Consider the following 57671-nt stretch of genomic DNA (forward strand, 5'->3'; position numbering starts at 1 on the left):
TTGTTTATTTTTCGGTCCCTTCGCTTCAATTTCAAATTTTGCATCTTTTCTTCATTAGCTTATGGGTAGAATTACCATGCATTAATTTTGCTGGTCTCTTCACAAAATGCAAATAATGCAATTTGCTCTATTTTTTCCCAAGGCCCGAATTTCATATTTCCCATCTCAAAAACGCGTTTTGGTTATTGTAATTACATTGATGAAAATGGCTTTCTGATGCTGCATCAGCTACGATGGTACCCTCCGTAGGCCCAAAGCATCATGATGGACCGGACAACTTTTGAAACTTTCCAAAACTACGCTGTAAGCGGCGCAAGCAATCCTAAAACCTGAACCTCCTGACCAAAGAAGAAAATGATCTTTTCCAATATTTAAAGACTTCGGAAAAACAGGCTGGAACAGGAGAAAATTCCGCAGATGGATGTGGATGCGTGTTTGAGGGGTATGGTGTAAATTAAGAGTTGAAAGTTTTAAGTTAAGAATCACCATAACTTTTTAACGGTTGTAAATCCAATAATTCGTTTAATGCGAGGAGAAATTGGTTTGAGGATAATCCCGCAGTGCGTACATTTAAATCTGACTGGCAAAAACAACTGCCCTTGATATTTTAAAAAAAATGCTCCCATAACAGGAGCATTTAATAGTTGAGTGTTATGGCTTAAAGTTATTTTAACGCATAACCAATAAAGCCGCCATCAGCCAGTAATTGTGCCCCTGTAATAAAACTCGCATCTTCAGAAGCCAGAAATAAGACAGCTTTTGCAATTTCCGATGGTTTACCCATTCTTTGCAAGGCCGTTGTTGAAGCGAATTGCTTTTTTAAGGTGTCATCAGGAACGGCTTTGTCAAAACCTTCTGTATGGGTTGGACCGGGGCTAATCATATTTACCCTGATATTTCTCCCTGCAAGTTCGTTGGCTGCAACCTGGGCAATTTTATTGAGTGCACCTTTAGTTGCAGAATAAACACTACCATACATTTGGGCTGCAGTGGCCACAGTTGATGAATTAAAAACCACAGCGGCACCATCCTTTAAATGAGGCAACAACTTTTGCAGCGTAAAGTAAGGTCCTTTCACATTGGTGTTAAATTGCGCGTCAAAGTCGGCTTCTGTAGCTTCTGCAATGGGTGCAAAAGTTGCGATGCCCGCATTTAAAAAAAGTACATCCAATTTTTGACCGCTACCTGCAATTGTTTTGGTTAAAGCATCAATTCCATTCAGGTTTGAAGTGTCTGATAGAACAGTTTTAAGCCGCTCACTCCCCAATGCTATTGCAGCCTTTTCCAGGTTCTGTATATTTCTGCCGGTAATCCATACATTAGCGCCAGCATCGATAAAAGCGCTGGCCGTTGCGAAACCTATACCTGTTGTTCCACCCGTAATCACGATATTTTTTCCTGTAAAATTCATTTTGTTATCTTTTTATTTACAGGTACAAAGGTATGGCAGTCTTATTTATTATTGTAACTTTGTAACTAAAAGTAACAGTAACATTTGGGTAACCAGGTAACCTTTTATGGAAAATCATTGTAACGTAACAGACGCGGAAACTAATCAGAAACAAATCATGGCCGTGCATGATGCCATGGACGTATTAAATGGCAAATGGAAAATAGCAATCATATCTTCAGTCTGCTATTTTAATAAGCGCCGGTTTTCAGACATTCTAAACGATGTAAATGGCATCTCGAATAAGATGCTGAGTAAAGAACTCAAAGACCTTGAAATCAATAAACTCATTAAACGCACCGTTTTAGATACCCAGCCGGTTACTGTTCTATATCAGCTAACCGATTACGGGATGACATTAAAAAACATTATAGATCACCTGGCCGCGTGGGGAAGGCAGCATAGAAGAGAAATTACAGGAAAATAAATGCCTGCGAGAATACGATAACGCACACCCTTAAAACAAAGGCTCCTTTGATCAATCCCTTCTCGACTTCCTGATTCCGCACCATGTGCATTCAGGTTAATAAAAACGTTACGCCGGGCGTTTCTTTACCTTTATAGGAATCCAGAGTTGCTATCTGTAGTGGAGGTGGATTTAATATTTCCCATCTCAACAATGTGGCCTGGCTGTCGGGCAAAAACATCCGGTATTAAGTAGATATTGATGTATAAGGCTTTCAGATCCTGCATCAGCTGCGGTCGTACCATCCACATGCCCAAAGCATCATGATGGACCGGATGACTTTTGAATCTTTCCAAAACTACGCCATAAGCGGTGCCAGAAGTCAATCCCAAAAAATGAACCTCCTGACCAAAGCGGAAAATGATCTTTCCCAATATTTAAAGATGACCGGCACGATCCAAAAAGGAAAACTGATCGGGAAATTTTACAAGCTTTTTTGGTATCGAAAAAGATAAAGGGCATTTTGAACTGTCTTTTTTGCCGGGGCAGCGTTTACAATGGAAGGTAACACGCCCAACCAAAAGTGTGTACTACGCACCCGAACATTGTGTTTTGAAACCGGTGAAGTAGCCCTGATGTTCTGATTAGGGCATAATAGATTTATTAACGTTTTTTAATTTTTAATAAGCTGGTTGCTAAACAGATGGCTTTTAGATAACATGGTTGTTAATATTTTTGGTGGTACAGGCAGCAAACAAAACCGCATTAACCGGGTTTGCTATGGTAAAATTACCATGCTATGAGTAAAATGACACAAACATCTGACATCGAAAAATTTATTGAAAAATTTGATCCTTCCAAGTTTAAACGCTTAGCAAGGGGAATAGAGGTGCGCGGCATAAAGGATTTAAACAAAAGCATTGTTTACGCCAATGAAGTGATTGAACAGTTAAAGCTGAAACTTTCAGTAGCGCATACCGCAGAAATGGCTATGTACGGCAGTTTTGAAGTGGTGTACAAAAATGCCGGTTAAATAGAGCGTTTAATCCATTTTTCAGGCTATTTGGTATAAGAAAACGTCTGCCCTGATTTCGGCAGGCGTTTTTTGTTTTTAGATAAGGGAGTTTTCTAAAACGATCACCATCAATAAAAAACCAGTTTGTTGCTTTTACTGTTCTACCATTATGGAAACACCGATACCCGGATTTTTGATCTATACTGATTTTATCAGCGAAGCACTGGAACAGGAATTAATTAATGAAATAGACGAGCAGCCCTGGATGGTGGATTATTCGAGGCGGTTGCAGTACTATGGTTTCCGCAATGAGCTGGAGGCACCCTATGCGCTTATTGGCATTCCGCTGCCCATCCCGCCCGCCATTGGTGAAGTGGCGCGGAGGCTATTTACCGAAAAACACCTGGAGTATGCTCCGGATCAGGTAATTATTAACGAGTACCGGCCCGGCGAAGGCATCAGGCCGCATAAAGACCGCAGCTATTATGAAAACCAGATCTGCGGAATTAACCTGGCAAGCGGCTGTGTAATGCGTTTTACCAATGGGAAGACCCACGAAGTGGTAGATGTTGAGCTGCCGAGGCGTTCGCTTTACATCATGCAGGATGATGCCCGAAAGAAATGGCACCATGGCATTCCACCCAGGAAAAAAGACCTGGTTAATGGCGCCATCCGGCACCGCGGGCGCAGGATATCTGTTACCTACCGCAAGGTAAAACTATCAAAGGTGCAGCAGATGAACCCACAGGGCCGGGTGGCCGGTATCCTGCGCGAAAAATTTAAACTGATAATGGCCGACGGATAAATCTGCCCCATCTATACCACTGCGCGGGCTGACAGTGGATAGGGAAACGAAATTTTAGATGGCCATCACGAAAGCTCCACTATTTTAAATCTACATCGAACTCATGCTGCCATGGCCCACCCAGGTAAGAAAAAACCTGAATAGCCTCAATGCCTACCTGGAAAGGTACAAAACCGCTGTTCAGTGTTTTAAAGAGGCTGTTGGCTGTTTCGGGGCTTACTTTATTCTGTACGGTAACATGTGGCCGGTACCCCTGCCTGTCCTGAGCGCTGAGCACCGGGTAAAAGTGTTTCGAAAGCAGCTGGTGCAACTGTTTTATTTCATCGCATGCTATCCGGTAGGCCACGCCGCGGCCTAATTTCATCAGCCCGGTTGCTTTGGCCATAAAACCCGGAAAGCGGAAAGCTTTAAGAAAGGATATGGTTTCACCGGTGCAGGGCAAGTGGTGAAATACCATTAAATGTGCCTCCAGAACATTCCTTTCAGTAGGAAAATAAGCCCGGCGTTTGCCCTCAAAAAATGCCTGGCTCTGCTCATCCATCTTTAGAGTTAAAATTAAAGGATTACTCATGTATTATCGGGTAATGAATAAAGGTGAAATGCCCTTAGGCATCAATGTTTTTTGCTTTGTTTAAGTTGTGAATGCTAATGGGCGATGCTATGGTATTAAACGCAATACCTGAACAAAAAGCTTTGCAGGATTGTTTGTTTAAGCTAAAAGCCTGAAGCCAATTGATAAACTTTTTGTGGCGTTTGTATGTTAAGGTTAGCAGACAGCATAACCAGGCAGTTAATAATAATTTAATTTTAATGGCCCTAACACCTTATACGCAATACCCCAATCGGGTTTAGCTCCTGCGGGCAGAACACTTCCCGCTGCTGGTGAGTTTTTTCCTTTTGCTATTTAAGCTGACACTCGTTTTGCCTTTAAGGTAAGCCCTGCACAAGAGCAAATTATAGTGACGCAAACCACAAGAATTCCAGAGTTACAGAAAAAAAAATGTAAGTCTGGTTCTGGCCTTATGAAAAGCAATTAACACTTACTCATCCGTTTTCTGGTTTTTATCCAGGATAAAAAATTTCAGGCCCAAAGTTTTACTGTTGGCAGACCTTACCTGGTTAGCCAGTTCTACATCCTGCGAAAGCATTTTGCCGTATGAGGGAATCATTTTGCGTAATCCCGGTTGCCAGGCGTCAGAGGCAACCTTTTCCGGAAAGCACTGTTTGAGCAAGGTGAGCATAATTTCAACAGCGGTGGATGCCCCTGGCGAAGCGCCTAAAAGGGCTGCAAGACTGCCATCTTGTGCGCTTACCACCTCTGTTCCGAATTGCAGAACCCCGCCATGCTTTTTATCTTTTTTGATAATCTGTACCCTTTGCCCGGCAGTTTCGAGTTTCCAGTCTTTGGCTTCAGCTTCAGGGAAATATTCTTTTAGCGCCTTTAAACGGTCTTCATCCGATTGTGTAACCTGACTGATGAGGTATTTGGTTAAGGGGATATTATCCATTCCGGTTGACAGCATAGGCCACATGTTTTTCAGGGTGATGGATCTGGTGAGGTCTAGGTAGGAGCCCTGTTTTAAAAATTTAGACGAAAACCCGGCGTACGGACCGAAAAGAAGGGCCTTTTTTCCGTTGATGATTCTGGTATCCAGGTGTGGAACCGACATGGGTGGTGCACCAACACCTGCTTTGCCATATACCTTTGCAACATGTTGTGCGATTATGTTCTGGTTGTTACAAACCAACCATTCTCCGCTCACCGGAAAGCCGCCAAAACCCTTTCCTTCGGGTATTTTTGATTTCTGAAGCAACCTTAATGCGCCGCCACCTGCGCCTATAAAAACAAATTTTGCATTGATGTACTTATCTTTTCCGGTCTTGAGATCGGTAACGGTGACCAGCCAGGTGCTGTCCGGATTTCTTTCAAGATTCTTCACCTCGTGATGCAACGCCACCTTAACATCCTTTTCTTTTTTTAAGGAGGAGATGAGGCCCCGGGTTAAACTACCAAAATTAACGTCTGTACCAATTGACATATACGTAGCCGCCACCTGCTGATTACGGTTTCTGCCTTTCATTACCAGCGGCATCCATTTGGCTAGCGTATCGTAGTTTTCTGAATACTTCATGCCTTTAAAAAGCAGCTGTTTACTTAAAACATCGTAACGTTTTTTGAGGTAGTGTACATTTTTATCGCCCCAAACAAAACTGATATGTGGCACATTATTGATAAACGAGCCAGCTGCAGGCAGCTTGCCCTGGTTAACCATATAAGCCCAAAACTGTTTGGAAACCTCAAACTGTTCATTTATGGAAATGGCTTTTTTAAAGTCTATTTTGCCGTTTGGCAACTCTGGCGTATAGTTGAGTTCGCAGAATGCAGAATGCCCGGTTCCGGCATTGTTCCAGGCATCAGAACTCTCAGCAGCAACAAGGTCCAATCTTTCATAAATGTTGATCTTTAATTTGGGATCAAGTGTTTTGATCATGGAGCCGAGTGTTGCGCTCATGATGCCTGCCCCGACCAGCACCACATCTGTTTGCTCCGGTGCTTCTTTATTTTTGCAACCGGTTACAGATGCAGCAATAAGCAATATGAGTAATATATTTTTCATGCTAAATAAATCTTTATATGTTATTGTTCTTATTTTTTGGTGTTTGAAGAAACCACGAGCGATGCCACACCATGCCCTATGGTATTGGTAATTGCTCTTGCCTCACTCATAAACCGATCGATGCTCAGTAATACGGCAAGTCCTTCAACCGGAATGCGGTGAATACTGTTTACAGTGGTAACCAATACGAGAAAACCCGTACCAGGTATACCGGTTGCACCTTTAGAGGTAAGCAGAATAATTAATACGATATTCAAAAGTTCTGTCCAGGAGAAGCTGATATTGTACAATTGCGCCAGGAACATCACAGACATGCCCAGGTAAACGCAGGTGCCATTGAGGTTTAAGGAGTTTCCTGTAACGGTTACCACTCGTACCACATCACGCTTTAAACCGATAACTTCCAGGCGATCCATTAACAATGGAATGACCGAACTTGATGACGAGGTTCCCAGTGCATATAACAGTTCATTCTTGATAGTGGCAATGAACTTAACAATGTTCATCCTCAGCATAAGCAAAATAGCCCCAAGAACTAGAAAAACAAAGAGAAACATGGCAATGTAGGTACCTGCCAGCATCTTCCCGATGGGTAGCAGGCTATCGGTTCCATATCTGCCTACGGTATAGGCTATACCACTAAAGGCAACCACTGGGGCAAATACAAAAATATATCGCAATATGCTCATTACGAACTTTCTAAGCAGATCAAAAAAGTCAGTTGCTTTTGTTTTAAGTTTGGACTGGTTGATGATTAAGCCTATAACAACAGCCGTAAACAGCAGAATCAGCATACTGTTCTGCAATATAAAGTTGATCCACCGGGAATATTGACTGGTGATTAACTGGCCCGGTAAAATTTCAGCAAGTTGCGCCCTGTTTATTTTTCCCGGCTGGATTAAGGAGGCCATAACCATACCAAACAGAATGGCGATTATGCTGATCAGTACAAAGTAAATTAATGCTTTAATGATAATTTGCCCGATCGAATTCAGGTTTTCAAGCCCCCCGAATAATGTTACAACTGTTAGAAAGATGACCGGAGCGACGAAGGGCTCAATAGCCGAGACGAAGAGATTACCTACCCATTGCATTTTAGCAGCGGTGGCTGGATAAAAAATGCCACAGAGCGTTCCCGCGACTATTGCAATAATAATCTGTAAGCTCAAATATTGATTGAGTTTATCTGTAATCAGGTCTATTTTATCGATCAACTTCAAAATGAAGGTCCTAATTTCTTACTTTTGAATATAGTAAATCTGTCTGTTAATCTAACAACACGGGGGCACCCTTTTTTATGGTCTCACTGGCATGGGCGCTATATTTGTCGAAATGTTGTTCGAAAAGCATGGCCAGTTCAGCTGCTTTTTGATCGTATTGCTGTACATCGCGCCATAAAGCCCGTGGGTTGAGGATATCTGCCGGCACACCTTCACACTGTTGCGGTACAGCAATCTTAAATATGGGATGCTTAACAAATGCAGCATTATCTAATTTACCAGTTAAAGCTGCGGTGATAAGCACCCGTGTATATTTCAGGCTGATGCGTTTTCCTACGCCGTAAGCACCTCCAATCCATCCGGTATTAACCAGCCATACCTTAATTTCCGGGTCAGCATCCAGCTTTTTGCCTAACAGTTCTGCATATTTTAAAGGATGAAGGGGTAGAAACACTCTTCCAAAACATGCCGAAAAGGTAGATTGTGGTTCCGATATCCCCATTTCTGTACCGGCAACTTTTGCCGTGTAACCAGAAATGAAGTGATACATGGCCTGGCCTTTATCCAGCTTACTTATTGGCGGGAGTATGCCAAAAGCATCACAGGTAAGGAAAAAAATATTTCTTGGTTGACTCCCTGATGAAGGATCTTTGGCATTTTTAATAAATTGTATGGGATAAGCCACCCGGGTATTTTCGGTTTTTGAAATGTCCGAAAAATCTACGCAACCGTTTGGATTTACAACTACGTTTTCCAGTAATGCACCGGGTTTGATGGCGCCGAAAATTTCAGGCTCTTTGTTAGGGTCAAGGTTTACGGCTTTAGCGTAACATCCACCTTCAAAATTAAATACCCCGTCATCTGACCAGCCATGTTCATCATCACCTATTAATGAACGTTTGGGATCTGCACTCAATGTGGTTTTGCCTGTGCCCGAAAGACCAAAAAATAACGCGACTTTACCATCATCACCTTCGTTGGCCGAGCAGTGCATACTTAAAACATTACGTTGCAAGGGCAATACATAATTGAGTACACTAAAAATCCCTTTCTTCATTTCTCCGGTATAGGCCGTTCCGCCAATTAAAATAATCTTGCGGCTAAAGTTGACTACCGTAAAATTCTTTTCACGTGTTCCATCAGTCTGTGGGTCAGCAAAGAAACCAGGGGCCTGCAAAATAAGCCATTCTGTATCCGGACTGAGCACATTGTGTGCATCCGGCCTTAGAAAAAGGTTATGGCAAAATAGATTGGCCCATGGGGTTTCATTAACAATACGGATCGTTAATTCAAACCTTGCATCTGCACAGGCATGAACATCTCTTATCCAAACTTCACGTTCAGCAAGGTAGCTTCTCATTTTTTTATACAAAACATCAAAATGACCCGTCGAGATCGGCCGGTTTACTTCGCCCCAGTCAACCGTACCGCTTGTCGTTTCATCGATTACGATAAACTTATCTTTCGGTGAACGGCCAGTAAAACTTCCGGTATCTACACATAGTGCTCCTGTATTGTTCAAAATTCCCTGGCCTCTTTCCAGCGTCTGTGCAACCAGCTGTGCTGCTTCTAATTGGTAATGAACATACTTACCATAAAGCCTGAATCCTAATTCATGAAATGTTTCTGCTGTATTCATTTGATCTGATTTTAGTTACCAATTCTTTTTTTACTACACTGTTTTTCTGATTTGCATATAATTGTACATTATCATCTTTTTGAGGATAAAACTCTTTCTCGCTTTGAGCAATGACAATGGTAGCCACCCCATTACCGATAATGTTTGTTAATGCACGTGCCTCACTCATAAATTTATCTACCCCTAAAAGGAAAGCCAGTCCTTCTATCGGAATCTTATGGACAGCAGCCAGTGTTGAAGCCAAAACAATGAAACCGCTCCCAGTTACACCCGCTGCGCCCTTGGAAGTTACCATCAATATTCCAATGATACTTAACATCTCCCATACCGAGAGATGAACGCCATAAAGCTGGGCAAGAAATATAACCGACATCGATAAGTAAATGGAAGTACCATCCAGATTAAAAGAATAACCTGTTGGAATAACCAGTCCGACAACAGACTTGCTGCAGCCCATCTTTTCGAGTTTCAGCATGATGGAAGGCAGAGCTGATTCTGAAGAGGATGTACCCAAAACCAGCAATAACTCCTCTCTGATGTATTTAATAAATTTCCAGATACTCATTTTGTAGTACCTCATAATGCCGCCCAAAACGATAAAAATGAACAGCCCCATGGTTAAATAAACCGTTCCCATGAGCTTTGCCAGGGGTATGAGGGTATGAAGTCCGAATTTACCAATGGTATAAGCCATCCCGCCGAAGGCACCGAGCGGTGCGAGAAACATCACATATTTTAAACCCAGGAAGACTTTTTTTGATAAATAATCTAAGCCAGTAACTGCTTTTTCACGGTGTTTGGAATAGTTGAGAACAATTCCGACAATTATAGCAACTAGTAATACCTGAATGGTAAGGTTGCTCATAAAAAAATGCATCCAGTCGAAATTTTTTGTTGGTGATGAAGTATATTTCGAGGCATTTTGAATCTGCAAATTTGCTTTATCGATGTTTCCCGGTTTAAAAAGAACAGCCATACCAATGCCTATGGCGAGTGAAAAAGTGGAAACTACCTCGAAATAAATGAGGGATTTGATCCCGATTCTGCCAACCTTTTTTAAGTCGCCCATACCACTTATACCCAAAACAATGGTCAGAAATATAATTGGCGCGATAAAGAGTTTGATAATATCGATAAAAGTTTTACCGATAATTTCCATTTTAACTGCAATTGCAGGGGCAATACTGCCCAATAGAACGCCAGCAACAATGGCAATGAGTACCCAGAAAGTAAGGTTGGTTGCAATCCGCATCCAAATGCTACGGGTAGCCTTGGTGTGCTGATCTAATGTTTGAGATGATTTTTCGATTAACATTGGCTCTTATTGATTAGTCTATATTGATATGAAACATTAAAACAAACATCATTTTCCGGTCAGCTACCTTTATCTCATCACCTTGATTGGCATATACAGGCCTACTTTGGGCATTAAAAACAAGTTTTGAGGTGTGATCTTTTAACAGTAAGGTAAGCCCCAGATCATAACTGATCATGGGTTCAGAGAGGCGCTCAAACCGGGAATACTGAAAACCGAATGCGGGCATCAACCTCAGGCTTTTCTTTTGCTGGCTGAAATAGGGGAGAGTAACACCTGATTGGAGATAAAAGCTGTATCCGGTGCCTACCACCGGATAACTGTTGCCAGCACCATTAAAAGACGCCTGTTTACTATCCACTCCGTTTGCAATATTGTTTATGCCCAGATTTCTGATGTAGCCTGGTCCGTAATCATGATGAAAAGCCGCTGAATAAAAATTAAATGACGTTCCGCGGCTCAAATTAATCGGGGTATCGAAGAAAACGTCTGCACAGAAGAGTTTCATATCATTTAGCAAGGTATCAGCAGCTTTGAGGCTCCAGAGCAGATCTTTTTGATATTCCATCCCTACCCCCAGCGTTAATACCTTTTTTTTACCCAGATAGCTTCCAGGCGATGTAGGCGTACTGTTTTCCTTTTCAAAAAACTGCCATTTAAAATAGGAGGAAAAATTGGGCTTAACTTCCAGGTTATTGAAGGTAGAGATGTCCTGCAAAGGCTTTCCGGTTACGGGCACATAAGTTTTGGCAATAATAAACCGGTAATCTAACTTTCCCACTTGGCCTTTAAAAAAAACATTCAGGTTCCTGAGGGTAAGATCTGTTCTGTTTACGTTGCCGAGGGTTATAAAAGGCACATCATATAATAAAGTAGCGGTAGGGCCAGAAGCAAAACGGGTAAGCCCTTTCCAGTTAGATCTGCCTGCCCCTAAAGTAAATTTGCTGCTTAGTTTATATTCGCCATAGGCATCAAGTAATTCAAAGGCGTTCTCATTATCAGAAAGATAGGTGAGGTTAGTTGTTCCGCCCTGAAAAACCATAGTAAGCCGGTCTGTTGGCGCAACCACCATTTTCATGCGTAGTCTTCTTAAAGAAACATCAGCAGTTGAATTGACGTTACTTTCATTGATCTTACTGCCAGGATTCAGTTCGGTATATCTTGCCCAAAGCTGCGCATAACCTGAAAAGGCTATAAAATGTGTTTTATCGTCATTCAAATAATACTTTAGGGGCTTATCGGCTTTTTTTTCCTGAGCACTTGATGGTAATAGGTATCCTGCAAAAAGGAAAATGAACAATGAGCATCTGATCAATAATATGCTCATGCCATTGTTTATAAAAAAAATAGGGATATTAGCCTTCATTTAATCTCAACTAGGCGGATTTTAATCCGTTGTATCTATATTTGGTTAATTCCGGTACATCATAATGGTAACGGGTTAATAAATATGCGCCTATCTTAAGCTTAAAAAGATTTATATCAATAAACTGCACAAATTATTAACAAACAACAATTGAAGCCCTTTATAAATGAATCTGCTGATTAACCTTATATTACTGATTGTGGTGCTCAGGCTTTCTTTTGATAAAAAGGTGATGCATTTCCTGGTAAATGGTCGTTGGCCTGGATTGATTATCATTCAGCACATTGTTTTCTGGCTGGTATTTTTAGCGGTCAGCGGTTACGTTTATCTGAACTTTTTTGGCTTAAAAGAAGCTGCGCTACGGTTGTTATTTATGCTTGGTATTAACATCCCTGTTTATTTATTATGCTTTAGCGTTTTGGTACCAGCATATTACCAAACAAAGCGTTATGGAGAATATGTACGCTACATTGCAGCTGTTTTTGTGATTTCAAGTTTGGTCAGGATACTGATTGAACCTAAACTTTTCGGAGAGGTGAATGAGGCCGGTTATCTTTTTTTGATCTACCTGATGCAGATTATCATCATTTTAGTTCCCTCTATTCAAGGCATTTCAAAATATAAACTAATTGCTGAGCGTGAACTTGCAGCCCTTAGCCTGAGAAAAAAAGAAGCTGATCTTGAGCTGCTAAAATCGAAAATAAATCCTCACTTTTTGTTTAATACCTTGAATAATATCTATTCGCACAGTTATGCTACAGATGGGAGCTCGGCCAATTTGATTAAGCAGTTAAGCCTGCTGATGCAGTATACCACGTACGAAATTTCGAAAAACACCATACCGGTTGACAGGGAATTGCAAATGATTATCGCTTTAAATAGTCTTTATCAACTGAAACACGGCTCCGGGTTAAATATTGTGCTATCTTTTCCGGATGATAATCTATTGGAAATGGTTGAAATCCCGCCGACAATCTATCTTACACTATTTGAAAATGCAATCAAATATGCAGCCATGGGATCTGATAAAGCGGCGAGGATTAAAGCGTCAGTGAGAATTTCGGAAGTTAAACTGGAGTTCTGTATTGAAAATTCAATATCAAATAAGATAACGCACAATGAAGATACCACCACCTACCGGGGGTAGGCATGAAAGTGCTTAAAAATATTCTCGAAAACCATTACCAAAGCAATTATAACTTTGAAAGCAGCAATAACAGTGGTATATACAAGGCCATTTTAACCATTCACATATGAAACCAATAAAGGCCATTTATGTTGATGATGAAGCTCCCGCTCTGGAACTCATCAAAAAATATTGTACGGACATGCCCGAAATTGAACTGATGGATGTCTTTTTAAATCCTACAGAAGCCTTAAATTATCCGCATTTGGCAGCTGTAGAACTTCTGATCCTTGATATTGAGATGCCGGGTTTGTCTGGAACAGACTTGCTGGCATCGGTTCCAAAAGGTAAACTTTGCATATTTATAACCGCTGATCCAACTTATGCCGCTAAAGCCTTTGATTTAGATGTTATTGACTATTTAGTTAAGCCTGTTTTTCCCGAACGGTTTAAAAAAGCAGTTCAAAAAGCGATTGATTATTCGAAATTTACGGCACCTGACGCAGCGCAATTGTACCTGACATTTAAATCTGATTACAAATTGAATAAAGTTTTATTAGACGATATACAGTGGATTGAAGGGTTTCGGGAATACATCAAAATCGTAACCAGATTTAAGCAATATCTTGTATTACAACGGCTTTCGGATTTCATCAGCAAAAACGAAGAACTTGGATTTGTTCGCATTCACAAATCCTATATTGTAATAAAAAAAGATATTGCCTCAATAAGCACCCAGGGTGTTCAGCTAAAAAGTGGCAAACAACTCCCCATTGGAAGGACTTACAGAGATTTACTAAAGTAAAGTTTTGTACAAAGAGCCAACGCAGTAGATCAAATCCGTTTAACAATCCATACGGCACCTGCCGGTTATGTCAAGCGAAGCATATCCTGGGCATAAAGGCTATTTTTTTACTAAAAAAGGGGATAATCAAATGCATGATTAACCCCCCAATCTAAATTAACGCTCTCAGGCTTTCGCCGGATGTAGGACTCTCACCCCCTACATTCCAACATACGTAAAGATTGATCAGGCGGTTCTCCAAACGACAAATAATTTTCCTCAAAAAATAATGGAGCCGATACTTCAGAAGCACCTGTTGCTCATTGGCTGTTGTTATATATTATCCGACAGCTTACTTCATTTAAAGCCGTTTTTTCCAAATCCAAAAGCTTTTAAACGCTCATGCATAAACTTTTAATGCCATTTTCATGTTAAGAAAAAGAAAGAATAACAACCTGGTGATTACAAATACGAGTTTAATGGCCGTCACATCCCAAATTCAATACGAGAAAGAAAAAAATATTTTTTTAGAAAACACTCCAATATTAAAAAATGATCAAAAGGTTAATAGACCCAATCTAAAACTTAAGCCATTATGATGGAGGCACTTGACTGGAAAAACATCTTTCTAAACGATCTTGATTTTGGCATCGCGATGGAAATTGGCCTGCGAACCGTTATTATGTTTGCCCTGGTACTGATATTCCTGCGGTCTACCGGTAAAAAAGGCGTGCGTCAGCTCAGTATTTTCGAGGTGGCCATAATTATTGCATTGGGCACTGCTGCCGGCGACCCGATGTTGAGCGGCGAAGCGGCCATTTTGCCATCAGTGCTGGTTTTTCTGGTGATTTTACTCGTGTACAGGGTGATCACATTTTTTGCGGCCAGATACCAGAAAATTGAAAATATACTGGAAGGTGTACCGATGTATATTGTTGAAGATGGCAGGTTTACCATGAATGAGGAAGGGGATGCCAACTTTGCGCAGGATGAGTTTTTTGCTGAAATGCGGGTACAGGGGATTGAACATGTTGGCCAGGTGAGGGCTGCTTTGCTCGAAACCAACGGCCAGGTGAGTTTTCTTTATTTTGATGATGAAGAGGTGAAACCAGGATTGCCCATTTACCCGAAACAATATGCTAAAAAATCTGATGTTATTTCTAAACCCGGACTTTATGCCTGCACGCACTGCGCTGAAGTATCACATTTAACGCAAGCGCAGGCCTGCAACCGTTGTAAGAAAGAAGAATGGGTGGCCGCAATTAATGATCAGCGGGTGAAGTAGTACCGCTTACTGATCAGATGAATTCGGAAACTGTAAAGATGGGTATTGAATTTTTTATACTGGATTTTACCTTTAATTTTAAAAAGCTGTATCATCATAACCATTATTCTTTAGGATGATCATTTTACTGATGATACAGCGTCTGACGGGGAAGGTATGCAGCAGTATTATGGAATAATTTTTTCCTGTTTCAATCGCTGGAATAAGCTGATAAAAGAATCTTCCGTGCTTTCAAAAACGGTAAAACTATATTTCCTGCTTTTCGACATATCGGTCATCACTTCCAGTGGCCTTCCCAAATCGAGATCAGTATGCCAGGCTGAACTTAACCGGTTTAGGTTGCTTTCTTTCAGGCCATATTGATGGGCGATCCGGCTCCAGATTTCCTGTTTATCGGCCATTTCTTTTTCGAGTGGCCTGATGGAACCATTATAGCCCTCTGCCTCAATGCCGAAGTAGGCTGCAATTTTTTTCCATAACCATTTCCATCTGAAAACATCTCCGTTTGTGACATTGAATGCCTGATTTTTAGCCCTTGCTGTAGTGGATGCCCAGATGAGCTGTTTCGCCAGTATTTTAGCATCGGTTACATCTGATATTCCGTTCCACTGCGCTGCTGAACCCGGCCATACAAATTTTGCACCTGTTTCTTTGCATATACTGGCGTAAACAGCCAGTGTGATGCCCATATTCATCAGGTTGCCAATGGCATAGCCGATAACGGTATGCGGCCGGTGAATGCTCCAGGTAAAGTGATCTTTACTTGCCGCCTCATACACGGCATCTTCCTGCGCATAATAAAAATTGGGAAAGGATAACCTGGCATGTTCTTCCCGTACCGGCGTTTCGGGTAATAGGCCTTCCTTTACATAGGCTTCAAATGGACCCAGGTAATGTTTTAAACCGGTAACCAATGCCACATGGCGGACAGATTGTTTAGGGGATAAGACCTGGAGCAGGTTGCGCACCATCGCGCTGTTAACGCTGATGTTTTCTTTTTCACTGGCCTTCCGCATCCAGGTCGTAAAAAACACGTGAGTAGGCGCAACATCGTGCAGTGCTGCAGCTAGACTTTCCTGATCGAGCAGATCTGCCTGGACAGGCATTAGCCCCTCAATTGGATTGTTCTGGTTTCTGGCCAAACCATAGGTCGTCCAGTTTTGTGCCACTAATGCTGCAGCAAGATTGCTTCCTGTAATTCCGGTTGAGCCCACAACCAATGCAATATTTTTCATTATCAATAGCTTTTATACTTATAAAATCAGCACAAAAATAAGTACGGACCCATCGTAAAACACTTGACCAGGATCAAGAGTTTTAGGCGGTAAATTAAGGCTTATTGAAATAACAGTTTTTTTCTGATCCTGCTGACTGTTTCCGGACTTAATCCTAAATAGGAGGCAATGAGGCTGTGCGGTATTCTTTTCACCATATCGGGATTATGGTGTACGAGTGACAGATACTTTTCCATTGCGGTAGATTTGTTGGAAACCATGAGGCGGCGGTCTTTGGTCACCAGACTGTTTTGATACAGGATCCGGAAATACCGGTCCATTATTGGGATTTGAAGTGTTAATGCTTCATAATCGTCAATACTGATCAGCAGCAATTCTGCGTTTTCAACGGCACTGATATTCAGCAGGGCTTTTTCCCGGTTGATAAAACTATTGAAATCAGAAATCCACCAGCCTTCAAAAGCAAAAAGACTGATCCGTTCCTGAGCTTTTTCATCGCTCGTAAATGATTTCAGGATGCCACTGCTTACAAAAGCAAGATGATTGCAGACTTCGCCTTCACGCAGCAAAAACGCCTTCCGGTTTAGCTTTTTCGGTGCAAAAAAAGTTTTCAGCAGGCTTAGATCCTCCTGGCTCAAATCAACCTTTTGACGAATATGTTGTATTAAAATATTGAACATTAATAATTAAACTGCACCATGAGGCAAATCAAAGGGCTTTGCTGCAAAACCAGGGGACCGGAAAACACTTCAATAAATAAATTTCTTCCTGATTTTGGACAGCCTGCTAATAGGTATGATGCCTCGCCAGGCGCAAATTACAAAAGAATTCCGGATGTTTTTTGAATAGCGCAAAGTAAACGATGCGCGCTGATCAGAGATTAGTGAAATACCTGAGCAGGAACGAAGGGACAAAATTGACAAGCCTATACCTTTTTAAGGGGTATAACGCACCCGTAAAAACGAGGCTTACAAAGAAAACGATAAAACTCCTTGTACCATACATTTCGCTTTGGGCATGCATGGCTATCCGGTAGGTTGCCTGGAAATGGCCTGAAGCGATAGGAACGTTAATCGTATTTAACATGAGGTATATCTGAAACAATAAAACAATGCCTGCAGATGAAGGTATCATCTGCAGGCATTGGAGAGCTGCCGGAAAGCCAATCCCTTACGGGTTTTGGGGTTTACCAGCCGTAATTTTGAACCAGGTTTGGATCTTTATCGATTTCTGATTGTGGTATTGGCATCAGATAGTGTTTATCGGCAAAAACGCGGTTTTGCAGGATAACGGTTTTGTAAAATACGGCCACTCCAGCTGCCTCACTGGATACATCCAGACCGGTACTGCTGAGCTCAGCCGCTGAAGGACGGGCATTGAGGCCCAGCGCCGGGGCGTTATCTACCGTTTTGGCAATCAGCCAGCGTCTCACATCCCAGAAACGGTGGCTTTCAAAGGCGAGTTCCACCCGGCGCTCATTTTGGATCCGGTTGCGCATACCTGCTTTGGTATTATCGGCCGCCAGGATGGGCAGGTTGGGCATGGCTACCCGGCCGCGTACCAGGTTGAGGTATTGGTAAACCGATGGATCGGGTGCATCCAGGTATTCATTCATGGCTTCTGCGTAATTCAGGTATATTTCTGCCAGGCGGAAAATGGGAAAGTTGCGGGTTCCGGTACCTGAATTGGCATTTCTGTCATAACCGGGCGACAAAAACTTGCGTACATTATAACCCCATGGATTAGTACCTGACTTGCCGGTTGCCCAACCGTCAGTTATTCCGTTTCCGGCACCATACCAGGCCAGTCTTACCGGCCGCTTGGTGGCATCAAACCGCCATACATCATACTGGAAAAAGATACTGGCATAGAAGCGCGGATCGCGGTCTTTGTACATGTTAGAGATATTGCTTACCGTCTGAAATTTCAGGCCATCCCAGAGCTGTCCACTCCAAACCCCTGTAGTGCTATAACCAGAACCGGTTTGATTAATCGGGTAACCATTTTTCATCTCGTAGGCATCCACAAACTGCTGCAAAGGGGTTAGTTTTCCGTTTCCTTTAAAAGGGGAACCGTTGGGCAGATAATTGCCATCGATATCGGTGGAGTTGCCAAGGATCCGCTGCAGGATGGTTTCGGTATAATCGCGGGTATAAAACTGGGCGGCATAATTTTGTACCGGATTATCAGGGAAAGGCGCATAAAGTTTGTAAATGCCCAGATCGATAACGGCTTTTGCCGCATCTGCGGCTCTTTTCCATTTTTCTTTATCATAACTGCGGCTAAAAAGCACTTTGCCATCTTTATTTTGTATGCCGGCGTAGAGCGGATTGCCATTAAACAGGGGGCTGGCCGCATATAACAGCGTCCGGGATTTCAGGGCCAGCGCTGCACCTTTGGTAATGCGACCGGTTTGTGCGGCTTCTTGCGTAAGAGGCAATATGGTTGCAATCTCGTCGCATTCTGAGGTAATAAAATTAACGATCTCATCCACCGAATTGCGTGCTAACTGGGTATCTTCCAGGTTGCCGGGATCTACATCGTTGGAGCTGGTCATTAACGGAACCGCTCCATAACGTTTAAAAAGTTCGAAGTAAAATTGAGCACGAAGAAAACGGGCCTCAGCTTTGTAACGTGGTTTCCAGATCGCATAATAACTTTCACGATCAAGCGGTACCGGAACTGCATCTATGCGTTTGATAAAGATATTGGCCCTGCGGATGTCCTGGTATTTTCCTGACCAGTTACCGTAGGGATTATCATTGGTACTCCATGCACCGAGATTATATTTATAGGCATCTACGGCCTCGCCATTATCGAACCAGTGGTGGTAGGTTTCATCTGTTGCGGCCGTGAGGGGTGAGGTAAGCTCATTGGGCAGGGCATTGTATAAACGGGCCAGCGCCTGTTCGGTAAGATTGATATTGTTGTAAACATCATTTTCGCTCGAATATTCGGCAGGAACAACATCCAGGTATTTTTTACAGGACGTGCTGCTGAATAATAGTATTGCCAAAAGCAGTTTGGTTATGTTTTTCATGGGATTACAATGAAGCATTTATTCCTAAGTTGATTACGCGCATTTGAGGATAGTCTCCAAAGCCATTGGTTCGCTCCGGATCGAAAATCTTCATTTCCGACCAGGTAAAAATATTTGATCCGGTGGCAAAGGCCCTGATATTGGTTAGTCCGATTTTTCTGATCCAGTTTTTAGGCAATGTATATCCTACCTCAACATTTTTAAGCCGGACATAATTGGATGATCTCAGCCAGAAAGTGGAGTTTTGATTGTTGTTTACATTATTGGAAGAAGATAATCTTGGCCATTTGGCATTGGGGTCAGGGTTTTGAGTGGTCCATCGCCCATCCTTATAGTCGGCCAGCACAGAACTGTTGCTGGCGAAAGCCCATGCAGAAGTACCGGTTAGCCAGAGTTTACCTCCTGTGGCACCCTGAAAGAGCACATTCAGGTCGAAATTTTTGTACGTATAAGATACGGTTAGACCCAGAATTGATTTTGGAGTAGTTACCTGGCCCAGGTAGCCTTCATCCTGACTATTGATCACCCCGTCGTTGTTTCGGTCAAGATACTTGATGTCACCGGGGCGCACGGCACCGAATTGCTGTTTAGGACTTGCAGCGATATCTGCGGCATCTGTAAATAAGCCAAGTGCGGTTAAGCCATAAGCCTCATTAATCTGTGTGCCTTTTAATCCCCGGTAGGACAAGGCATAGGTTGGCTCTGCGGCATACTGGATCCGGTTGGTGGCATACGAATAGGAGCCCCGTAACATTAAATTGTGGTTGCCGAAACGTTTACGAAAGGTAAGTTCTCCTTCAAAACCTTTGTTGTCTACAATACCGGCATTGATGGCTGGTAAATTTTGAACACCCGTTACATTGGGAATGATGGCTGCAGTAGTCAGGATCTGTGAGCGTCTTTCAGTAAAAACATCACCGGTAAAAGCGATCTGTCCTTTAAATAATTCGAAATCTACACCGATATTGGTTTTTTTAGACTGTTCCCAGGTGAGAAATGAATTTCCGGTGGCACTCTCCTGTGCGCCGGAGTAGCCATCTCCATCGGCTGCCAAACCAAAGCGGTAGCCACTGCCATTCCCGGTTTGCCAGGTGCTGAGGTAGGCAAAGCGACCCACACTGTTATCAACACCGACTATACCATAAGAACCCCTTAATTTTAATAGGTTTACCAATTTGGAATCTTTCATAAACTGCTCATTGGAGATGATCCAGCCCGCAGATGCCGCCGGGAAAAAGCCCATACGCCGCCCTTTCATAAAGTTCTCTGAACCATTATAACCGGCATCAAACTCCAGTACATAACGCCTGTCATATGAATAATTAACCCGGCCTACTAATCCCAATTGTTTATAGGGTAAGGCCGCGATGGCACCATCAGCAGTAGCCGTGGCCAGGAAACTTTGCGACTGGTTGTACCGGAGCATCCCCGAAACCACATGTTTCTGCGCAAAGGTCCGGTCGTAGTTCAGGTAACTTTCAAAAGTCGATTTACGGCTGCCGTTGGCAGCAATGGCAAAACCAAGCAGGCCATCACCCGTGGTCAGTTCTTCGTACCGGCCTTTGCTCAGGTCCGTTTCGTTTTCGTTCGTGATAAACCTGTAGGTAGAATAATTGCGCTGCCGGGTAATGTTTCTGAAGTTTTGTGCATCATAGGCAAAGCGGGTTCTAAAGCTCAGTCCCTCCGTAACAAAAGGCAGTTTTAGCGTAAATCCGATAATCGAACTTAAGGTATTTTCAAAAAAGCGTCCGTATCCAAACTGGGTTAAACGGCCGTAAGGATTGGCCGGTGAATCTTTTTGTCCGGATACCGAACCGTTTGGATTGGTTAAAGGATAAAGATAAGCGGGTGTATTGCGTATTTCAGACCAGAATGCGCTGGCAGTTTCTGTCGGGTAGTTTCGATCGCGAACAATGTCTGAAAGGTTGAGCTCCAACTTCAGCGTAGGCAAAAGATCGATATCGATGTTGCTCCGGAAATTGTACTTGTTCATCACTGCATTGATGTTGTAGGCATTGAGATCATCGTATTTGTACAATCCATCCTGTTTTAAATAGGCCATGGATACAAAATACCGGGCCGTTGAAGAACCGCCGTTAACATTCAGGTTGGCCTGGCTCATCATTGAGGAGGGTTTGATCAGTTCTTCTGTCCAGTTTACATTTGGATACAGATACTGGTAGGTAGGGTTACTGCGGTCGCGGAATTTGTTCAGATAGGCATCAGTATAAAGGTTGGCATTCAAGCCATCATTGTTCAGGGCTTCCCTGAACAGGGTGAGCGCATCGAATGAATCCAGGTATTCCGGCATATTGAACGGACGTTGTTGCGAAGTCTGTGCGGTAAGTGAAATGAGTGGTTTACCAGTCTTTCCACGTTTGGTGGTAACCAGTACAACGCCGTTTGCACCCTTCATCCCGTAAACGGCGGTGGCAGCTGCATCTTTTAAAACGCTCACGGTTTCTACATCGTTCGCATCAATACCATCAATACTGTTTTCAATCCCATCAACCAGTACCAACGGGCTTTTGCCCTGGTAGGTGCCAAACCCACGGATATAAAGTGCAGATCCGTCGGCTCCGGGCTCGCCACTGCTCTGTATGGTTAAAAGACCGGGTAAACGTCCGGCGAGGCTATTGGTTAAACTGGCTGTTGGTGTTCGCAACAGTTCTTTTGAGCTGACCGAAGTAAGCGCACCGGTAACATTGTTTTTTTGTTGGGTGCCATAGCCCACAACCACCACATCCTCTAACATGGCCTGGTTCTGGCGCAGTTTAACTGCAATAAATCCCCGCGAACTCACGGCCACTTCCTGCCGGATAAAACCCACCATGCTGTAGACAAGGGTTGCATCTTCAGGAACTTTGATGAGGTAGCCGCCATTAACATCGGTAACGGTACCATAGCCGTTGCGCCCTTTTACGCTCACCACTACGCCTGGCAGGCCGACCCCGCTGGTGTCGGTTACACTTCCCCTCACTTCAATATCTTTCCGGCCATTGTAAGCCGAGGAGATGTTTGGCCTGTTTTCTTTAGCTGTGCCAGCATGCGCGAAGGTAGCGGAACAACAGCAGCTGATCATGACGAAGAACATCGCCAGGAAAATCAGATTTCCGGCAGCAGCTCTTCCTTTATTGTAATGTAAAAGTTTTCTCATTTGGTTAAATAGTTTTGGTTTCAATGGGTGGTTTAACATCAGTTGGCAGACCGTGGATGGCCTTTTGGTTGATCACAGCTTTTTTTGTCATAAATTATGGATTAGTTAGTGGTTGGAGAATAAAAAAGGCCAGGCGGTGCCCATCCTGCCGCTTTCGCGGCACAGTATAAAATGTATCGTATGCATTGGCCTATTGTTCGTTGATGGGACAGGGAAGGTTGACCCCCGTGCTCACGGCGGTTCCGAAGTCGGGTGATCCGTCTGTGTTCCAGAAAAGCTGCTGCATCCTGGTGGTTCTGGCCTGTCCGGGATCGTTGGGCAAACTGCGTGCATGATAGATAAACCAGTTTTCGGTGTTCGGGTTGCCCTTATCATCGATATGGCTACTGGTGAAAAAACCATTATGCCCCGGGCCATAAACCGCATTTTTATCACTTGCTACAAACACTTGTTTTTTGTTGATCCAGTTTGCTGCAACTGCAGGGTCGCTGCCGGTTTTCAATTGGATTTGCCCCAGGCAGTAACGATCACTACTGTACCGGCTGGCAGAGAAAATAATAAATACCGGACTATTGGCATCACGTTGGAGCATAACCGGACCTTCGTTTACGCCTGCACCCAGAAAAGTGGGTTCCCATTTTTCCCAGTCGTTTGTGGGTGAAGAGATCTTGATTCGTGGTCCGCTGATGGTCCAGGGGTTAGACATAGGGGCGAGGTAAATATATTGTTTATATTTCTCTGCTGGATTTTCCCAGCCCGACCACACGAAATAGTTTTTGTTGCCAATGGTAGCAACTGATCCATCAATAGCCCACTGGTCATTTTCAGGGTCGGCAATTTTACCCTTAAAATTCCAGGTTCCCTGGGTGGGATCTGCGTGATCGTTTTCCAGTACAAACATGCGGTTACTATCGTTTACCCCCTTTTGTGCTGCAGCCACATAGATATACCATTTGCCTGCTAAAAAATGTAATTCCGGTGCCCAGAGATCGGCCGAATGATCGGTATTTTCGGGTGGGGTCCAGACCGTGTTTTCAGCCGCTGAAGCGAGTTGAGACATGGCCCTGGTTTTGGCTATGGTGACACGGTTACCTTTGGTAGACAGGAAATAATAGTTTCCGTCTTTTTGGGCTACAAAAGGATCGGCGTGGTCTCCGTTGAGTAATGGGTTTTGAAAATACTTCACCGTTTTGGCTGGTGAAGTGAAAATGGTGTCTACCTGAGAACGCTTCTGACAGGCTGCGGAAAATAGGGGAAGTGCAGCTATCAGGATAAAAAGTCTGTTTCTCATAAAGTTTTAAATAGTGTTATTTGGTTAGCCAAAAGTAGCGATCAAAAAATACGATCGTTTGGATTCAAGGCCGGCTTTGATACAAATCAAAATCATATAAATTGTAAATTACTGTTAATTAGTTTGTTATTTGTTGTTTGCGCTTTCAAAATCAAAACCTTTTTTGATGTTTTAAGCCTATGGAAAACCTTATCTCTGGTTTTGAGACCTGATATTGGAACGGCAATATCAGCTTAAATCATAATTTATTGTATGTTTAGGTCACGAGCCTCAGGCCGACAGCATTATTGATGATCAAGAAAATTTTTGCAATTATTATTGCGCTCTTTTACATGTTTCCCGTTGGTGCGCAAACTTCGAAAGCAGACAGTTTATGGAAAATACTAAGACGGGAACTTTTGACAGAAAATAATTATATCCGTCAAAAAGAACAAAAGATCGGGAAACTGCGTCAGCAGCTTTTGACTGTACCGGCTGACCAGCATCTCGAGCGCTACAAATTGTTGTCTCGGTTATTCAGCGAATACAGTGCTTTCCGTTTCGACTCTGCCGTTACCAATGCCAATAAGTTGATTGCCCTTTCCAAACAATTGAAGGGTAAGCCATACCTCATCCAAAGCCAGATGGGCCTGACTACCGTTTTGGTAAAGTCGGGCTTTTACAAGGAGGCTTTTGAAACCATTTCGGAAATCGATACCATTGGGCTCTCGGGCAAATTACGTTACGACTACCTGAATCTGCGCGGAATGCTTTTTGATGAAATCGGGGCTTACAATAACGATGCCTTCTATGCCACGGGCTACCGGAAAGCTGCCCGGAAAGAATTTGAAAAGGCGGGTAGTCTGATAGACCCTGGCGAACTTGAAAAAAACATTAACCTGGCTTTCCTAAACGGTTCCGGGCAAAGTAAGCAACCAGATGCCGTATTTTATTATCATTATCTGCTGAACCATGATCTGTCTGAACACCAGGTTGCAATCATCGCTACCAGGATCAGTCATGCTTATTCAGGTGAGGATAAATTGATGTTGCTTACGCTTGCAGCCATTAACGATATCCGGTCGGCAACAAAGGAAACTTTTGCCATATTTTTACTGGGGCAGGAACTGTTTAAAATGAACCGGAATGACGATGCTTATGTGTGTATGCAGGAGGCGCTGGGTAATGCTGCTTTTTATGGCACCAGAAACAGAGCGGCACAGATCGAGTCGGTATTGCCGCTCATTGCAAGCAGGTTAATAGAAGAAAAACAGCACGAAAAGGAGATGCTTTGGATTGGTATTGTGCTATTTGTTTTGGTGGCGATTGTACTGCTTTTCCAGCTGGTGCTTTTCCGCAAACAGATGATCCGTATCGAACAGAATGATCTGATTATTACAGAGAAAAACACAGAACTTGAAGATGTGAATGGTAAACTTTGGGAATCTTCACGGATCAAGGAAGAATTGATTGGCTTATTTTTTAAAACCTGTTCATCCTACATCGAAATGCTTGATAAAGTGAAACGTAAAGCGCAGCACAATATTAAATTGGGAAAATATCAGGATGCTACCCAGGTGCTCGGAAATGTGCACATCCAAAAAGAGAAAATCCAGTTGTTTAGTACACTGGATAGTGTTTTTCTGACGCTTTTTCCCAATTTCGTTTCCTCGTTTAATGCACTTTTAAAAGCCGGGGAACAGATTGAATTAAAGGAAGGAGAAATGCTCACCGCCTCGCTTCGTATTTTTGCGCTTATCCGTTTAGGCGTTACTGATACCGAAACCATTGCCCGCATATTGGATTATACTGTAAATACGGTTTATACTTACAAAGCACGTATGAAGGCAAAAGCACTGGTACCTCCGGAGCAGTTTGAACAAAAGATTATGGAAATTAAATTCACAGATGAACGCTAGCGCAGTATATTTATTAACCTTCCAATGCATTTGAAAGGCTGGGATCCGATATTGATCGGATGACGATTTCTCGAGGGGTGTTAACTAATAAAATTTCTGTCGCTGATTATTTTAAAACCTTTGCGATTTGCGATGGTTTTATAATAGACAGTAAATTAAAAATCACTATGGAAAAAAAAGCAACCAAATCACAGGCGTCTAAGGAGATGCGTGATCCAAAATCATCGAAAGAAGAAAAATCGCAAGCGGCCAAGACTTTAAGTGGCACGGCAAAAAAAACAACAAAAAAATAAAAAGGGCGCGTTTAGCGCCCTTTTTATTTCGTGCAGGAATACTTAATTATATTGAGTTCTGCCTACCCGCGATATTTTTCCATCCAGGTTTGGGTTTGGAAAATCCGGATAATAAACCAGGGTTACCTTGCAGCCATTTTGGTTGTAAAACACGCAAGGGGCAGCACCGATCTGAAAACTGGGTATTACCACTTTTGTACCCGCCGGCAGTGTCCCGGTAACCGTAATCATAGCATAATCATCGTTGATATTTACACCTGATTTATCTGCAATTCACAATTTTTTTTTTGAAATTGGCCCAACCAGCGCAACCGAGCTGATTAATTCCTACAGACAATTTGCTTAAATTGATGTCCAACATTTAAAGCATTGTCATGGAAGGTTGTATATTTATCGCACAAGCGATCGGACTGCCAGCACCGGTTAAAAATCTTGGATGCGCCAGTTCAAAGTTTAAAACAGTAATGATTTGAATAAACTTACCGTTAAGATGATACCAGCAATTATAGACCACATCAAACAAATTGAACATGGCTTTAAGCATATCATAGCAGCCGGCGATCAAATTCTGGCAGACCAGAAAGAGCAGCATTTTGATCTTGCGCTAAAGTTTCTTGCTGATAACAGTTACCAGGTAAGGATGCTGGCTACCTATATTTTAGGCGCGCTTTCGCCAACCCATCCGGAAGCACTTCAGCTATTGGCTACACGCGTTGCGCATGATGAAAACTGGCGGGTGCAGGAAATGCTGGCAAAAGCTTTTGACCAATATTGCAAAGTTACGGGTTATGGGGAAAGTCTTCCAGTTATTAGAAAATGGCTTTCAGATCCCCATCCGAATGTGAAAAGAGCCGTAACAGAAGGGCTTCGCATCTGGACGGACCGCCCTTATTTTAAAGATCATCCGCATGTTGCCATTACGCTGATCAGTGCAAATAAATCAGATGACAGCGAATACCTGAGGAAATCGGTTGGCAATGCCCTTCGCGATATTGGCAGGAAACATAGGCAGGCAGTGCTGGATGAGGTTTTGAAATGGGATTTGACCGATCCAAAAACTGCATTTACCCATCAGCTGGCCATGGGAAAATAAAATTAAAAAACTGATAAAAACTGATTGTGTGGATTTGGCTTTAATCTTCTACCCACAATCTATCAATTATTAATATTCAACAATATTCACCACTTTAATAATGCGTTGTTCAATGAAGTTTAGCTACTGCTCCCTAAAATATGTTTATTTTGAACTACCCATCAACCTAATTCTTATTTTTGCGGCAAAGGATAACCTAATGGTTATATGATAAAATGGATAACAAATTTTCTGATCATACACAGGTTGCGGTAGTCTCTACTTTTTCTGCGCTGATGGATACCGTTTTTAAAGACAATATAAATGCAGCTTGCTGGCAGAGAGCATTGTTGGGAGATTTTAAGGAAATTGTATCTAAACTCCAATTAAAAGCTAACCTGACGGATATTTCCATGGAAAATCTTCAGGCACTCGAGCTTTCAGAAAAAGGGCATATGGCGAGAGCGGTTATCCTGAGCGATTTTCAGCTATTAACAGCTGCCGGTGCATCACCATCGCTGAATTTAATTAAAAGTTACGAACGGGATGAAGAATTCGATTTCATTTCAACAGATGTATATTCTTTCCACGTAGACCGATCGCCCATTGGTACCGATACTTTTTTATGTACCTATTATGGCGCTGTTAGTGAAATCTTAGCCAATCACCACGCTGAACAAAAAGTGCATGTACCGGAAATCCGTCAGCAGCTTAAAGAATTGTATCCTGCAACAGAAGAGGAATTTGAAAGTTTTTTGTCGGAGCATTATTTCGATCTGCATTATCAGGCTAAACCAGGTGCAACACCTGTAAAACTGGGACTGGGGCATTTGTGGAGGCTGGCCGTAGATCATCCCGATCAACAGTGTTTACCCTGTATCCATCGTGCACCCCTTGAAAAAGAAGGGGAGTACAGGTTGTTGCTCATCTGCTAATGGTTTCGGTTAAGTTTTTTGATGCGATGCAGGGGATAAATGGCTATTTATTTCCACTACCATTTAACGTCAAAAATCTGAACCTGGATGTTATTCGTCCCCATCATTACAATATATTTGCCATATGTTTAATAGCGTTATCTTCTTGCCTATCATCATTGCGGCTGGTATGGCTTACAGTATCCTGGCCAAAAAGCTAACTGTGCTTGCTGCTTTTACCGGGGCCATATTGGCCTGTTCCATTTATTTTGCAGCTGCTTATACAGGTGTTGCGATGATGAGCATATTTTTTATTCTGGGTGCTGCAGCTACTTCGTGGCAGCGGCATAAAAAGCAGGATGCTGCCACGATAGCAGAAAATAAAAATGGCCGTACGGCAATGCAGGTACTGGCTAATGCCGGGGCTGCAGGTATTGCGGCTGTGGTGATTTTATTTTATCCTCCGCTTACTTATTTAATGCTTTTGGCCATGGCGGCTGCTTTTGCTTCTGCTACAGCAGATACCCTGTCGTCAGAGTTGGGAATGGTTTATGGAAGGCGTTTCTTTAATATCATTTCTTTCAAGCCAGACCGCTGTGGCATGGATGGCGTAATCAGCCTGGAAGGAATGTTGATCGGCATTTTAGGAAGCAGTATCATCGCTGTTATTTATGCGCTGGGATATGAATGGAACATGGATTTTTGCTTTATTGTGATTGCAGGTACCATAGGTAACCTGGTAGATTCTGTACTGGGTGCCGTATTGGAGCGTAAAGGCATCATCGGTAATAATCTGGTTAATTTTTTAAATACATTAACCGCTATGCTGGTGATTTTGGTGATGGAGATTGTTTTTGTTTAGAAACAGTTAAAATCCAAAACGATACGCTATAGAATCAACACAGCTGTTATTATACAACTCATTCATCATTCCCCAATTGAAATAATGCAATCCCTATAAATAGCGGGGTATTTATACCTTTATCCCCTGATTTTTTAATCCTTCATTTATCATGATCAAATATATTTTTAGCCTATTTATAACAAGCTTTTTTTGCGATATTTATTGTATTGTTTAGTTCTGATAAGATCATGAAAAAAATCATTTTTGTTTCAATGCTGGCAGCCTGTGGATTTTCAGGTTACGGGCAAACCTATCAACCAATTACCAGCAAGAATAAAACCTACCTGGAAACGCTGAAAGGAGTGAGTTACACTTATAAACAGGGCGTTGTTACCCTGAAGAATAATGGTAGGTATGCTTTAGGTACAGTGAGTATCACGGCCTCATCAAAAGTAGATAGCACCCTGTTTGGGATTGCTTTATTTGAGGATGGTATTGATAAAGGAGAAACCGCCAAATCTGAAGTTTACTTTACGACCGGCCGGGGAAAGAAAGTACACGAAGTGCCTTTAAAGCAGGTTGACCAAAAAAAACTGGTGTTATCTTTTGATAAAGCAACAAGAGCTGTAAAATAACCGGTTTGCAGTTTTAAAATTATTGATTTTCCTTAAACGCCTTGTAGATCAGAATGAAATTAACAAAGCAATACTGATGCTGCAAAAAAAAATAAGCCCGACATCTGTACCGGTCATGATTAAGTTGGCAATAACAGATGATAAATATTTAACACTAGATTAATAATCGATATTTAGCTTTGCGATATAAATATTTGGTTAGTATTTATAAGTTTAGGTTAGTTGATAAAAAAGCCCAGGTGGATATCTGGGCTTTTGATGTTTAACGCTGTGTAATAGAAAATAGGTCCGTTTGGATGTGATGAGGTACAAAGGCTCGATTGCTTTAGCCTCAGGGAAAGATAATGAATATAAAAAGTAACCTAATGCCTTTACAGGTTAATATCAAGATCAGAAGGTTATTCACCCGCAACGGCGTCCTGAACTTTCTGTGAGCTCCTATTTTTTATCAGGGGCAGCACATCCATTAAATGATCTATTACCGCATCTGGTTTAGCAGCTTCTAATTGTTTCCTTGTATGTGCTCCTGTGGTGATACCAATGCTAAGGCGGCAACCTGCATTTTTTCCTTCTTCAATATCAATGCCTGAATCTCCAATTTTAACAACTGATTGACCATCGGTAATACCATGCTGTTTCATGGCCAATAAAACCATATCTGGCTCAGGCCTGTTCCGTTTAACCTCCGAAGCCGTAATCATGGTATCGAAGTCGGCACCAGCTTTCCAGCCAAGCTTCTTCAAAATAGCTTCTGCAGTTGCCCTATCGTACCCCGTGTTAAGTATCGAAATGATGTCTTCTTTCCTGAGGATTTCAAAAAGTTCGATTGCACCCGGTTGCGGTAGAATTTCTTCAGTTTGATAGGCCTCACTCAATTTCTCAATAAATTCTTGATAAATAGTCAAAACCATTTCTTCGTCAAAAGAACCTTCATAGGTTTGAAGTACAGCCCTGATGGCCTCTTTTTTCTCTTTTCCTGCAGCAATGGCCAATATCTGATCAAGCGTAATGCAAAAACCAGCAACATGTATAGCATTCATTAGCGTTTTATAAACCAGGTTGTTTTCGTTCACGGTTGTGCCGGCCATATCCAGTACGACCATTTTTATTTTAGGATACATTTGCTTTCTGTTAAATTAGATCAATAATTTTTAAATGATTATACAAATATACTGATAGTTAGTATTTATAAACAAATGTTTAGTTATACTTAATATTTTGATTAACATTTGTTTACATTTGCTAAATACAAAAGTTACTTCCGGCTTGGTTTTTATGGATTGATTTTAAGGTTGATAGCTATAATATTTTGAGCTAAATCTAAGATTGGTATTCGATCTGTATGATAATCTGTTGGTTTCCGGTTTTCGGTACCTGTTAACATCAATTTAAACATCGAAAAGTTGAAATTTCCAGTGCACACTACCTTGAGAATGTGCAGTTGAAGTATCAGATATTTAGATGGGGGAGAAACTGAAACTCAGGGAATGAATTGCCAGGGAAGGTTACGGGCATAAGTAACATGATTTGAGCCGGGCTAAATCTCTATTCAGGGCTTAAAATTAATGACAATAATAATTGAAGAACTGGCCGCTCTAATTTATTTCACACCAGTTACCATATAAACACTTTGGCCAACGGCACCTTCATAACCAAATACTAATTTATATTCGTAAAAATTTTCGATTTCACTTTTAAAAGAATCAAAGGAAGGCGTTTCTTTTGATGCATATCTCGGATCCCATTGAAATTTGCTTCCAATTTTTAAGGTGGCTTTATTACCGTTATTCGCGTGGTTAATAATTAACTGGCTAGGTGTGATGATGTTGTCCATATCTCAAATTTTATGATCTTATCTACAAAAATTAACGCATAGCCAGCAGATTTGTTTTCAAACTAATGTAACAATCAGGAAACCATATCGGTGTATACGCTTTAAATCAACAGAAAAATAAAATGTAGGTATATCATCTGCCAGGTCACCTCGCCTTAATATTTATATAAAATGATATAAGAATACCACATCGCCTACATAAGCTGGCTTAGGCTGGTCTTTAATGACCAGCGTAGCCTGAATAGTTACTTTGGTTATTCCCCTCAAATTGCTGATAAACATTAATTTAGCTTTTAATTGTACTTCATTATTTACTAAGACAGCCTGGCCAAATTTAAAGCGTTCGATACCATAATTAATTTCCATTTTTATATTGCGCACGTCGGCAATCTGCTTCCATAAATAAGGGATTAAGGATAAGGTTAAGTAGCCATGTGCAATTGTTGCCTTAAATGGTCCTTCATTTTTAGCCTTCTCCGGATCGGTGTGTATCCATTGATGATCCAAAGTGGCATCGGCAAATTTATTAATCTGTTCCTGGTCTATAGTGTGCCATTGCGAAATGCCTAGTTCTTGACCTAGATATGATTCGTACTCTTCGAAGTTATTGATCACCAACATTTATTCTGATTATAAGATTAGTATTTTTTAAAATTCCTAAGGCACAACAATCTTTAGGTATTATAGTTTCATTTAATTTATGCGACCAATGATAGTCATAATAACCGTGTTAATGACGATGTACAGACAAAAAAATTCAGTAAGCTTTTTAATATTTTTAGCTTATCAAAAAACTAGGTCTGCAGGTTATTTATAATCAGTTAGATAGGGATAGGTAGCAAGGTCAGTATAATCCTAATATTTTAACCAAATTATGGATAAATAGGTACAATATAATCAACAACAAGCTTAATTGGATAGGATTATAGTGTGATATCAGCTTAAATTTAGGAACAAAGTAGCCAGGGTGTGTATTCAAAGCACAAGTTATGCTGTGGTAATGTCTAATACATTAAGACTTGCGCCACAGTAGTTTTACTTAGGAGATGCTTTCCATTTTGATGTGGTTTAAATATTATCTAAATATTTTATTTGATATATTTAAATTAAAATTTAGATTTGTCTAAAATTATATTTAGACAAATCAATTTCTGATCATGAAATTCTTATCCATTTATTGTTGCTGTTTTTTTATATCGCTGAATGCAATTGCTCAAAAGGTAATCATTAAAGGCGTAATCACTTCAAAGACCGAACCGCTGGAAAATATCAACATTAAAGTTTGGGGAACTAAAATTTCAACAAAATCCAGCAAGGCAGGTACTTATCAGTTAGCTGGAGTTCCTCTCGGAAATTGTGAACTCGTTTTTTCGGGCATTGGTTATCAATCCAAAAAAGTTAGTGTAGCATTAAAAGGAGATACGGTTCTGGTTGATGCTGAAATGCTAAGCTTAGCTTCAGACTTGAATGATGTGGTGATTACCGGGGTAAACCGGGCCACGCAGTTACGTAAGAGCCCGGTGCCCATTGCCGTACTTTCAAAAAAAACGATGGATCAAAATGTAAATACCAACTTAATAGAAGCCATTGTGAAAGGAGTGCCAGGTATTACCGCAGTTACCACTGGTCCGAATGTTTCTAAACCCTTTATAAGGGGCTTAGGGTACAACCGGGTGTTAACTTTGTACGATGGATTAAGGCAGGAGGGGCAGCAATGGGGCGATGAACATGGAATTGAGGTAGATGAATATGCCATAACCAGGGCCGAGGTTGTAAAAGGTCCGGCCAGTTTAACCTATGGCTCTGACGCTTTAGCAGGTGTAATTAATATGATACCCTACACACCATATTTTGAAAATGGTAAGTTAAAAGGTGATTTTACCGCAAATTACCAGAGCAATAATGGGATGATCGGTTCCTCGATCGGATTGGCTTACATTAAAAATGATTGGAAGTATACCTTCAGGGCAACGGGTAAAACAGCCCATAATTACCGGAATAAAATTGATGGGTGGGTTTATGGAACCGCTTTTAGAGAATACAATTTATCAGCCAGTGCCAGATTAGATAAAACCTGGGGTTTTTCTAAAACAGCCCTTACGTATTATGATAATTTAATGGAAATTCCCGACGGCAGTAGAGATTCCTTATCAAGAAGATTTACCAGGCAGGTTTTGGATAATGGAGACGATATTAAAAACAGGCCACTTGTACCGGAAAGCGATCTGCGAACCTATGCCATTAACCCCTTGCACCAACATATTCAACACTACCGGTTTTACAATACCAGTCAGTTTAAATTCGGAACAAGCGATTTAAATGTATTAATTGGCGGGCAACAGAGTGTAAGGAGGGAATATAATCATCCTACATGGCCTGCTCAGGCAGGGCTTTATGTGGTGCTAAACACCTTTAATTACGATTTTAAATACAACCTGCCCGATTTTGCAGGTTTAGAAAGTACGGTTGGGCTTAACGGTATGTACCAGGCAAACAGGAGTAAAGCAGCTACCGATTTTCCCATTCCGGATTACGACCTCTTTGATGTGGGGGCATTTTACTTCGCAAAAAAATCAATGGGTAAGGTAGATATTTCCGGTGGGATCAGAATCGACAGAAGAAACATCAAGTGGGATAATTTTTTTGTGGGTATCAATCCGCAAACGGGTTTTGATAAACAGGTGAGCGCAAACGATCCTACAGGTAAATTGCAGTTTCCATCATTTCATAAAAATTATTATGGTTTATCTGGTAGTTTGGGCTTAACCTATAATATTTCAGAAAGATTTTTGATCAAAGCCAATATTGCAAGAGGTTACAGGGCTCCGAATATTACAGAAATCGGTTCTAACGGACTAGACCCGGGTGCACACATTGTATATTTGGGTAACAGGACATTTAAACCAGAGTTTAACCTTCAGCAGGACATTGGCATTATGGCATATTTAAAAGATGCCGATATAAGTATAGAGCTGTTTAACAATAACATCCAAAACTACATTTATCAATCGCGCTTAACCGATGCCAATGGGAATCCGGTGGTTATTGTTCCCGGAAACCTCACCTACCAGTACCAACAATCAAAAGCCAGGTTATATGGTGCAGAAATTTCTATCAATTTGCATCCCAGGGCTTTAAGATGGTTAAGTTTCAATAATAGCCTGGCCTATACCGTAGGATTGAACCGAAACCGGGAGCTATTGGATCAGCATGATAACGATGCCAGGTACCTGCCTTTTATTCCGCCTTTGCAGGTGAGAACGGAAATCAAAGCAACGGCGCAAAAACCTATCGGTATTTTTGATCAGCCTTATGTTAAAATCGACGCAGCCTTTTTCGCCGATCAGAACAAATTTTATGCGCTAGATAATACGGAAAGCTTTACAGCAGGTTATACCTTAATCAACGGAGGAGTAGGATCAGCGCTAAAAACAAAAAAAGGGAGAACCATCTGTGATATTTTTCTTCAGGCCGATAATATTTTCAATATTGCTTATCAGTCTAATTTAAACAGGTTAAAGTATTTCGAATATTATAACCAATCGCCCAACGGCCGGTCAGGGATTTACAATATGGGTAGAAATTTGAGTTTTAAAGTGATTGTTCCGATTTAAGAACGAAAAATAAGGGTCGTTAGTGCCTCATTCCTTTAGTTTTCATTTAAGCAATCACTTTAGACTTCTGATGAAACATGTAAATAGCCGAATCAGTGCTGATGGTTTTTGGAAATGAACATACGGTGGTTCTTGGCGGATTATCGCCCTGCTTTACGCTTTAATCCGTTGCACTTCGTGTTCGCTCCAATCAGGTTTAGAAACAGGGGTTTGTGCACCCTGCAACCCCACAAATGAAATACAGTTTTGGCTATTTAGCCCCGGTTGCAGCGTTACCCTGCAGCAACGAGGTACGAGGCAGCGAAGCTTATAAGCGGAAAACGGGCGGGAACTTTGTTTTTTTACTGGCCCTGCGCTTTAAATAATTAAATGTATTCGTCAAGGTTTTTGGAAATGGGCGTACAGTGATTCTTGGAGGGCGCTAGTCCTGCTTTCGCTTATAGTCCTTGCTACGCTCCGGGCTGTTCCGTTCAATCAGGTTTAGAAACAGGGGTTTGTGCTCCCCGCAACCCCACAAATGAAATACAGTTCTGGCCATTTAGCCCCGGTTGCAGCGTTACCCTGCAGCAACGAGGCACGAGGCAGCGAAGCGTATAAGCGAAAAACGGGAGGGGGCTTTGTTTTTTTTTACTGGCCCTGCGCTTTAAATAATTAAATGTATTCGTCAAGGTTTTTGGAAATGGGCGTATAGTGGTCCTAGGCTGTCGCTAGTCCTGCTTTCGCTTATAGTCCTTGCTACGCTCCGGGCTATTTCGCTCAACCGGGTTTAGAAACAAGGGGTTGCGCATGCTGCAGCCCTAAAAATGAAAAAATACTTTTGCCAAAAAACAATTATTTTACCATATAAGAGATTGTAGTAAATATAAGCTTATATGCTTCTTATATTTCTTATATGGTTAAATCATCAAATCAGGTTTAGAAACAAAGGTTTGTGCTCCGAATGCTTAAAAAATAATCACTCATCTAAATACTCACATCATAGTGATTAACCCTTCATCAATAGAGTCTTCGTCATTTTTCCTATCTTTACCTAATCAGCAACTATTAAATACATAGCTATGGAAGCCTCTTTGAGCGAGCAGCGACTAAATTTTTTAAGACAATCGATTGGTAAAGTGATTACTGATTCGCCTTCTAACTTTATGAACTGGCTGGCACCGGTTTTAGTCGAAGCAGCGCATGGAAAACTGGTGTGCCGCTATACTATCCGTAAAGAAATGACCAATCCATATCAGATTTTGCACGGCGGCGTAACGGCTGGCATTATTGACGACCTGATCGGTGCAACGGTTTTTACGATGGGCTTAAATGAAAGATATACTACGGTAAATAATTACATCGATTATTTTGCTACAGCAAGTGAAGGCGACGAAATTGTGGCAGAAACCTCAATTGTGAAAAGAGGGCGCACGATTTTGAATCTGCAATGTGAAATATCTTTGCCGTCGAAAAAACGCCTGATTGCCAAAGGTTATTCGAACATGTTAAACATAGGTTAAATTAAAGCACAACGCTTAAGAATAACTTGTTAATTACTTCATATTAACAAAACATTCTCATTTATATATTGTTGTAAATTAACCTAAAATATAATGAGCCATGTTAGAAAATTATTCCACCCTGCAATTTGACGTGAGAGGCAAAATTTTTAAGGGATTTTGCATGCGTATTCAAGATGATTTTCACGAAACCTATGCTGTAGTTTTAGATGGTTACCATTCTTTCTGTATCTGGTTAGATAATAAGACAGAAAAATGGTGTGCTTCTAAAAATGCGGTAATTGATCCAGATGCGATTGATGAAATCATCAATAGAATATCACCCCAGACTTCTTACTAATACCGCATCATCATGATGATGAAAGTATAAGTCCCGTCATTAACTTGAAGGATATTAAAATCCCTGTTAGCGTTTATCTCTGGCAGGGATTTTTGGTATCTGCTCAACTGTTTTTTATTGTCATTCTGAATGCAATGAAGAATCTTTAAGATAAGAAAGATCTAAAAAATTCAGCCGATCAATAAGTTTGATTATGATTGATGTACCAATGCCCGACAAACCATTAACTAATAAACCATTGACTAATGAACTAGTGACCAATAAACCAAACTACGCAAAAAACATATAACTGAGCGCAATTGCCGTACATACGCCAACTAAATCAGCCAGTAACATCGAGCCGATGGCATAACGCGTATTTTTTATCCCAACAGCACCAAAGTAAACTGCAACCACGTAAAAAGTAGTATCAGAAGCGCCTTGAAAAACCCCAGAAAGTTTGCTGGCAAATGAATCAGGTCCGTTTGCTATCATGGTGCTTACCATCATCCCACGGGCCGCACCACCACTCAGAGGCCTGATTAAGGCTGTGGGTAATGCATCAACAAATTTGGTGTCGGCGCCGAAAAATATAAACATGTTTTTGATCCCGCTCATGATCACATCAAAAGTTCCGCTGGTTCTCAGCATGCTTACCGCAACTAAAATACCCACCAGATAGGGGATAATTTTTAATGCAGTTTCGAATCCGCCCTTAGCGCCATCAATAAAGGCATCAAAAACATCTATTTTTTTATACAATGCACCCAATACAATCAATAAAAAGATCAATAAAATGATTCCACCGCTTAGTAAGCCAGAAAATGATTTGATACTTTCTGCATTTAGTTTGCTCACATACCAAACCAGTAAACCCACTACAGCCGAAATACAGAGTACCCAGGTAATGATAACAGGTTGCAGTAAATTTATCTTTTGTTTGAAGGATACAATAAGCATGGCGGCCATGGTACCTACAAAAGTTACAATTAAACAGGGGATAAAAACATCGGTCGGATCTTGAGCATTCTGAGATGACCTGATGGCAATTACACTCACCGGAATTAAACATAAACCGGCAGCATGCAGGCATAAAAACATAATCTGCGAATTGCTGGCCACATCTTTATTGGGGTTTAGCTCTTGCAAACTTTCCATCGCTTTGATCCCAAATGGCGTGGCCGCATTATCCAGACCTAATAAATTTGCAGAGAAATTCATGATCATATGCCCCATAGAAGGGTGTCCCTTCGGAATTTCGGGAAAAAGTTTAGAAAAGAAAGGGCCTATAATCCTGGATAATAAACGGATACCGCCTGCTTTTTCTGCAATGCTCATTAAGCCCATAAATAAAGCCAATGTTCCCACCAATTTAATACAAAGGTCAACCGCAATCCAGCAGGTTTCGATAATACCATCTAATTTTAAAGGATTTAAAGGATCGGATGATTTACCGATCACCATCCAGTTAAAGATATCGCTGTGTCCGAAAAAGAAACATTTAATACTGGCTACCACAATAGCTACAATAATAAATGCCGACCAGATTCTGCTTAATGCCATTAGGGTTGTGTAGTTTATTTTATGCGTGAAAATAGTTTTTTTAAGCCGAATTTCATAAGAATCATTGTTCTATTTACGATCGTCATGCTGAACTTGTTTCAGCATCTTTTTTGCTGAACAGACCCTGAAATAAATTACCTTCGGTGAGCTCGCTAAAGCTCGGTTCAGGGCAACGATTACACGTCAGAAGATACCAAAGGAAAGCTTTAGCATTCGGAGTATATAACTCATCAATAAAAAGTCCATAGCTAATAGCAAGCACTATCAAACTATGGACTAAAGACTTCAGACTCCCGACTTCGGACTGCCTAAGGCTTATCATCTGTTAATTCAAAACCCCAGGTTTTTCCTTTTTCAGTAGCCGGAATTCCGCTTGTCATCCAGGCCGGAGCTTTTGCGCCCTTTAAATAATAATCGAAAAATTGTTGTTCACGGATTTGAATATCCTTACGGTTCTGGCGTTGAACCAGGTTGTGCGCTTCACCATTATAGTTTAGCATCCAAACCGGTTTGCCCAAACGGCGTAGTGCGGTAAACATTTCAATACCCTGGTACCAGGGCACTGCGCCGTCTGCATCGTTAGCCATAATCACCACTGGCGTATTTACCTTCGGAAGCATAAATAGCGGAGAGTTTTCAATATATAATTCTGGTTTTTCCCAAAGTGTTGCACCAATGCGGCTTTGTGTTTTCTCGTACTGGAACTGGCGGTTCATACCGGTTTCCCAACGGATCCCACCATAAGCAGAAGTCATGTTAACTACTGGTGCACCCGCCCAGGCAGCAGCATACATATTATTTTGGGTAATAAGGTATGCCACCTGGTAACCGCCCCAGCTTTGACCTTGAATACCAATTTTATTACCATCTACCCAACTATTTTTCTTCAGGCTTTCTACACCTGAATTGATATATTCAACTGCCGATTTTCCCGGATGTCCCGTTTCGTAGCTAATATCTGGTACAAACACCAGGTAGCCATTACTGACGAAGTAGGAAATATTTAATCGGGACGGAGTAGGGGCAGGCGGCTGATAGGTGTATAAACCATCCGTTAGTTTTTCGTAGAAATAAGCAATCATGGGATATTTCTTATTTGGATCGAAATTTTCTGGTTTGTATAGAATACCTTCAGCCTGAAAACCTTTTGGCGTAGTCCACTTCACCAATTCTGCTGTACCCCAATTGTAGTTTTTTTGTTGCGGGTTGGTGTTGCTTAATTTGGTTTCAGTTTTGAAATCGGTAGTGATGTAAACATTTGGTGATTCTACATAACTGGCTTTATCATAGATATATATATCTGCATCTTTAGCTTTTGTGAGGCCGGAATACTTAAATTTTGCCATTACCACTAGCTCAGGCGCTTTAGCAGAACCTACATTGGTCCGGTAAAAACCATTTTCTTTGGTCAGATTATTAAATGCGGATAACCAAACCAACTCGTTGGCTTTGACAAATTTATTGGTATTTCTTTCTATTCTGCCTGGCTGTACGTTTTCGTAACGGAAAGTAATGTGATTGGCTCTTCCAAAACCGGCAGTTATATTTTTTGGTGCCGATTTTCCGTCTGGTGAAAACGACCAAATGTCGTATTTATCGTTAATTAGCACCGCTTTATCACCCTCGGTCCAGGTGGCTAAACCATAAGCAGAAGGTAAATCAGGTACATCGTTTTCTTCATCGACAAATTTTTCAGTTAAACCAGCAGTTAAAACGGTAACCTTTCCGGAGGTTATGTTATAGGTATTCCAGCTGCCCGATTTTCTGTCGAAATATAGAATGTAATTTCCTGCTGGCGAAGCCATGGCATAGCCATTAAGGTTTTCGATAATCTTCTTTTTCTGGCCCGTTTTGGTGTCAACCAGGAAGTAATCTTTTGAAGTTGAACCGCTCCATTGCGATTCTATCCGCCGTCCGTAATCAGTAGAAGCCAAAACCTGTGCGGCATCACCTTCAGCGATGATATTGGCATCAGGTAATTTGGTATCTGTTAATGGGATTACCTTTGGATCGCTACTGTAAACGTCAATTACCGACAAATAACTTTTTTTACTGTCTCTTTCAGCATTTTTAAGCTGCATAGGCTGCAAATAATCATCTTTATAATTCCAGACATCAACTTTAGCCACTTCAAAATCTACTATCGTGGTATCTTTTGGCTTTTTGATAGGGGAGATGCCGAAAAATAACTTTTTACCATCTTTACTAAAATTAATTTTACCATCACCGTTAACCGACCATTTGTCGGGTAATCCCGGCATATCAAAATCAACCAGAATCTGTGCGGTATCAATCGTTAAAGAGTTATAATAGATATTGTAATTTTTTATTTCCTGTTTTTCCGGACTCTGTTCACCTACAAAAGCTACATGTTCGCTTTCCTCGTCAAAAGTAAAGTTTTTGAAACTTCCCTTGCCTTTAATCAATGTTTTTAAGGTGCCTTTTTCCGTATGGAGTAAGAATACCCCCTGTGGAGCTGTTTTGTCTTTTTTAGATCCACTGCAGGTAAAAACCAACTGTTTCCCATCCTTGCTGAAATAATAATCAGTAACGAATTTGAAGGTCTTATCTGTTCCTGTTAAGAGGTTTTTGACTACAAGGTCCGTGCCTTCCTCTGTTTTAGCTTTTCCGGTAGGTTCATCGTCAGCAAAATCAGTTTCACCATCTTTTTTTTCAGCCGGTTTCATGGTTTTATGTGCGGTATCTGGCTTTTCTGTTAAATAGGCCAATACACCAGCGCCTTCTTCCGGAAACTTGAAAGATTTTACCCTTGCCACCTTGGTCACCGCGTTACTTGTAAGGTTGGCAATCCCCAATGAATCCTTTGGTAATTCATCAGGCTTTTTCTTTTTTAACTTAGCCTGGCGCAAATCTTTATTTAGCGGACGGATGTTAAAAACCGCGAATTTAGAATCATTACTAAATTGCGCATTCATCCCTCTCGGTACATTAATCCTGGTATTTGTTTTAACATTCGTAAGGTACAATTGCGCATCGCCTTCTTGTTGTAAGATGCTGTACATTGCCCATTGCCCATTATTTGATAATTGCTTCGATCCTACTGATTCCCAGGTATCGTAAACCGAATGATCTAAAGGCTTCTTTTGTGCGTAGGCAAAGCTGATAACAAAAAACAGAATAACAGTTAGTCTCTTTTGCATTTTAAATTAATTAATTTGTTGGTTGAGATTTAATCTTCTAAAATTGGAAATTTTTGGCTTATTCAGAAACTTGTATGCCAAATATTACAATAAAAAAGCGTTTTTGGAGAGGCTGAATGGAATTGGTTTGGAGAGGCAGACTCCTGATGGCTGAAGTTTAAGCGGTGTAAGGCCAAACGCTTTACACTTAGCCTCATATGTTTAACTATCTCCGTGGTTTGTGTCCTTGCAGATCATAAATAAATTTAATTCAACTATAAAGATTCTGGTCAAAACCAAAAACCCCCGATTACATGGCAATCGGGGGTTTTCATATCATTCAAGGCTAAATTACTTTTTAGCTTGTTGTTGCTGACGCATATAGTCATCTAAACGTTGTTGAAATTTAGATTTTTTCTTTTTCTCATCAGCCGGTCTGGCTTTATTCTGCTGAATTAAAGCATGGATTTTTTCATCGTCAACCATTTTACGGATCAGGAACTGTTGTCCGAAAGTCATCAGGTTGGCTAAGAAATAGTAATAGTTTAATCCGGCAGGGTAGCTGTTCAATACCCCTAAGAAAATGATCGGCATAATGTAACCGATGTATTTCATCTGACCGGTAGCACCAGAAACCTGGTTGTTGAAATAAGTCATGATCAGTGTTGATATCGTCATCAATACACACATTAAACTTAAGTGATCGCCAATGAAAGGGATTTTTACGCCAAATTTGATGAACTCATCATAGGTTGACAGATCTTTCATCCAAAGAAAACTCTCTCCGCGTAACTCAAACAAGTTCGGGAAGAAGAAAAAGAATGCCATTACCAAAGGCAACTGTAACACCATGGGTAAACATCCACCCAGCGGGTTTACGCCAGCCTTTTTATATAATTTTAGATACTCCTGTTGAACCAGTGTTGGATTATCTTCGCCTACTTTAGCTTTAATTTCGTCCATTTCAGGTTTCAACACGCGCATTTTGGCCATTGACAGGTACGATTTGTAAGTAAGCGGCGATAAAGCAACTTTTAACAAAATGGTTAATACCAAAATGATTAAACCGTAATTCCAGCCAAAGCTGTTTAAGAAATTAAATACAGGTAACACAATAAAGCGGTTAATGTATTTTAAAGGCCAGTAGCCCATATCAACCTGTTGCTCTAAGTCGTAACCTTGTGCTTTTAAGGTAGAGAATTTGTTGGTACCAAAATAAAATTCCATTTCATAAACCTGGTTGGCGCTATGTGCATATGGCAATTGCATATTGGCATCATAAAACTTCACCTCGCCAGGAGTTGTTGGGATTTTAACTTCTAAACTTCCTTTGTCGAAAGCCTGTTTCGAGATTAAAGAAGCCGAGAAAAAGTGTTGTTTGAAAGAGAACCATTGGATTTTACCTTTTGATAACTCTTCTTTTTCATCTTTAGAAACGCTTAAATGGTTTACATCACCATCTAAATATTTATAGTATGGTGCAGAGTAACGGTGTTCACTTTCAATCGATTTTTCTTGTTGTAATAAAGTTGTCTGCCAGTTTAAACCGATGCTGTTGCCTGCAATTACCTGCTGTAAGCCCACTAAATTAATGTTGAAAGTTACTTTATTACTTAATGCTTTTAAATCGTAAACATATTCTACGTAAGCATTAGCACCATAATTGGCCCGCATAGTAACGGTATTGCCAGTTTTGGTAGGTGTAAAGTATAAATCGTTAGTATTAATTACTTTACCGGCAGCATTCAGGTTTAAGCCAAATTTATTCTCGTTACCTTTAAATAAAATAAGTGGTTTACCGGTAAAGGTTTTCTGCCCTTTAACTTCAACTGAAGTAATTTTACCGCCCTTATTGCTTAAAGTGATTAATAAATTTTCGTTTTCCAGAACTGTGTTAGCTTCAGTGCCGCTTATGGCCGTACCAAAAGGACCTTTTAAGGCTGCAGAATCTACAGCCGGATTAGCGATTGCAGCTGTTTTGGTGGTATCTTTTTGTGCAGGTGTAATACCGGCTTTTTTCAAAGAATCTAAACGCTCTGTTTCTTTGGCTTTTTTTATTTCGGCCTCATTTGGCTTCAGAAAGTAGAATGATCCTGCCAAAATGATCATAATCAGGAACAGTCCTGTAAAGGTATTTCTATCCATTATTTATGTATGTACTGCTTTTAATTCGTTTTCTTTTTTGCAAACTCCATTGCAGCGGCGACAAATTTAACAAAAAGTGGGTGAGGATTAGCAACTGTTGATTTTAATTCTGGGTGAAACTGTCCGCCAACGAAAAAAGGATGGTTTTTAAGCTCTACAATTTCAACTAAATTGGTCTGTGGATTCATACCAGATGCCGTCATCCCTGCATCTTCATACTGCTTTAAATAAGCATTGTTAAATTCGTAACGGTGACGATGGCGCTCGTTGATATGCGATTTACCGTAGATAGAAAAAGCTTTTGTACCTTTTTTAATATCGCATGGATAAGAACCTAAACGCATGGTTCCACCTTTATTGGTTATTTTTTTCTGCTCTTCCATCATGTTGATGACCGGATTTGCAGCATTTTCTTCAATTTCTGTCGTATGCGCATCTTTTAAACCTAAAACGTTACGTCCGAATTCGATAACCGCACATTGCATACCCAAACAGATGCCAAAGAAAGGCACATTGTTTTCGCGAACGTATTTGATGGCATCAATTTTACCCTCAATACCGCGGCTGCCAAAGCCTGGTGCTACTAAAACACCTTGTAAATGACCCAATTTCTCTTTTACATTGTCAGGGAAAATACCTTCAGAGTGGATATATTCTACCTTAACCTTGCATTCATTTTTAGAACCTGCGTGTACAAAAGATTCGATAATAGATTTGTAAGCATCGGGTAACTCTACGTATTTACCAATCAAGCCGATTTTTACTTCAGCAGTTGGGTTTTTTAAACGGCCCAGGAAATCTTTCCAGCTTTCCATATCCGGATCGTTTTTGGTAGGCAGTTTTAATTTCGCTAAAACGGTTTTATCCAGTTGTTCTTTTAACATCAATAATGGCACATCATAAATAGTCGATGCATCCATCGATTCGACTACTGCATTGATATTAACGTTACAGAACAAGGCGATTTTTTTTCTCAGGTCAGCACTTAAGTGGTGCTCGGTACGGCAAACCAATATATCTGGTTGTATACCATACTCCAATAAAGCTTTAACTGAGTGTTGTGTAGGTTTGGTTTTTAATTCACCTGCAGCGGCTAAATAAGGAACCAGGGTTAAGTGGATTACAATGGCATTTGTACTGCCTTCTTCCCATTTAAACTGGCGAACAGCTTCTATAAACGGTAACGACTCAATATCACCAACTGTACCACCCAGCTCAGTAATTACAATATCGTATTCGCCACTTTCGCCCAGAATGCGCATATTGCGTTTAATCTCATCGGTAATATGTGGAACAACCTGTACTGTTTTGCCCAGATATTCGCCTTTGCGCTCTTTACTAATTACATTTTGGTAAATACGGCCGGTAGTGATGTTATTGGCCTGTGATGTTGGAACGTTAAGAAAACGCTCGTAATGACCAAGATCCAGGTCGGTTTCGGCACCATCTTCAGTCACAAAGCATTCGCCATGTTCGTAAGGGTTTAATGTGCCTGGATCGATATTAATGTACGGATCGAATTTCTGAATGGTTACACGGTAGCCACGTGCCTGTAAAAGTTTAGCTAAAGATGCGGAAATGATGCCCTTACCCAAGGAGGAAGTTACACCGCCCGTAACAAAAATATACTTTGTCATGATTGATAATTTGTGATATTAACCAGGCCTTTTGGACCTGTTTAATTGTTTTTGTACGGGATACAAAGGTACAAAAAATTATCGCCCGTTCAGATATGAAACGGAATATTTTTTAATTGTATTATTGCGCTGATATTGACTCTTTTAGTGAAAATGCCGGTTAAAGAAATAATGAATAAAGCTCCTTTTTAATATCTTCTATCTTTCTGGGATTCTTTTTATCATCATAACGAGTATAAAGGTCGAGCATTTTTTTAAAATCTTTCTCCGTATCAGTCCGCTTTCCCTTTGCCGGGGCTGCGATGTTTAAAATGTCAACATTTTTTGCTTCTATCTTCGTGGCAAACCATGTGGTGTTGTACCGCGGGATGGCTAAACCCAATATCATTCCTGGTAAACCGGTAAAGCCCTCAGGACCACCTTTCAATAAAATCTCATCAGTATAAAAAGCCACTACAGTAACCGTATCATTGATCATGGCGATAGCCTTTCTGCATTCGTAACCGGCAATTTTACGCAGGTCGTGCATGATTTTCCACTTCAGACGCGGAATACTATCCTTCAGGATAAAATCATTACCCATAATACTTTTTCTTTTCATGCGGTTGCTTTTCGCAAAATCTGTAAACAGCTCATCTGTATTATCAGAACTGAAGAAGAAGGCATTATCACTTAAACTTTCCTTTGCTTTAGCCCGGTAAACCGAGGTGCTGTCATTAAAACTGTATTCCCAGTTGGTGGTGCGGTATTTCCCCATTTTTTCTTTGGCCTCATCATTCAGCCATTGGTTATTGGCTAGCTGCTCTTTAATGTTCACCTTTTTCTCAAAAATAATTTTAGCACTTTTGATGAATACCGTTTGAGCGGTAGCCAACTGAAGGCCTAGCCACATGCTGAAGATCAGGCTCAAAAATCTGATGTTATTTCTTTTCATTTTTAACAAAATTGCCGTTTAAATTATAAACCACACCTACCAGCACGTATCTCGGAATAAAGCTGTAAGTACTTTCGCCTACGCTGTTCCCATTTACATAACGGTTGTAACCAACCCTTTGGCCCAGGATATCGGAAATTGAAACCTTGATCTCCATTTCTTCGGCCTTAAGCATCCTTTTAGACAGATAGGCGTTCCAGATGGCAATGTTTACCGGGCGGGCAAATGAAGCATTGGCCGGCTGGTAAGACAGTGACATGGAGGTATTGAATTCTGTATGATAGGGGAGATTGATGTTCCCTGAAATCTCATGATCATGACGGAAGTTTTTACCATCATTCACCGTACCGATAGTAGAACGGCTTCTGGAAAAGTTTAGCGAAACGTTGTACTCCAGGCTGAACTTATCTTGATAGATACTCACCCTTGGCCTTAAGGTCATGCTGCTTCGGTTGGTTTTATTCAATTCTTTATTCAGGATCGAAACGTCCTGATTGAAATTATAATTGAAACCCATATTGGTATTCAGGTGGATCTTGCTGAAACTTTTTCCGATACTTCCTCCGGCATAAAGGCTTTTCCCTCCATTGAGGTTGACAAAAGTGGTCACAGTTTTGTTAGATTGATCGACGGTTGTACTGGCCGACACTGCATTTTGTACGAAGTTATATCCCGCATAGCTGTAGGCATAAATTTCAGATTTCTGCTGGTAAGTATTGATGTTCAGGTTAAAGTTGTTGTTGAATGATGGCCTCAGATTCGGGTTACCGATTAATTGGTACAGCGGACTGTTCACCTGCCTTAAAGGTTGCAGCTGCTCAATATCAGGCTGATCTGTACGGCCATTGTAACCCACCGAAATACTGCCGCTTCTGCCCAGCTTATAACTCAGGCTCGTTTCGGGTGCCCAGTTGATATACGAACGGCTCACCTGACGGTTACGGTCGATATCATCCAGGTGGAAGGTCGTTTGAATGGCCTGGGTTCCACCCCGTAACGTAAATTTTTTAGCTTTATATTGTAATACTGCGTTCCCTACATTGGAGAAATTGTTGAATTTGAAAAAGTTACTTAACGAGTCAATCTTTTGTCGGCCCAGGTCCTGGTTATAGGTATAGCGCTTACTGCTGGAGCGAATCGTTTTAAAACTATAGCCCGCCTGTAACGAAAGTCTCTTGCTGAGGGGCTCGGTATAAGAAATCCGAGAAGCCAGGGATGTTTTACTGGCCTGGTCATCATTCAGGTAATTCCGGCGGTCAGGAGTCAGCGCCACACCCGTAGAATCAAAGAGATTAGTCTGATTCAGGCTATTCCGTTCATTATTATTCCGGTTGTTTTCCGGCTGCATGTCTACCGTTAAAACCCTCCCTTTGGTTTTGAATTTCTTCACATAGCCGATATTACCGTTAAAAGCATCACTTTGACCATTAGCATCGCCATTTTCGTGGTTACTATTCACCATAATACCCCGTCCGTTTTTCGTTTCGCTATTGCTGAAACTGCTGGCTGAATTGCGTTGCTGGCGTCCACCGAAAGAAATCTTCAGGGTCGATAGCGAATCCAGCTTTAAATCTACACTTCCGCGCAGGCTTTGCCCGGTCGTACGGTTTTCCTCCCTGCCTGCGCTCTGGCTTAAAAAGGTGGTACCATTTGGAATCAACGATTCATTACGACTGGTGCTTTCGTTAAAAGAACTGTTATCAGCACCTTTAAAATTCAGCTTCATACCCACCTTGTTATCTTTCCATTTGTTTGAGAAGTGACCGCCATAACTGGTGATGTTCGGAATTCCACCCCCCGCTCTGAAATCTTCATCTTCGTTATTGCCGTAACTGATCATGACGGTGCTGCCATCATCACCAACCTCAATCACATCATATTCATCACCCTTCAGGCGGCCCATGGCATTGTTGGCTTTAGATTCGGTACTGATGTTGTTATTAAAACCGAAAGCGGCCACTTTCATCTTCCCCTTATATACTCCCGCCATGGCACCCAGGTTGCGGTATTTGTTCAGGTCGCTGCTCGCTTCCGTTGTGCTGATGTAGCCATTTTTTGCATTCTCCTTCAGCTTCACGTTGATCACCTTTTCTTTTGAATCTTCCTCCTTAATACCCGTCAGTTCTTCACTTTTACTCTTTTTATCATACACCTCTACTTCGTTCACTGCATTGGCCTTCAGGTATTTTGAAGCCAACAGGGGATCGTCGCCAAAAAATTCTTCGCCATCAACCAATAAGGTATTGACATCTTTTCCTCCTGCTTTTATTGCGCCATTTTTATCAACCTCGATTCCCGGTAACCGCCTTAACAGATCCTGTAAACTGGCATGCGGTTTTACGGCAAAACTATCTGCCTGGTAGGTTATTGTATCGCCTTTTATGCTGATGGCTTGTTTTTGTGCCTTAATTGTCACTTCATTCAAAAGTGTGGCTTTACTATCCATTGCAATAAGCCCCAAGTTAAATTTCGATGAATCTGCCAATCGGATATCTCTGATATAGTCGGCCATTTTAGGGTAGGTGATGACTAAAGTGTAAATGCCTTTGTTTAAATTTGATAGTTCAAATTCGCCATTTGCCTTTGCCCTGGCATCCCTAATTAAAACGGAATCTTTACTATTAATGAGCATTATGGAACTGTTTGAAAGTTTCCTTTTTTCTACTGTGTCGACCACAATACCTTTAATGCTGGCCTTTTGAGCCAAGGCAGGGAGAAATAATACCGATAAAATAAAAACGGCAAAGAGGTTTTTAAACATGTACGGAGAAACGTTGATAACTAGTTGTTTGGTTTTGGGAAGTGAAAATACAACTATTCAGTTGGTTTAATGAATATGCCCGCAACATTTTTTAAAGAATTGACTTTCATCATCAACTTATATTCGGTTTTGTTCTGATGTGAATTTTCTGATCAACGCGATCTGACCAAATGGTACTAATTTTTCGTTTATGCCTAATACCTGATTAATGTTAAATACTGATCCTTAAAAGCGGTATTAGCGATCCAATAACCATTTATGAAAATTTATTTTCATCCATTTGCAATAAATCCAGCGCTTTTCATTTCTAATTTTTTAGCTTCTATTATTTAGCAACAATTATAGTACACCTTTACTTTTTTTTCTTTTTCACTCCAGGCGATATAGATGTTATTTTCTTTTCCCAAGCGATATTTAAAGCCGTTTAAGCCAGATTTTTTCAATTCTTCATAAAGCGCTTTGTCAGGAGTATATTTGTCAGCTTTATCTTCAGGCATTACTGCAGGTTCCAGAAAATTATCGTCGCTAAAAAAGTCATCAGCAATAGTTTTTAGGAAAATAATCTGGTCTTTCTCTTTGGAAAGATCGATGTTTGGATCGGTGCTGCCCAGCAATTCGGTGCCTTTTATTTTTGTGTTGTAAATTTCTTTTCCAGCTGCATTTTTGATCGTGAAATTCAACACCATCTCCGCTGGTTTTCTGCCGGTAAGTTCTATTTTAAAAGTATCGGGTGTTTTTAAATCGGAAAATGATTTGGCAACACTCTGGTTAACATTTTTAAATTCAATGGGATCGTTTTCCTTTTTGCTTTTTGAATTACAGGCAAAAAGTGCTAACAAACAGATCGTGAAAAAGAGCGGTATATTTCTCATATCCAAAACTACAAATTTTATATTTAGTTCATATTTCTATTTTTAATCCTTCTCATATTTAGAAAGAATAACCGATAGATAACCATAGTTGAAAGTCGAAATAACCACCAGGCATCTTATTTTGTAAATTATTTTGAACATGATAATAATCTCGATATCCTAAACCGGTTAGGCCTTCTAAAAGAAAATGTTTTCCAGGAATAAAAGATACCCCAAATGTTCCGCCGTATCGTATAGAATTTGCTTTGAAATCACGGTTGTTGCCCCAACTAAAAAAGCCTGTATGATCTACTGTGCCATGTGAAACCACCGTTTGATTCAGGTTTCCAAAATACACGCCATAAAAAGCATTAGCTTCTTTATTTTTAATTGGTCTGATGTATTTTTTCGCTCGGAGTAAAAAGCCATTATAATGGTAATAGTCGTGATAACCAAAATTTTTAATTTCGCCAAAAGTATAAGCTGCTTCCAATCCATAAAGATCAGCAAAGGTTTTTTCTACAGATAGGGTAGGCCTTTTAGCCACCAAATTTAAAACATTGGTTTTTACAATCAATCCATCCCTTTGCTGAGCAAAAATCGCATTACTATAGAAAATGACGATAATTAAGAGTGTTTGTTTTGACATAGAACTAAAATACGAAGATATTATCGATACCAGTCTATTATCAGATAATCCGATTTTGTTTTTATATTTGCGTAACTGATTACGTAAATAGTTTTATTATGGATTTTTTTGAAGAGATTGGTAAGGTAGCGATCGGGAGCAGGTTGAGAATGTTGACCGATAAAGTAACTGAAGATGCTGCAGAGATTTATAAATTGTATCATATTGATATGCAGCCTAAATGGTTTCCGGTATTTTATGCACTAACCAGGGAGCGGGAAAAAACGATTACTGAACTGGCTAAAGCTATTGGCCATTCTCATCCTTCAGTTAGTAAAATGATCAGTGAAATGCTGAAAAAAGGTTATGTTAAAGAAAGTAAGGATAAAACTGACGGACGTAGAAATGTAATAAGCCTTTCTAAAAAAGGAATGGAAATTTCAGAAGAATTAAAGGACCAGCTCGTAGATGTAAATGCTTCAATTGAAGAAATCTCGGCACAAGCCAAGCACAAACTTTGGGAAGCAATAGGAGAGTGGGAATTTTTACTGGAGCAAAAAAGTTTATTGAGAAGGGTTTTGGAAAAGAAAAAAGAACGCGAAGGTGCTAAAGTTGAAATTGTAGACTACGAACCTGAATACCAGGAGGCCTTCAGGTCACTAAATGTAGAGTGGATTTCGAAGTATTTTACGATGGAAGAATCTGATTATAAAGCTTTGGATGATCCTCAGGGTTATATTTTAGACAAAGGAGGTTTTATATTGGTTGCGCGCTATGAAGGTGAACCTTTGGGTGTTTGTGCGCTAATCAAGTTGAATGACGGCGAATATGATTTTGAACTGGCTAAAATGGCGGTGTCGCCAAAAGCTCAGGGAAAAAACGTAGGATTTTTGTTGGCAAAGGCAATTATAGAAAAAGCAAAATCATCAGGTGCATCTAAAATCTACCTGGAAAGCAATACCATTTTAAAACCGGCCATTAATCTTTACCATAAGCTTGGCTTCCAAAAGGTACCAGGTAAGCCAACGCCTTACGCGAGATGTAATATTCAGATGGAACTGGTGATAAAAAAGTCCAGAGTCTGAGGAAAATTAATCTTGAGTCATTAATACTTGGCCATGATCCATCAGGCTATCAACCATTGAACTAATGACTAATTACTAATGAACTAATGACTAGTTACTAATGAACTAATGACTAATGAACTAATAACCTTACTCGTGCTTCAGCGCATCCAATAGATTATTTAATTTTAGTAAGTCTTCAGGCGTATCAATAGCAACCGTTTCCAGGTCCGTAACTTTTGTTTGGATATAAAATCCATTTTCAATCCAGCGCAGTTGCTCCAGACTTTCAGCAATTTCTAAAGAAGAAGGTGGTAATTGGGTAATGGCTTTTAAGGCTTCTGTACGGTAACCGTAAATCCCGATGTGTTTATAAAACTGGTGTTTTTCTGCCCATACGCCTGGTTCTCCGTTTCTGATAAAAGGAATCGGACTACGGCTAAAATACAGGGCACGGCCATTTACATCAATCACCACTTTTGGGCTGTTGGGGTTGTAAACGCTTTCCTGGCTTTGGATGGATTTGATTAAAGTGGCCAATTGTACTTTTTCTTCCGTAAAGCAACTGGTCAGTAAATCAATCTGCGCAGGTTCAATAAAAGGTTCATCGCCCTGGATGTTGATCACGATATCGTATCCGGTTAAAGTTTCAATCACTTCAGCGCACCTATCGGTTCCGCTTTGATGATCGGATGAAGTGAAAATAAATTCTCCGCCAAAGTTTGTTACTTCTCCGGCAATCCGATCATCATCGGTAGCAACCACTACTTTCGATAAACTTTTTGTTTTCGAAGCCTGCTCGTACACCCGCTGAATCATCGTTTTCCCGGCGATATCAACCAATGGTTTCCCCGGAAAGCGGGTAGAGGCATAACGTGCGGGAATAATGCCTATCGCTTTTAGGTTTTTGTCTGTCATATATTATGCTGATAGAACTGGTAAAAAACAAAAGTAAAAATCAATGCGATAATGAGGTAAGAAAGGGGATGGGCAAAATTAAGTGTCCACCCTAATATTTTTATACGTTTCGGAACAATTAACCTACGGTCGTTTTTGTTGAAATAAAAAATACCCCATTTCCAGTTTCCCGCATTTTCTTTTTCAATATTTTTCTCCATGTTTACGGGTTCTCTCAATTCCAAAATAAGGGAAAAAATTAAAATAAACCGTTGATCTCTGCTTCGATCGATTGAATGACCGTACCTAAATCTTCCGGATTGTTGGTAAAATCCAGTTTATCTTTATCCAAAATCAATAACTTGCCGAGTTTATACCCTTTAATCCAGGCTTCGTATTTTTCGTTCAGTTTAGAAAGGTAATCGATACGGATGCCCGCTTCGTACTCACGGCCGCGGCGTTGGATATTATTGACCAGTGTGGGTACTGATGCACGGAGGTAAACCAATAAATCGGGCGGTTTAATGAAAGAAGTAATATTATCGAAGATAGCCCGGTAATTATCATGGTCGCGCGTCGTCATCAAAGCCATATCATGCAGGTTTTCTGCAAAAATATGTGCATCCTCATAAATGGTTCTATCCTGAATTACATTTCGTTTATTGACTTCAATATCGGTAATTTGCTGAAAACGGCTGTTGAGGAAATAAATCTGAAGATTAAAGCTCCAGCGTTTCATGTCGCTGTAAAAATCTTCCAGGTAAGGGTTATTATCCACAGCCTCATACAAAGCCTCCCATCCATAGTTTTTGGCCAATAAGCCTGTTAAGGTAGTTTTACCGGCACCTATATTTCCTACAATTGCTATGTGCATCTTTTTTTTGCGTTTTGCGGTGAGCGTTTTGCGCTTAGCGTTTTTCCGCCAAACGCTAAGCGCTTATCACAATATTAATTAAAAACTTTTAAACCCGATTAAACTACGAACTTCTCTGATGGTTTTTTGCGCACTTTCACGGGCCTTTAATGCACCATGTTTAGCCACTTGTCTTAAATAGGCATCATCTTTTGCAATGTCCTGGATGCGCTCACGCATCGGTGCAGTAGCGATAATCATATCTTCTGCCAGTTGTTTTTTGAAATCACCATAACGGATCTGCATTTTATTGTACAGATCATCAAAATGCTGATGGGTATCTACACTTGATACCACCTTCATTAAATCGAAAAGATTCTGGATCGCTTCAGGTTTTGGCTGATTTTCTTCTGTTGGTCCACCATCACTAACCGCTCTCATTACTTTTTTACGGATAGTTTCAGGATCATCAGACAGGTAAACAGCATTGGCTTCGCCTTCTGACTTGCCCATTTTACCTTTTCCATCTAAACCAGGCACTTTAACCAATTTATCTGTGTAGCTAAAAGCATAAGGCTCAGGAAAATATTCTGTATGGTATAACCTGTTGAAACGGTTTCCAAAAGTACGGGCCATTTCCAAATGTTGTTCCTGATCTTTTCCAACAGGTACTTTGGTCGCCTTGTGGATTAAAATATCGGCAGCCATTAATACCGGGTAGGTTAGTAAACCCGCGTTTACATTATCGGGGTTGGCACGTACTTTATCCTTAAAAGAGGTACTGCGTTCCAGTTCGCCCATATAAGCATTCATGTTTAGATACAGATATAGCTCTGCAACTTCAGGTACGTCACTTTGTATATAAATGGTGCTATTTTCCGGATCTATTCCACTAGCCAGATATTCAACCAGAACATGTTTGATATTTCCGTGCAAATCGGCCGGAGTTGGGTGTGTAGTTAATGAATGTAAATCGGCGATAAAAAAGTAGCAGTTATAGTCGTTCTGCATTTGAACAAAATTTTTAACTGCGCCATAATAATTACCTAAATGTAATTTTCCTGTTGAGCGGATACCGCTCACCACTGTTTCTTTCATAATGGCACGAAATTAAAAATAAATTGCAAGCAATCCGCAAATCACCTTAATTTTCATAGTAAGAATTTTTATGGTAGTCGCCAGTTCGACCGTAGCGCAGAGATCTATATATAACAATTACCTTAGCAGTTATTGACTCACTGGCTATAAGAGTAGTACTTAAGAGATTTGGAAATGAAAGCCGGTATTTCATCTGGAGCAGCTGTTCTTCTTTCCGTTCCTGGTCCTCTCCTGATGATAAAATCGGGATTGCTTGCTTTATACCTCAACAAGGTTTATAATAAAGGTTTCTGCGAGCATGGAGCCGTTTTAACCCGCGAGCATCATCGAATCGAAGGTACTCATCTCCGTAGTGGAGAGATCTGTGAATTGTCTTTTTCTGTTGGTCCTCACCACAATCTTCATCGTTAGTTTGAAATATCAAACAATTTTATATTTTTGGTATAGCTATGATCAACTTTCTAAGGCAAGTACACCGGATATGGTTTCTATTCTGGATCCTGTTTTTTTTCGCCCTCTTTTATCCCTTTTACTACATTACTTCACGTAATGAAAAATATTATGGTATTTTAAACTTTTGCCGTAAAGCCAACAGCTTTTTATGCAGTCTGTTTTCCGGTGTTTTTTTTCATTATCAATACGAAGAAAAGCTTGATCGCAAACAAACGTATATTTATTGCGCCAATCATACTTCTAACCTGGACATCATGATTTTTTGCATCATGGGGCATGGTAAATTTCACTTTATGGGTAAAGATGAGCTGTTGAATAATCCCGTATTAAGTATTTTTTTTAAAACCATCGATATTTCTGTCAACCGCAACAGTAAGATTTCAGCTTTTAAGGCTTTTAAAAAAGCTGGCGAAAACCTGGAAAAAGGAATGAGCCTGATTATTTTTCCGGAGGGTAAAATTGATGACCACTATCCGCCAAAGTTGGCCGAGTTTAAAAATGGTCCATTCCGTTTGGCTATTGATAAAAATATCCCCTTAGTGCCAGTTAGCATTGTTGATGTTTGGAAAATAAATTGGGATGATGGTTCAAAATATGGAAGTAAGCCAGGAATTTGCGATATTTACGTCCACAAACCTATCAATACATCAACCTTGGCTGATGTTGATGCGGATGTATTGAAAGAAAAGGTTTACAGGTTAATTGATAGTAAGTTGAAACAGATATGAATTTAGACGCAAAAACCATTCATAAAATAGCCGATCTGGCCAGAATTCATATTGATGAAGAACAGGTGGATATACTGATTCCGGAAATGAATAAAATTTTATCCTTCATGGAAAAGTTAAATGAACTGGATACTTCAAATGTAAAACCTTTGGTTTATATGAACGAATCGGTAAATGTTTGGAGAGAAGATGTAGTTAAGCAGGAAATAACCACTGCTGATGGTTTGAAAAATGCCGCAAAGCATACAGACCAATTTTTTATGGTGCCGAAGATTATTGAAAAATAAGGAGGTATCCTCATGCTGATCGGGTAGCTATCGTATTTAATTCAGCATCTTTAAGATTAACGTTTATGCTTAATTTACGCCTTCTTGTAACATCTTACCCGCTACGCTTGTCTAAAAAAGAAAAAACATGGAGAAACCACTCATCACGATAAAAGAAATTGGCCGTAAATACGTTATTGGATCTGAAGTGATTCACGCTTTAAAATCAGTTTCTTTAGATATTAATAAAGGCGAATTTGTAGCATTGATGGGCCCTTCTGGTTCTGGTAAATCAACCCTGATGAATATTTTAGGTTGTCTGGATACACCGTCAAGCGGAACATACATTTTAAACGGAACAAATGTGAGTCAGATGAGTGATGATGCACTGGCTGAAGTACGGAATAAGGAAATCGGTTTCGTTTTTCAGACCTTTAATTTATTGCCACGCTCTACATCATTGGATAATGTTGCCTTACCTTTAATTTATGCAGGAACAAGTAAAAAAGACAGGGATGCAAGGGCTGCCAAAGCGCTGGAAAATGTAGGCTTGGGCAACCGTATGGACCACAAGCCCAATGAACTGTCAGGGGGGCAGCGTCAGCGTGTGGCGGTAGCCAGGGCTTTGATCAATAATCCTTCTATTATTTTAGCCGATGAGCCGACTGGTAACTTAGACACCAAAACCTCAATTGAAATTATGGGTTTGTTGGAAGAAATCCATAGTAAAGGCAATACGATCATTCTGGTAACACATGAGGAAGATATTGCGCAACATGCACACCGCATTGTACGTATGCGTGATGGTCTGATTGAAAATGATTATTTAAATAGCGATATCAAAAATGTATCCCCACGTTTGCAGGCATTGAAAGAGGCTGGCAGCGATTGGGAGAAAATTAATTGAGGGGTAAGGTAAAAGGTTTATGGCGTAAGGTTTTACCCTCAACCTTCAACCACCCTACACCCTAAACCTTTCTAAATGAAAATCTACACTAAAACAGGCGATAAAGGCCAAACATCATTGATTGGCGGTACCCGCGTTCCTAAATATCATGTACGTATTGAAGCGTATGGAACTGTTGATGAGTTAAATTCTTATATCGGTTTAATTATGTGTCAGGATATTGATGCAAAAGATCAGAAACTATTGAAAGAAATTCAGGACAGGTTATTTACTATTGGTGCATCACTGGCGGCAGACCCGGATACCTCTAAGATGAAGATTCCTGATCTCCATGATGCTGACATTACCTTGCTGGAAAAGGAGATGGATCTGATGAACGAAAAGCTGCCGGCTTTAAAACATTTTGTTTTACCTGGCGGAAATACTGTCGTTTCGTATTGCCATATTGCGCGCTGTGTTTGCAGAAGGGCCGAACGTTTGGCAGTGGCACTTGCAGAAAATAGCTTTGTAGATGAGCGTGTAACCATTTATTTGAATCGCTTAAGCGATTATTTATTCGTTTTGGCACGAAAACTGACCGTATATTTTAATACCGAAGAAAACATTTGGATTCCGAGGGTATAAAGTGGAAAAATAAGTTTGTTTTGCTCAAGAATTTTAATATACTTTGCGCAATAATAAGTAAGAACAGGAATTTAATTGAATTGACGATATGTATTGGACATTAGAATTAGCATCGCACTTGGAAGACGCACCATGGCCTGCAACTAAAGACGAATTAATTGATTATGGTATCCGCTCTGGTGCCCCGGTAGAAGTAATAGAGAACTTACAGGCATTGGAAGATGATGGCGAACCTTATGAAACCATTGAGGAGATTTGGCCTGATTACCCAACTAAAGAAGATTTCTTCTTTAACGAGGACGAATACTAGAATTTTAAAACAGATAAAAAACCTTTCAGTAACACTGGAAGGTTTTTTTGTTTAGCTTATTTTAGGGGTGTAAATCAGTGTGATAAGGAATATATTTACATTTTTTAAACAAAAGCTAAAAACCGGGTGTTATAATGC

Annotated in this window: 50 protein-coding genes; 22 read left to right on the plus strand and 28 right to left on the minus strand. The window is 40.7% G+C overall.

Going from position 1 to position 57671, the window contains the following annotated elements:
* Window positions 1-664 precede the first annotated feature (664 nt).
* The gene (locus tag ABEG20_RS06575; RefSeq protein WP_406826586.1) at window positions 665-1411 is read right to left on the minus strand and encodes an SDR family oxidoreductase; all 747 of its coding nucleotides are present in this window, start codon (window positions 1409-1411) and stop codon (window positions 665-667) included.
* A gap of 106 nt (window positions 1412-1517) precedes the next feature.
* Between ABEG20_RS06575 and ABEG20_RS06580 the strand changes: the two genes are divergently transcribed.
* The 4 genes from ABEG20_RS06580 (at window position 1518) to ABEG20_RS06595 (ending at window position 3676) form a co-directional block, all read left to right on the plus strand.
* Window positions 1518-1877 carry a helix-turn-helix domain-containing protein gene (locus ABEG20_RS06580; protein ID WP_293741206.1) on the plus strand — a complete coding sequence of 120 codons (360 nt, stop codon included), beginning with the start codon at window positions 1518-1520 and terminating at the stop codon, window positions 1875-1877.
* Between the two features lie 305 nt (window positions 1878-2182).
* Entirely contained in the window at window positions 2183-2371 is a 189-nt protein-coding gene (locus ABEG20_RS06585) for a hypothetical protein (RefSeq protein ID WP_406827383.1), read from the plus strand.
* A gap of 284 nt (window positions 2372-2655) precedes the next feature.
* Entirely contained in the window at window positions 2656-2889 is a 234-nt protein-coding gene (locus tag ABEG20_RS06590) for a hypothetical protein (protein WP_406826587.1), read from the plus strand.
* Between the two features lie 151 nt (window positions 2890-3040).
* Window positions 3041-3676, plus strand: a complete 636-nt coding sequence (locus tag ABEG20_RS06595; RefSeq protein ID WP_406826588.1) for an alpha-ketoglutarate-dependent dioxygenase AlkB — start codon at window positions 3041-3043, stop codon at window positions 3674-3676.
* A 79-nt stretch (window positions 3677-3755) separates the two neighbouring features.
* On the opposite strand, the gene ABEG20_RS06600 is transcribed toward ABEG20_RS06595, so the two are convergent.
* The 6 genes from ABEG20_RS06600 to ABEG20_RS06625 all read right to left on the minus strand — a co-directional run bounded on the left by ABEG20_RS06600 (window position 3756) and on the right by ABEG20_RS06625 (window position 11795).
* Window positions 3756-4247, minus strand: coding sequence for a 2'-5' RNA ligase family protein (locus ABEG20_RS06600; RefSeq protein WP_406826589.1), 492 nt, complete (start codon window positions 4245-4247; stop codon window positions 3756-3758).
* Between the two features lie 469 nt (window positions 4248-4716).
* Entirely contained in the window at window positions 4717-6294 is a 1578-nt protein-coding gene (locus ABEG20_RS06605) for a malate:quinone oxidoreductase (RefSeq protein ID WP_406826590.1), read from the minus strand.
* Window positions 6295-6323: 29 nt separating this feature from the next.
* Window positions 6324-7514, minus strand: a complete 1191-nt coding sequence (locus ABEG20_RS06610) for a cation:dicarboxylate symporter family transporter (protein ID WP_406826591.1) — start codon at window positions 7512-7514, stop codon at window positions 6324-6326.
* Between the two features lie 46 nt (window positions 7515-7560).
* A complete protein-coding gene (gene pckA / locus ABEG20_RS06615) occupies window positions 7561-9153 on the minus strand; it encodes a phosphoenolpyruvate carboxykinase (ATP) (protein ID WP_406826592.1) in 1593 nt (530 codons plus the stop codon).
* Window positions 9128-10468, minus strand: coding sequence for a cation:dicarboxylate symporter family transporter (locus ABEG20_RS06620; protein WP_406826593.1), 1341 nt, complete (start codon window positions 10466-10468; stop codon window positions 9128-9130). The genes pckA and ABEG20_RS06620 overlap by 26 nt, the downstream gene beginning before the upstream one ends.
* A gap of 13 nt (window positions 10469-10481) precedes the next feature.
* Window positions 10482-11795 (minus strand): hypothetical protein, encoded by a 1314-nt coding sequence (locus ABEG20_RS06625; protein WP_406826594.1) that lies wholly within the window; start codon window positions 11793-11795, stop codon window positions 10482-10484.
* 205 nt (window positions 11796-12000) lie between these two features.
* Between ABEG20_RS06625 and ABEG20_RS06630 the strand changes: the two genes are divergently transcribed.
* The 3 genes from ABEG20_RS06630 to ABEG20_RS06640 all read left to right on the plus strand — a co-directional run bounded on the left by ABEG20_RS06630 (window position 12001) and on the right by ABEG20_RS06640 (window position 15029).
* Window positions 12001-12981, plus strand: coding sequence for a sensor histidine kinase (locus ABEG20_RS06630; protein ID WP_406826595.1), 981 nt, complete (start codon window positions 12001-12003; stop codon window positions 12979-12981).
* A gap of 106 nt (window positions 12982-13087) precedes the next feature.
* Window positions 13088-13765, plus strand: a complete 678-nt coding sequence (locus tag ABEG20_RS06635) for a LytR/AlgR family response regulator transcription factor (protein WP_406826596.1) — start codon at window positions 13088-13090, stop codon at window positions 13763-13765.
* A gap of 574 nt (window positions 13766-14339) precedes the next feature.
* Window positions 14340-15029 (plus strand): DUF421 domain-containing protein, encoded by a 690-nt coding sequence (locus ABEG20_RS06640; RefSeq protein ID WP_406826597.1) that lies wholly within the window; start codon window positions 14340-14342, stop codon window positions 15027-15029.
* Between the two features lie 167 nt (window positions 15030-15196).
* On the opposite strand, the gene ABEG20_RS06645 is transcribed toward ABEG20_RS06640, so the two are convergent.
* The 5 genes from ABEG20_RS06645 to ABEG20_RS06665 form a co-directional block, all read right to left on the minus strand.
* On the minus strand, window positions 15197-16264 hold the full coding sequence (locus ABEG20_RS06645; protein ID WP_406826598.1) for an SDR family oxidoreductase: 1068 nt from the start codon (window positions 16262-16264) through the stop codon (window positions 15197-15199).
* A gap of 101 nt (window positions 16265-16365) precedes the next feature.
* On the minus strand, window positions 16366-16944 hold the full coding sequence (locus ABEG20_RS06650) for a Crp/Fnr family transcriptional regulator (protein WP_406826599.1): 579 nt from the start codon (window positions 16942-16944) through the stop codon (window positions 16366-16368).
* A gap of 506 nt (window positions 16945-17450) precedes the next feature.
* Window positions 17451-19304 carry a RagB/SusD family nutrient uptake outer membrane protein gene (locus ABEG20_RS06655; protein WP_406826600.1) on the minus strand — a complete coding sequence of 618 codons (1854 nt, stop codon included), beginning with the start codon at window positions 19302-19304 and terminating at the stop codon, window positions 17451-17453.
* 4 nt (window positions 19305-19308) lie between these two features.
* Window positions 19309-22461 carry a SusC/RagA family TonB-linked outer membrane protein gene (locus ABEG20_RS06660; protein ID WP_406826601.1) on the minus strand — a complete coding sequence of 1051 codons (3153 nt, stop codon included), beginning with the start codon at window positions 22459-22461 and terminating at the stop codon, window positions 19309-19311.
* Between the two features lie 190 nt (window positions 22462-22651).
* Window positions 22652-23752 carry a family 43 glycosylhydrolase gene (locus tag ABEG20_RS06665; RefSeq protein ID WP_406826602.1) on the minus strand — a complete coding sequence of 367 codons (1101 nt, stop codon included), beginning with the start codon at window positions 23750-23752 and terminating at the stop codon, window positions 22652-22654.
* Between the two features lie 290 nt (window positions 23753-24042).
* Between ABEG20_RS06665 and ABEG20_RS06670 the strand changes: the two genes are divergently transcribed.
* Window positions 24043-25650 (plus strand): DUF6377 domain-containing protein, encoded by a 1608-nt coding sequence (locus ABEG20_RS06670; protein ID WP_406826603.1) that lies wholly within the window; start codon window positions 24043-24045, stop codon window positions 25648-25650.
* Between the two features lie 59 nt (window positions 25651-25709).
* Entirely contained in the window at window positions 25710-25943 is a 234-nt protein-coding gene (locus tag ABEG20_RS06675) for a hypothetical protein (protein WP_406826604.1), read from the plus strand.
* A gap of 42 nt (window positions 25944-25985) precedes the next feature.
* Here ABEG20_RS06675 and ABEG20_RS06680 read toward each other — a convergent pair whose 3' ends face one another.
* Window positions 25986-26174 (minus strand): hypothetical protein, encoded by a 189-nt coding sequence (locus ABEG20_RS06680; RefSeq protein WP_406826605.1) that lies wholly within the window; start codon window positions 26172-26174, stop codon window positions 25986-25988.
* Between the two features lie 259 nt (window positions 26175-26433).
* Between ABEG20_RS06680 and ABEG20_RS06685 the strand changes: the two genes are divergently transcribed.
* From ABEG20_RS06685 to ABEG20_RS06700, 4 genes are all read left to right on the plus strand, one after another.
* Complete coding sequence (locus ABEG20_RS06685; RefSeq protein WP_406826606.1) at window positions 26434-27036, plus strand: DNA alkylation repair protein; 603 nt, start codon at window positions 26434-26436, stop codon at window positions 27034-27036.
* Between the two features lie 215 nt (window positions 27037-27251).
* The gene (locus ABEG20_RS06690; RefSeq protein ID WP_406826607.1) at window positions 27252-27950 is read left to right on the plus strand and encodes a DUF1826 domain-containing protein; all 699 of its coding nucleotides are present in this window, start codon (window positions 27252-27254) and stop codon (window positions 27948-27950) included.
* Window positions 27951-28074: 124 nt separating this feature from the next.
* Window positions 28075-28791: a DUF92 domain-containing protein gene (locus tag ABEG20_RS06695; protein ID WP_406826608.1), complete on the plus strand. Its 717-nt coding sequence runs from the start codon at window positions 28075-28077 to the stop codon at window positions 28789-28791.
* A 230-nt stretch (window positions 28792-29021) separates the two neighbouring features.
* Window positions 29022-29408 (plus strand): hypothetical protein, encoded by a 387-nt coding sequence (locus ABEG20_RS06700; protein WP_406826609.1) that lies wholly within the window; start codon window positions 29022-29024, stop codon window positions 29406-29408.
* A gap of 398 nt (window positions 29409-29806) precedes the next feature.
* On the opposite strand, the gene ABEG20_RS06705 is transcribed toward ABEG20_RS06700, so the two are convergent.
* The 3 genes from ABEG20_RS06705 to ABEG20_RS06715 form a co-directional block, all read right to left on the minus strand.
* Entirely contained in the window at window positions 29807-30529 is a 723-nt protein-coding gene (locus tag ABEG20_RS06705) for a phosphonatase-like hydrolase (RefSeq protein WP_406826610.1), read from the minus strand.
* 479 nt (window positions 30530-31008) lie between these two features.
* Window positions 31009-31242, minus strand: a complete 234-nt coding sequence (locus ABEG20_RS06710; RefSeq protein ID WP_406826611.1) for a hypothetical protein — start codon at window positions 31240-31242, stop codon at window positions 31009-31011.
* A gap of 162 nt (window positions 31243-31404) precedes the next feature.
* On the minus strand, window positions 31405-31863 hold the full coding sequence (locus ABEG20_RS06715) for a MaoC family dehydratase (RefSeq protein ID WP_406826612.1): 459 nt from the start codon (window positions 31861-31863) through the stop codon (window positions 31405-31407).
* Between the two features lie 536 nt (window positions 31864-32399).
* On the opposite strand from ABEG20_RS06715, the gene ABEG20_RS06720 reads away from it, so the two are divergent.
* The 3 genes from ABEG20_RS06720 to ABEG20_RS06730 all read left to right on the plus strand — a co-directional run bounded on the left by ABEG20_RS06720 (window position 32400) and on the right by ABEG20_RS06730 (window position 36695).
* Window positions 32400-34856 carry a TonB-dependent receptor gene (locus ABEG20_RS06720; RefSeq protein WP_406826613.1) on the plus strand — a complete coding sequence of 819 codons (2457 nt, stop codon included), beginning with the start codon at window positions 32400-32402 and terminating at the stop codon, window positions 34854-34856.
* Window positions 34857-35914: 1058 nt separating this feature from the next.
* Entirely contained in the window at window positions 35915-36355 is a 441-nt protein-coding gene (locus ABEG20_RS06725; RefSeq protein WP_406826614.1) for a PaaI family thioesterase, read from the plus strand.
* Window positions 36356-36455: 100 nt separating this feature from the next.
* Window positions 36456-36695 (plus strand): hypothetical protein, encoded by a 240-nt coding sequence (locus ABEG20_RS06730; protein WP_406826615.1) that lies wholly within the window; start codon window positions 36456-36458, stop codon window positions 36693-36695.
* Between the two features lie 270 nt (window positions 36696-36965).
* Here ABEG20_RS06730 and ABEG20_RS06735 read toward each other — a convergent pair whose 3' ends face one another.
* The 8 genes from ABEG20_RS06735 to ABEG20_RS06770 form a co-directional block, all read right to left on the minus strand.
* On the minus strand, window positions 36966-38237 hold the full coding sequence (locus ABEG20_RS06735; protein ID WP_406826616.1) for a nucleoside recognition domain-containing protein: 1272 nt from the start codon (window positions 38235-38237) through the stop codon (window positions 36966-36968).
* Between the two features lie 308 nt (window positions 38238-38545).
* The gene (locus ABEG20_RS06740) at window positions 38546-41398 is read right to left on the minus strand and encodes a prolyl oligopeptidase family serine peptidase (protein ID WP_406826617.1); all 2853 of its coding nucleotides are present in this window, start codon (window positions 41396-41398) and stop codon (window positions 38546-38548) included.
* Between the two features lie 330 nt (window positions 41399-41728).
* Window positions 41729-43522, minus strand: coding sequence for a membrane protein insertase YidC (gene yidC / locus ABEG20_RS06745; protein ID WP_406826618.1), 1794 nt, complete (start codon window positions 43520-43522; stop codon window positions 41729-41731).
* A gap of 20 nt (window positions 43523-43542) precedes the next feature.
* Window positions 43543-45159, minus strand: a complete 1617-nt coding sequence (locus ABEG20_RS06750; protein ID WP_406826619.1) for a CTP synthase — start codon at window positions 45157-45159, stop codon at window positions 43543-43545.
* Between the two features lie 160 nt (window positions 45160-45319).
* Window positions 45320-46093 carry a GLPGLI family protein gene (locus tag ABEG20_RS06755; protein WP_406826620.1) on the minus strand — a complete coding sequence of 258 codons (774 nt, stop codon included), beginning with the start codon at window positions 46091-46093 and terminating at the stop codon, window positions 45320-45322.
* The gene (locus tag ABEG20_RS06760; RefSeq protein ID WP_406826621.1) at window positions 46080-48854 is read right to left on the minus strand and encodes an outer membrane beta-barrel protein; all 2775 of its coding nucleotides are present in this window, start codon (window positions 48852-48854) and stop codon (window positions 46080-46082) included. The genes ABEG20_RS06755 and ABEG20_RS06760 overlap by 14 nt, the downstream gene beginning before the upstream one ends.
* 329 nt (window positions 48855-49183) lie before the next feature.
* Window positions 49184-49726, minus strand: coding sequence for a hypothetical protein (locus ABEG20_RS06765; RefSeq protein WP_406826622.1), 543 nt, complete (start codon window positions 49724-49726; stop codon window positions 49184-49186).
* Between the two features lie 58 nt (window positions 49727-49784).
* On the minus strand, window positions 49785-50354 hold the full coding sequence (locus tag ABEG20_RS06770; protein ID WP_406826623.1) for a DUF3575 domain-containing protein: 570 nt from the start codon (window positions 50352-50354) through the stop codon (window positions 49785-49787).
* Between the two features lie 98 nt (window positions 50355-50452).
* Here ABEG20_RS06770 and ABEG20_RS06775 point away from each other — a divergent pair, with 98 nt between their 5' ends.
* A complete protein-coding gene (locus tag ABEG20_RS06775) occupies window positions 50453-51418 on the plus strand; it encodes a GNAT family N-acetyltransferase (RefSeq protein WP_406826624.1) in 966 nt (321 codons plus the stop codon).
* Between the two features lie 129 nt (window positions 51419-51547).
* Here the strand turns inward: ABEG20_RS06775 and kdsB are convergent, their stop codons facing one another.
* The 4 genes from kdsB to trpS form a co-directional block, all read right to left on the minus strand.
* Window positions 51548-52315 (minus strand): 3-deoxy-manno-octulosonate cytidylyltransferase, encoded by a 768-nt coding sequence (kdsB, locus tag ABEG20_RS06780; protein WP_406826625.1) that lies wholly within the window; start codon window positions 52313-52315, stop codon window positions 51548-51550.
* Window positions 52312-52515, minus strand: a complete 204-nt coding sequence (locus tag ABEG20_RS06785; protein ID WP_406826626.1) for a DUF5808 domain-containing protein — start codon at window positions 52513-52515, stop codon at window positions 52312-52314. Before ABEG20_RS06785 ends, kdsB begins: the two co-directional genes overlap by 4 nt.
* A 38-nt stretch (window positions 52516-52553) precedes the next feature.
* Window positions 52554-53168 carry a deoxynucleoside kinase gene (locus ABEG20_RS06790; protein WP_090500686.1) on the minus strand — a complete coding sequence of 205 codons (615 nt, stop codon included), beginning with the start codon at window positions 53166-53168 and terminating at the stop codon, window positions 52554-52556.
* A gap of 78 nt (window positions 53169-53246) precedes the next feature.
* A complete protein-coding gene (trpS, locus tag ABEG20_RS06795; RefSeq protein ID WP_265851309.1) occupies window positions 53247-54245 on the minus strand; it encodes a tryptophan--tRNA ligase in 999 nt (332 codons plus the stop codon).
* Window positions 54246-54694: 449 nt separating this feature from the next.
* Here trpS and ABEG20_RS06800 point away from each other — a divergent pair, with 449 nt between their 5' ends.
* From ABEG20_RS06800 to ABEG20_RS06820, 5 genes are all read left to right on the plus strand, one after another.
* On the plus strand, window positions 54695-55426 hold the full coding sequence (locus tag ABEG20_RS06800) for a lysophospholipid acyltransferase family protein (RefSeq protein WP_406826627.1): 732 nt from the start codon (window positions 54695-54697) through the stop codon (window positions 55424-55426).
* The gene (gene gatC / locus ABEG20_RS06805; RefSeq protein WP_406826628.1) at window positions 55423-55713 is read left to right on the plus strand and encodes an Asp-tRNA(Asn)/Glu-tRNA(Gln) amidotransferase subunit GatC; all 291 of its coding nucleotides are present in this window, start codon (window positions 55423-55425) and stop codon (window positions 55711-55713) included. The genes ABEG20_RS06800 and gatC overlap by 4 nt, the downstream gene beginning before the upstream one ends.
* Before the next feature lie 127 nt (window positions 55714-55840).
* A complete protein-coding gene (locus tag ABEG20_RS06810; protein ID WP_406826629.1) occupies window positions 55841-56599 on the plus strand; it encodes an ABC transporter ATP-binding protein in 759 nt (252 codons plus the stop codon).
* A 75-nt stretch (window positions 56600-56674) separates the two neighbouring features.
* Complete coding sequence (locus tag ABEG20_RS06815; protein ID WP_406826630.1) at window positions 56675-57223, plus strand: cob(I)yrinic acid a,c-diamide adenosyltransferase; 549 nt, start codon at window positions 56675-56677, stop codon at window positions 57221-57223.
* Window positions 57224-57311: 88 nt separating this feature from the next.
* On the plus strand, window positions 57312-57533 hold the full coding sequence (locus tag ABEG20_RS06820) for a DUF2795 domain-containing protein (RefSeq protein ID WP_010603503.1): 222 nt from the start codon (window positions 57312-57314) through the stop codon (window positions 57531-57533).
* The last annotated feature ends 138 nt before the right edge of the window (window positions 57534-57671 follow it).

Origin of the sequence: Pedobacter sp. KACC 23697, assembly GCF_045348445.1 — a bacterium.
Lineage (GTDB): Bacteria > Bacteroidota > Bacteroidia > Sphingobacteriales > Sphingobacteriaceae > Pedobacter.

What these genes read in the sequence shown, in the direction of transcription:
- ABEG20_RS06575 (WP_406826586.1), bottom strand. Translation starts at nt 1,411, where the DNA reads ATGAATTTTACAGGAAAAAATATCGTGATTACGGGTGGAACAACAGGT.
- ABEG20_RS06580 (WP_293741206.1), top strand. Translation starts at nt 1,518, where the DNA reads ATGGAAAATCATTGTAACGTAACAGACGCGGAAACTAATCAGAAACAA.
- ABEG20_RS06585 (WP_406827383.1), top strand. Translation starts at nt 2,183, where the DNA reads ATGGACCGGATGACTTTTGAATCTTTCCAAAACTACGCCATAAGCGGT.
- ABEG20_RS06590 (WP_406826587.1), top strand. Translation starts at nt 2,656, where the DNA reads ATGAGTAAAATGACACAAACATCTGACATCGAAAAATTTATTGAAAAA.
- ABEG20_RS06595 (WP_406826588.1), top strand. Translation starts at nt 3,041, where the DNA reads ATGGAAACACCGATACCCGGATTTTTGATCTATACTGATTTTATCAGC.
- ABEG20_RS06600 (WP_406826589.1), bottom strand. Translation starts at nt 4,247, where the DNA reads ATGAGTAATCCTTTAATTTTAACTCTAAAGATGGATGAGCAGAGCCAG.
- ABEG20_RS06605 (WP_406826590.1), bottom strand. Translation starts at nt 6,294, where the DNA reads ATGAAAAATATATTACTCATATTGCTTATTGCTGCATCTGTAACCGGT.
- pckA (WP_406826592.1), bottom strand. Translation starts at nt 9,153, where the DNA reads ATGAATACAGCAGAAACATTTCATGAATTAGGATTCAGGCTTTATGGT.
- ABEG20_RS06620 (WP_406826593.1), bottom strand. Translation starts at nt 10,468, where the DNA reads ATGTTAATCGAAAAATCATCTCAAACATTAGATCAGCACACCAAGGCT.
- ABEG20_RS06625 (WP_406826594.1), bottom strand. Translation starts at nt 11,795, where the DNA reads ATGAGCATATTATTGATCAGATGCTCATTGTTCATTTTCCTTTTTGCA.
- ABEG20_RS06630 (WP_406826595.1), top strand. Translation starts at nt 12,001, where the DNA reads ATGAATCTGCTGATTAACCTTATATTACTGATTGTGGTGCTCAGGCTT.
- ABEG20_RS06635 (WP_406826596.1), top strand. Translation starts at nt 13,088, where the DNA reads ATGAAACCAATAAAGGCCATTTATGTTGATGATGAAGCTCCCGCTCTG.
- ABEG20_RS06640 (WP_406826597.1), top strand. Translation starts at nt 14,340, where the DNA reads ATGATGGAGGCACTTGACTGGAAAAACATCTTTCTAAACGATCTTGAT.
- ABEG20_RS06645 (WP_406826598.1), bottom strand. Translation starts at nt 16,264, where the DNA reads ATGAAAAATATTGCATTGGTTGTGGGCTCAACCGGAATTACAGGAAGC.
- ABEG20_RS06650 (WP_406826599.1), bottom strand. Translation starts at nt 16,944, where the DNA reads ATGTTCAATATTTTAATACAACATATTCGTCAAAAGGTTGATTTGAGC.
- ABEG20_RS06655 (WP_406826600.1), bottom strand. Translation starts at nt 19,304, where the DNA reads ATGAAAAACATAACCAAACTGCTTTTGGCAATACTATTATTCAGCAGC.
- ABEG20_RS06660 (WP_406826601.1), bottom strand. Translation starts at nt 22,461, where the DNA reads ATGAGAAAACTTTTACATTACAATAAAGGAAGAGCTGCTGCCGGAAAT.
- ABEG20_RS06665 (WP_406826602.1), bottom strand. Translation starts at nt 23,752, where the DNA reads ATGAGAAACAGACTTTTTATCCTGATAGCTGCACTTCCCCTATTTTCC.
- ABEG20_RS06670 (WP_406826603.1), top strand. Translation starts at nt 24,043, where the DNA reads ATGATCAAGAAAATTTTTGCAATTATTATTGCGCTCTTTTACATGTTT.
- ABEG20_RS06675 (WP_406826604.1), top strand. Translation starts at nt 25,710, where the DNA reads ATGACGATTTCTCGAGGGGTGTTAACTAATAAAATTTCTGTCGCTGAT.
- ABEG20_RS06680 (WP_406826605.1), bottom strand. Translation starts at nt 26,174, where the DNA reads ATGATTACGGTTACCGGGACACTGCCGGCGGGTACAAAAGTGGTAATA.
- ABEG20_RS06685 (WP_406826606.1), top strand. Translation starts at nt 26,434, where the DNA reads ATGATACCAGCAATTATAGACCACATCAAACAAATTGAACATGGCTTT.
- ABEG20_RS06690 (WP_406826607.1), top strand. Translation starts at nt 27,252, where the DNA reads ATGGATAACAAATTTTCTGATCATACACAGGTTGCGGTAGTCTCTACT.
- ABEG20_RS06695 (WP_406826608.1), top strand. Translation starts at nt 28,075, where the DNA reads ATGTTTAATAGCGTTATCTTCTTGCCTATCATCATTGCGGCTGGTATG.
- ABEG20_RS06700 (WP_406826609.1), top strand. Translation starts at nt 29,022, where the DNA reads ATGAAAAAAATCATTTTTGTTTCAATGCTGGCAGCCTGTGGATTTTCA.
- ABEG20_RS06705 (WP_406826610.1), bottom strand. Translation starts at nt 30,529, where the DNA reads ATGTATCCTAAAATAAAAATGGTCGTACTGGATATGGCCGGCACAACC.
- ABEG20_RS06710 (WP_406826611.1), bottom strand. Translation starts at nt 31,242, where the DNA reads ATGGACAACATCATCACACCTAGCCAGTTAATTATTAACCACGCGAAT.
- ABEG20_RS06715 (WP_406826612.1), bottom strand. Translation starts at nt 31,863, where the DNA reads ATGTTGGTGATCAATAACTTCGAAGAGTACGAATCATATCTAGGTCAA.
- ABEG20_RS06720 (WP_406826613.1), top strand. Translation starts at nt 32,400, where the DNA reads ATGAAATTCTTATCCATTTATTGTTGCTGTTTTTTTATATCGCTGAAT.
- ABEG20_RS06725 (WP_406826614.1), top strand. Translation starts at nt 35,915, where the DNA reads ATGGAAGCCTCTTTGAGCGAGCAGCGACTAAATTTTTTAAGACAATCG.
- ABEG20_RS06730 (WP_406826615.1), top strand. Translation starts at nt 36,456, where the DNA reads ATGTTAGAAAATTATTCCACCCTGCAATTTGACGTGAGAGGCAAAATT.
- ABEG20_RS06735 (WP_406826616.1), bottom strand. Translation starts at nt 38,237, where the DNA reads ATGGCATTAAGCAGAATCTGGTCGGCATTTATTATTGTAGCTATTGTG.
- ABEG20_RS06740 (WP_406826617.1), bottom strand. Translation starts at nt 41,398, where the DNA reads ATGCAAAAGAGACTAACTGTTATTCTGTTTTTTGTTATCAGCTTTGCC.
- yidC (WP_406826618.1), bottom strand. Translation starts at nt 43,522, where the DNA reads ATGGATAGAAATACCTTTACAGGACTGTTCCTGATTATGATCATTTTG.
- ABEG20_RS06750 (WP_406826619.1), bottom strand. Translation starts at nt 45,159, where the DNA reads ATGACAAAGTATATTTTTGTTACGGGCGGTGTAACTTCCTCCTTGGGT.
- ABEG20_RS06755 (WP_406826620.1), bottom strand. Translation starts at nt 46,093, where the DNA reads ATGAAAAGAAATAACATCAGATTTTTGAGCCTGATCTTCAGCATGTGG.
- ABEG20_RS06760 (WP_406826621.1), bottom strand. Translation starts at nt 48,854, where the DNA reads ATGTTTAAAAACCTCTTTGCCGTTTTTATTTTATCGGTATTATTTCTC.
- ABEG20_RS06765 (WP_406826622.1), bottom strand. Translation starts at nt 49,726, where the DNA reads ATGAGAAATATACCGCTCTTTTTCACGATCTGTTTGTTAGCACTTTTT.
- ABEG20_RS06770 (WP_406826623.1), bottom strand. Translation starts at nt 50,354, where the DNA reads ATGTCAAAACAAACACTCTTAATTATCGTCATTTTCTATAGTAATGCG.
- ABEG20_RS06775 (WP_406826624.1), top strand. Translation starts at nt 50,453, where the DNA reads ATGGATTTTTTTGAAGAGATTGGTAAGGTAGCGATCGGGAGCAGGTTG.
- kdsB (WP_406826625.1), bottom strand. Translation starts at nt 52,315, where the DNA reads ATGACAGACAAAAACCTAAAAGCGATAGGCATTATTCCCGCACGTTAT.
- ABEG20_RS06785 (WP_406826626.1), bottom strand. Translation starts at nt 52,515, where the DNA reads ATGGAGAAAAATATTGAAAAAGAAAATGCGGGAAACTGGAAATGGGGT.
- ABEG20_RS06790 (WP_090500686.1), bottom strand. Translation starts at nt 53,168, where the DNA reads ATGCACATAGCAATTGTAGGAAATATAGGTGCCGGTAAAACTACCTTA.
- trpS (WP_265851309.1), bottom strand. Translation starts at nt 54,245, where the DNA reads ATGAAAGAAACAGTGGTGAGCGGTATCCGCTCAACAGGAAAATTACAT.
- ABEG20_RS06800 (WP_406826627.1), top strand. Translation starts at nt 54,695, where the DNA reads ATGATCAACTTTCTAAGGCAAGTACACCGGATATGGTTTCTATTCTGG.
- gatC (WP_406826628.1), top strand. Translation starts at nt 55,423, where the DNA reads ATGAATTTAGACGCAAAAACCATTCATAAAATAGCCGATCTGGCCAGA.
- ABEG20_RS06810 (WP_406826629.1), top strand. Translation starts at nt 55,841, where the DNA reads ATGGAGAAACCACTCATCACGATAAAAGAAATTGGCCGTAAATACGTT.
- ABEG20_RS06815 (WP_406826630.1), top strand. Translation starts at nt 56,675, where the DNA reads ATGAAAATCTACACTAAAACAGGCGATAAAGGCCAAACATCATTGATT.
- ABEG20_RS06820 (WP_010603503.1), top strand. Translation starts at nt 57,312, where the DNA reads ATGTATTGGACATTAGAATTAGCATCGCACTTGGAAGACGCACCATGG.